The following is a 50,861-nucleotide window of genomic DNA, read 5'->3' on the forward strand; positions in this document are numbered from 1 at the left end:
TCGTCGGGTGCATCGAGCAGTACCTCGTCGTCGCCGGGCAGACCGGCGGCCAGGTGCTTGGTGTGCTTCAGCATGCGGGCTGTGCTGATGATCGCGTGGAGCAGTGACATATTGCGGGGGAAGACCGGTGGGCCGGGCGGAAGGTTGTGGCCCCGTTGATAACGGTTTCGTCGCTGTGTCCGTTGCGGGCGCCCAGCCGGTGGCAGGCCGGCTCGGGGCTCGCCTCCGGGCAGCGGCCGGACTGCTCAACCCCTCCGCAGCACCCGCGAGACCCCCGCCGCCACCGTCGTCGCCAGCACCCAGCCGAGCAGGATCAGTGATGAGGCCAGCCACTGCCATCCGCCCGCCATCCGCCAGTGGCCCTCCTGGCCGAGGTTGATGACCGGGAGGATCAGGTCGAGGGTGTGGATGACCGAGTTGTACGCGGGGCCCTCGCCGATCCTCATCTCCTCGGGCTCGTAGTACGAGAAGACCCAGCCGCCCAGCGCCCACAGGACCGCCATCCAAAGCGCCGCCCGGCCCGGCCGGTACCCGTACGCGACCATCCAGTCCTGCGCGTACCCCCAGAGTTTGCCCGCGAGCGGCAGGGTCTGGCGGCGGCGGCGCTGTTTGGCGAGGAGCACCTCGCGGGCCTCGGAGTCCTCGCCGGTGGCGCGCAGGACGGAGGCGAGGCGTTCGTACGGCTCCGGGTTGTACTCGGGGGTGGCGGCCTCGACCCAGGCAAGCCGCTCGGAGAGCGGGAAACGGTCGACCGGGATGAGGTTGTCGTAGGCGAAACCGTTCATCTCCAGATGCCCGGGGCCCGGCCAGCTCGCCGACGCGTCGCGCAGGTTCGTCACCTTCGCACCCGAGAGCACCACCTTGCCGCCCTGCGGCCGCTCGCCGAGGAAGCGCAGCTCGGAGGTGTGCACCCGGCGCAGCGCGAGCTGGTGTTCCTCGCCCATGTACAGGCGCGCCCGGTCCAGGTCGATGGCGTCGGCGAAGCGCCCGTCGTCGAGCCGGATGCCGCCGCGGCATTCGAAGTGCTGGACGCGGGTGCCGTGCGCCGGGGTGGCACCCGCCGTGTACATCGGGTCGGAGACGGCGGCGGGGGTCAGGTACAGGCTGCGTTCGACGGTGAGCTGCGGTGCGTTGAGTGCGTACTTGCCCGCCTCGTTGAGCAGCCGGCTGCCGCGCAGGCTGAGCGAGACGCCGACCTTCGCGCCGCGCATCCGGAACTCGCCGTAGGACTCGATGAGCTCGGCCTGTAAGTCCTGGCCGACGGAGAGTCCGTCCGCGTCGATGGTGCGGTCGTTGCGGTCATGGTGCACGACGGCCTGGCTGAGCAGCAGGTCCGTGCCGATCCGGGCGTCGCAGAGGCGGATGCCGCGGTGCACCCGGCAGCGCGGCAGATGCAGATCGCCCTCCGTGTGCAGCCGGGTGGCCTCCAGGCGGGGGATCGAGCAGTTCGACAGGCGCAGGGTGGTGAAGCGGGTCTCGGGGAGCAGGACCTCCTTCTCGAAGCGGCAGTCCTTCATCTCGACGTACGGCGTGACGGTGCCGCCCGCGACATCGAGATAACCGGTGACACGCACCCCCGTCAGCTTGATCGCGGAGACCCGGCCGTCGAGGGCGGGCGGGCCCGCGAGCATGAGCATGCAGATGACCCGGGCCCGTACGCTGCGCTCCTCGCCCCAGTGGTAGACGCCGTGCGGATCGTCGACCAACGGATTGCCCGTGGAGAGCTTGTACCGCGAGCCGTTCCGGAACGCCTGCCACATCCCGACCTCGGCCGGTGTCAGGTCGTCCGGCATCTCGATGGCCACGTCTGCCCGTCCCTCCCCGTACGCGCGCGAACACCTGTTGCATGGGTACGGATGTGATGCCCCGGCCCGTAACCGTCCGAACACCACTGGTGCCGGAGATCCTGACGTGGTGAGCGTGCCTGTATCAGCCAGTGGATACCTGCGACGGCGGCGCGTGCCGGTCTGAGAGAATTGGCCACGTGATCTCTCGAATCGACCTGCGCGGCGGCGCCCTCCCCGAGGGCCCCGCACTGCGTGACCTGCTGCCCCGTGCCGACTTCGACGTCGCGGCCGCCCTGGACAAGGTGCGTCCGATCTGCGAGGACGTGCATCATCGCGGGGACGCGGCGCTGGTCGAGTACGCGCAGAGGTTCGACGGCGTGCGGCTGGAGAGCGTACGGGTGCCTGCCGAGGCCCTCGACAAGGCACTCGTCGAGCTGGACCCGCAGGTCAGGGCCGCCCTGGAGGAGTCGATCAAGCGGGCCCGCACGGTGCACCGCGAGCAGCGCCGCGCCCCGCACACCACCCAGGTGGTGCCCGGCGGCAGCGTGACCGAGAAGTGGGTTCCGGTCGAGCGCGTCGGCCTGTACGCGCCCGGCGGCCGCTCCGTCTACCCCTCGTCCGTGATCATGAACGTGGTGCCCGCGCAGGAGGCCGGCGTCGAGTCGATCGCGCTCGCCAGCCCCGCGCAGGCGGAGTTCGGCGGCCTGCCGCACCCGACGATCCTCGCGGCCTGTGCGCTGCTCGGGGTCGACGAGGTGTACGCCGCAGGGGGCGCCACCGCCGTCGCGATGTTCGCGTACGGCACCGAGTCCTGCCCGCCCGCGAACATGGTGACCGGCCCCGGCAACATCTGGGTCGCGGCCGCCAAGCGTTACTTCACCGGGAAGATCGGCATCGACGCGGAGGCGGGCCCGACCGAGATCGCGGTCCTCGCCGACGACACCGCCGACCCGGCGCACATCGCCGCCGACCTGATCAGCCAGGCCGAACACGACCCGCTGGCCGCCGCCGTCCTCGTCACGGACAGCGAGGCGCTCGCCGAGGCCGTGGAGCGCGAGCTCGAGCCGCAGGTCGCCGCCACCAAGCACATCGACGACCGGATCGTCCCGGCACTCAAGGGCCGCCAGTCCGCGATCGTGCTCGTCGGCTCCCTGGAGGACGGCCTGAAGGTCGTCGACGCCTACGGCGCCGAGCACCTGGAGATCCAGACCGCCGACGCCACCGCCGTGGCCGACCGCGTCCGCAATGCCGGCGCGATCTTCGTCGGCCCCTGGGCGCCTGTCTCGCTCGGCGACTACGCGGCCGGATCCAACCACGTCCTGCCCACCGGCGGCTGCGCCTGCCACTCCTCGGGCCTGAGCGTGCAGTCCTTCCTGCGCGGCATCCACATCGTCGACTACTCGCGCGAGGCCCTCGCCGACGTGGCGCACCACGTGGTGACGCTCGCCGAGGCCGAGGACCTGCCCGCGCACGGTGCGGCGATCAAGGCAAGGTTCGGCTGGAAGGTTCCCGGCAAGTGAGCACGATCGGCAACACGCCCGCGTCCCCCTGGGACGAACTACCCATCCGGGACGAACTGAAGGGCAAGTCCCCGTACGGCGCCCCTCAGCTGGACGTGCCCGTACGCCTCAACACCAACGAGAACCCGTACCCGCTGCCCGAGCCCCTCGTGCGGCGGATCGCCGAGCGCGTCACCGAGGCGGCCCGGAACCTCAACCGATACCCCGACCGCGACGCGGTCGAGCTGCGCACCGAGCTGGCCCGCTACCTGACCCGTACCACCGGCTACGAGGTCACCACGGCGAACGTCTGGGCGGCCAACGGGTCCAACGAGGTCATCCAGCAGCTCCTGCAGACCTTCGGCGGCCCCGGCCGCAGCGCCATCGGCTTCGAACCCTCGTACTCCATGCACGGGCTGATCTCCCGCGGCACCGGCACGGCCTGGATCTCCGGGCCGCGCGGCGCGGACTTCACCCTCGACGTCGAGGCCGCCACGAAGGCGATCGCCGAGAACGCGCCGGACGTCACCTTCATCACCTCGCCCAACAACCCGACGGGCACCGCGGTCGAGCCGGAGACGGTGCTCGCGCTGTACGAGGCCGCACAGGCCGCCAAGGCGACCACTGCCGGGGCGCTCGTCGTGGTCGACGAGGCGTACATCGAGTTCAGCCACGGCGACTCGCTCCTGGAGCTGCTCGAAGGACGGCCGAACCTCGTCGTCTCGCGCACCATGTCGAAGGCCTTCGGCGCCGCGGGCCTGCGCCTGGGCTATCTCGCCGCGCACCCCGCGGTGGTGGACGCGGTGCAGCTCGTACGGCTTCCGTACCACCTGTCGGCCGTCACCCAGGCCACCGCGCTCGCGGCCCTGGAGCACACCGACACGCTGCTCGGCTATGTGGAGCAGCTGAAGCAGGAGCGCGACCGGATCGTCGACGGGCTGCGCGCGCTCGGCTACGAAGTCACCCCCTCCGACGCCAACTTCGTGCAGTTCGGACGGTTCGACGGCGAGGGGGGCGCCCACGCCGCCTGGCAGCAGATCCTCGACCGGGGCGTCCTGGTCCGGGACAACGGCGTACCGGGCCGGCTGCGGGTGACCGCGGGCACGCCCGAGGAGAACGACGCGTTCCTCGACGCGGTACGAGATCTCAAGAAGGAGCAGGAGCACAGGTCATGAGCCGCATCGGACGCGTGGAGCGCACCACCAAGGAGACCTCGGTCGTCGTCGAGATCGACCTCGACGGCACCGGGAAGGTCGATGTGTCGACCGGAGTCGGCTTCTACGACCACATGCTCGACCAGCTCGGCCGGCACGGCCTGTTCGACCTCACGGTGAAGACCGAGGGCGATCTGCACATCGACTCGCACCACACCATCGAGGACACCGCGCTCGCCCTCGGCGCCGCCTTCAAGCAGGCGCTCGGCGACAAGGTCGGCATCTACCGCTTCGGCAACTGCACCGTCCCGCTCGACGAGTCCCTCGCCCAGGTCACCGTCGACCTGTCCGGCCGCCCGTACCTCGTGCACACCGAGCCCGAGAACATGGCGCCGATGATCGGCAGTTACGACACGACGATGACCCGGCACATCCTGGAGTCCTTCGTCGCCCAGGCGCAGATCGCCCTGCACGTGCACGTCCCCTATGGGCGCAACGCCCACCACATCGTCGAGTGCCAGTTCAAGGCGCTGGCCCGCGCGCTGCGCTACGCCTCGGAGCGCGACCCGCGTGCGGCCGGCATCATCCCCTCCACGAAGGGCGCGCTGTAACCATGAACGGCACTTCGACCCTCCTGATCGTCCTCGGCCTGTTCCTGCTCGGCGGCGTCATCTCCTTCGTCAAGCAGGGCATGTCCAAGGGCCTGGTCACCCTGCTCTCGATCGGCGCCGGGATGTCGCTGCTCGCCGGCATCCTGCGCCTGGAGGTGTGGACCTGATGACCGTCTCCGCTTCCTCCAGGAAGAAGGTCGTCGTCTTCGACTACGGCTTCGGCAACGTCCGCTCCGCCGAGCGCGCCCTCGCCCGCGTCGGCGCGGACGTCGAGATCACCCGCGACTTCGACAGGGCGATGAACGCCGACGGGCTCCTCGTGCCCGGCGTCGGCGCCTTCGAGGCCTGCATCAAGGGCCTCAGGAAGGCCCGCGGCGACTGGATCGTGGACCGCCGTCTGTCCGGCGGCCGCCCGGTGATGGGCATCTGCGTCGGCATGCAGATCCTGTTCGAGCGCGGCATCGAGCACGGCGTGGAGACCGAGGGCCTCGACGAATGGCCCGGCACGGTCGGCCCGCTCCAGGCCGACGTGGTTCCGCACATGGGCTGGAACACCGTCGAGCCCGCGGAAGGCTCCCGGCTCTTCGAGGGCCTGGACGCCGACGCCCGCTACTACTTCGTGCACTCCTACGCGGCCCACGACTGGACCCTGGAAGTCACCAACCCCGCCATCGCCGCCCCGCTCGTCACCTGGGCCACCCACGGCAAGCCCTTCGTGGCCGCCGTGGAGAACAGCGCGCTGTGGGCCACCCAGTTCCACCCCGAGAAGTCCGGCGACGCCGGTGCGCAGCTCCTGACCAACTGGATCGGAACCCTCTGATGCCCTCCTCGCAGAAGCTCGAACTCCTCCCCGCCGTCGACGTCCGCGACGGCCAGGCCGTCCGCCTCGTGCACGGCGAATCCGGTACGGAGACCTCGTACGGCTCCCCGCTGGAGGCCGCCCTCGCATGGCAGAACGCGGGCGCCGAGTGGCTGCATCTGGTCGACCTCGACGCCGCCTTCGGCACCGGCGACAACCGCGCCCTGATCGCCGAGGTCACCGGCGCCATGGACATCAAGGTCGAGCTCTCCGGCGGCATCCGCGACGACGCCTCGCTCGAAGCCGCGCTCGCCACCGGCTGCACCCGCGTCAACCTCGGCACCGCCGCCCTGGAGACCCCCGAGTGGGTCGCCAAGGTCATCGCCTCGCACGGCGACCGGATCGCCGTCGGGCTCGACGTACGCGGTACGACGCTGCGCGGCCGCGGCTGGACCCGCGACGGCGGCGACCTGTACGAGACCCTGGAGCGCCTCAACTCCGAGGGCTGCGCCCGCTATGTCGTCACCGACATCGCCAAGGACGGCACCCTGCAGGGCCCCAACCTGGAGCTGCTGCGCAATGTCTGCGCGGCGACGGACCGCCCGGTCGTCGCCTCCGGCGGTGTCTCCTCCCTCGACGACCTGCGCGCCATCGCCTCCCTCGTGCCGCTCGGCGTCGAGGGTTCGATCGTCGGCAAGGCGCTCTACGCCAAGCAGTTCACGCTGCAGGAGGCGCTGGAGGCTGTGTCCGTATGAGCGAGGTGGAGCGAGCGACCGGCGTGCAGCGCGTACAGAGCGGCAGCCCCTGGGAGGACGCCTTCGGTTTCGCGCGCGCCGTGGCCGCGGGTGACCGCGTGGTGGTCGGCGGAACGACCTCGTTCCGCGGCTCGGTCCTGCACGGCGAGGGCGATCCGTACGAACAGACCCGGGTCGCCATCGCGAACGGCGTCGAGGCGCTGGGCGCGTTCGGGCTCGACGCCTCGCATGTCATCCGCACCCGCGTCTTCCTCACCCATGCGCGGGACGCCGAGGCCGTGGGCCGCGCCCACAAGGAGGCCTTCGACGCCGTACGTCCCGTCACGACCTTCGCGGTGGTCACCGGCTTCGTCGACCCGCGCATCCTGGTCGAGGTGGAGCTGGAGGCCTTCGACCCGCGATCCGACGAGCACGAGGAAGCGCTCTGGGCGGCTGCCGCCCAGGACCTCACCGAGGAGTCCGATCAGTCATGACCCTGGCGGTACGTGTGATCCCCTGCCTGGACGTCGACAACGGCCGGGTCGTCAAGGGTGTCAACTTCCAGAACCTGCGCGATGCGGGCGACCCGGTCGAGATGGCCAAGGTCTACGACGCCGAAGGTGCCGACGAGCTGACCTTCCTCGACATCACCGCCTCCTCCGGCAACCGCGAGACCACCTACGACGTGGTCCGCCGCACCGCCGAACAGGTCTTCATCCCGCTCACGGTCGGCGGCGGAGTCCGTACGGCCGAGGACGTGGACAGGCTGCTCCGCGCGGGCGCGGACAAGGTCGGCGTCAACACGGCCGCCATCGCGCGGCCCGAGCTGATCCGTGAGATCGCCGAGCGCTTCGGACGGCAGGTCCTCGTCCTGTCGGTCGACGCGCGCCGTACCTCCTCCGGGTCCTTCGAGGTCACCACGCACGGCGGCCGCAAGTCCGCCGGGATCGACGCCGTCGAGTGGGCGCATCGGGCGGCCGAACTGGGCGCGGGCGAGATCCTGCTCAACTCGATGGACGCGGACGGGACGAAGGACGGCTACGACATCGAGATGATCGAGGCCGTCCGCAAGCACGTCACCGTTCCCGTGATCGCCTCGGGCGGAGCGGGCAGGCTCGCGGATTTCGCCCCGGCTGTGGGCGCCGGAGCGGACGCCGTCCTCGCGGCGTCCGTGTTCCACTTCGGTGATCTGCGGATCGGGGAGGTCAAGGGCGCGTTGCGCGGGGCCGGGTATCCGGTGCGGTGAGTCCGGCTCCGACCGAACACCGCGGGGGCTGAACAGAAATCGCTTGCCGGGTACGTGAATTGGCCTGGACCATAGCCGTCCGTGACCTCTGACACGTCCCGGCAGGCGAAGCCGTCCACTCACCCGTCCACTTACCCGTCCAGTCACCCGTCCTCGCAGGCGTCCCCGCACCCGCGTCCCCGTTCCGAACCTCCGCCGCCCGGCACGGCGGCCCACCGGGACCCCAACGTCCTGCGCTGGCTGGGCGCGTACGCCGCATCGATGGTCGGCGACGGGGTCTACTTCCTCTCCCTCGGCTGGGCCGCCGCCCGGATCGGCGGGCCCGCCCAGGTGGGCCTGGTGATGGCCGTCGGTGCCGTGCCGCGGGCGCTGCTCATGCTCGGCGGCGGGGTGATCGCCGACCGCTTCGGGCCGCGCCGGGTCGTCATCGGCTCGGACGCGGCCCGCTGTGCGCTGATCCTCGCGGCCGCCGCCGCGCTCTGGCTCGCGGCCCCCGGGCTCTGGCTCCTGGTGGCGCTCGCCCTGCTCTTCGGCGTGGTCGACGCCCTGTTCATGCCCGCGGTCGGCGCGCTGCCGCCGCGGATCACCGGCCGCGGCGAGCTGATGCGACTGCTCGGCTTCAAGGCCTTCATGGAACGCGTCGGCAAGCTCGCGGGTCCGCCCACGGCCGGTTTCGCGATGGGCGTGGGCGGGCCCGCGGCGGCCTTCGCGGTGGCGGGCGCACTGTTCGCCGTATCGCTTCTGCTGCTGATCACCGTACGGATCACGCCGGTGCGGCCCGATGAGGCGGTGCGGCCCGATGAGGCGGTGCGGGACGATGGAGCAGCCGTGCGGGACGATGGAGCCGTACAGGACGAGCCGACTGAACGCGCCACCGCTTGGCGGGAGTTGCGGAACGGGCTGCGGTACGTCCGCCGCCACCGGGTCGTCGGCCCGCTCGTCGTCTCCGGCTGCATCAGCCAGATCGGCATCACCCCACCCCTCACCGTCGGCATCGTCGTCCTCGGCGAGGAACGCGGCTGGGGCCCGGCGGGCGCGGGCCTCGTCCTCGGCGCGATGGCCTTCGGCGCGGGCGCCAGCACCCTGGGCCTCGCCGTGGCGGGACGCTTTCCGCGCGCCGGACGCTGGGCGACCCTCACCCTCCTCGTGGCCTCCGGCCTGATCGGCGCCATCGGTCTGCTGCCCACCGTCCCCGGCGCCGCGGCCGTGGCGCTGGGCGCCGGTCTGGTGAGCGGGCTGTGCGGCGCGCTCTCCGCGACCCTGATCCAGGCGAACACCGAGCCCCGCTATCTGGGCCGGGTCTCCTCGGTGATGGCGTTCACGGCGGTCGGTGTGACCCCGCTGTTCTTTCCGGTCGGCGGCTGGGCGGCCGGGCTCTGGGGCGCGCCCACGGTGTTCGTCGCGGGCGGCTCGGTGAGCATGGCGGCGGCGTTGCTGCCGCTGTTCGCGCGGGAGGTGTGGCGGGCGGAGCTCCCCGGGCAGCGGCGGCCCGCCTGAGCGGCGCCGGCCCTCCGCAGGGCCCGGGGGCCGGTCGGCGCGGCGCGTGGAAGACGCATCCGAGGAAGATGTGCAGGAATAATTGCGCAAGAATTGTTGCGCAACAATTCTTTCCTATCTACGTTGGGGGCATGGCAGAGGAGAAGACACGCAAAATCCAGGACGTCGAGACGCTCAAGGCGCTCGGCCACCCACTGCGGATGAAACTCTTCCGCGCGGTGTACACCGCCCGTCTCGCGACCGCTTCGCAGCTCTCGCAGACCGTGGACGAGGCGGTCTCGCTCGTCAGCTACCACCTGCGCAAACTCGCCGAACACGGCCTCATCGAAGAGGCCGAGGGACAGGGGAGCGACGGGCGTGAGCGCTGGTGGAAGCCGGCCGCGCAGTCGCTGACCATCAGCGACGAGGACTTCATCGGCGATCCAGGGAAGGCCGCCGCGCACCGCTCGGTCACCCGGCTCTTCCACGACCAGCGTCACGAGCTGTACGAGCGCTATGTCGAGGAGAAGGGGGCGTGGAGCGCCGACTGGCGTTCGGCCGCCTTCGACTCGGAGTCGCTGCCCCGCCTGACGGCTCCCGAACTTGCGGAGCTGAACAAGGAGTTGCACGAGGTGATGGCCAGGTACCACGCGATCAGCCAGGCCGCGGACGAGGCCGGCGAGACCGAGGGCCGCGAGCAGATCGCGGTCCACCTCTACGGTTTCCCCTTCCGCCCGTGAGCGCCCAGGTGCACGTCCCCGAGGGCGTCATACCGGAGGCCGTGGACCGGCCCGCCCACCGTGACCCCAACGTCCTGCGCTGGCTCGGCGCCTACGCCTCCTCGATGATCGGCGACGCCGTCTACTTCATCGCCCTGTCCTGGGCCGCCGCCCGATCCGGAAGCGCGGCACAGGCGGGCCTGGTCCTGGCGCTCGGCGCCGTACCGCGCGCCCTGCTCATGCTCTACGGGGGTGTGATCGCCGACCGTTTCGGTCCGCGCCGGGTCGTGATCGGCTCGGACGCCGTGCGCTTCGCGGTGATCCTCGTCGCGGCCGGACTGCTGCTCGCCGCACAGCCCGGGATCTGGCTGCTCGCCGTGATCGCGCTGATCTTCGGTGCGGTGGACGCGGTGTTCATGCCCGCGGTGGGCGCGCTGCCGCCCCGTATCACCGGAGCCTCCCAACTCGCCCGCGTCCAGGGCCTGCGCGGACTCGCGGGCCGGATCGCACTGGTCACCGGCGGCCCGCTCGGCGGGCTCGCGGTGGCGCTCGGCGGATCGGCGGCGGCGTTCGCCGTGGCGGCCGCGCTGTTCGGGCTGTCCCTGGTGCTGCTCCTGGCCGTACGGGTGCGGAAGCTGGCGCCCTCCGACGGGGCTCCCCAGGCGGCGGCGCAGCGGCCGAGGAAGGGAGAACTGCGCGCCGGGCTGCGCTACATCCGGCGGCACAAGGTGCTGTTTCCGCTGATCACCGCGATGGGGATCACCGAACTCGGGTTCTCGGGGCCCGCCAATATCGGCCTGGTGCTGCTCATGGACGAGCGGGGCTGGGGTGCCGCCGGGCTCGGCCTGGCGATCTCCGCCTTCGGTATCGGCGCCGGCGCGGCATCCACGCTGCTCGCGGTGCGCGGACGCCTGCCAAGAGCCGGGCTGCTGCGGTCGCTGGGGGAGGCACTCGGCGCGGTGGCCCTCGTGGCGATCGCGTTCGCGCCCTCGTCGCTGCTCGCGGCACTTGCCTGCTTCGTCGTGGGCCTGAGCGCGGGGCTCGGTGGGGCGTTGAGCGGTGCCCTCGTGCAGACGCAGTCCGACTCCGCCTACATCGGACGGGTCACCTCGGCCTACATGCTGATCGCGGTGGGGCTCGCGCCGCTGTGCTATCCGGTCGTCGGCGCGGCGATCGGCGCGTGGGGCGCGCGACCGGTGTTCGTGGGCTGCGCCTGCCTGGTCCTCGTGGGCTCGGCGGTGGGTCTGGCTTCGGGCGCGGTGCGGCGTGCGGAGCTGCCGCGGATGACGAAGGCGCAGGGCGAGCCGGTGCGCAAAGCCCCGGCAGGGCGGTCGGCGTGACGGACCGTCATCGGGCGGCCCGCAGCTCGCATCCCGAAAACGGTCCGGGACGGCTGACTGGTGATTTCGCCGATGCGTGGCTTCCGCTTCCACGGTGACAGTGGCGGCTGTCACTGACCCAGGTGGCGTCGTACGGAGGCGGCCCGGTCCGGGGGACCGGGCCGGTGCGCCCTCCGCCCCGTACGGCGCGGCCTTCCACGAGAGGAAGCCCAGTCGTGCAGCAGTTCACCGAGGAGCGCCGCACCACGACCACCGTCCGCAGCAGGCGCAGAGGCCGCGCGGTCCGTGCCGCGCTCGCCGCGGCCCTGGCCGTCGGCGCCCTGCTGACCTCGCAGACCGTCACCGCCCACGGCGCGGACGACAACCCCTACGAGCGCGGCCCGGCACCCACCGAGGCCGGCATCGAGGCCCCGCGCGGCCCGTACGCCGTCTCCCAGACCTCCGTATCGTCCCTGCGCGTCTCCGGATTCGGCGGCGGCACGATCTACTACCCGACGAGCACCAGCGACGGCACCTTCGGCGCGATCGCGATATCGCCCGGCTTCACGGCGTACGAGTCGTCCATCGCCTGGCTCGGACCGCGGCTCGCCTCCCAGGGCTTCGTGGTCTTCACTATCGACACCCTCACCACACTCGACCAGCCCGCGAGCCGCGGCCGCCAACTGCTCGCCGCACTCGACTACCTGACCGAGCGCAGCTCGGTGCGCGGCCGGGTCGACGCTAGCCGGCTCGGGGTGATGGGGCACTCGATGGGCGGCGGCGGCACGCTGGAGGCCGCCAAGTCCCGGCCCTCGCTCCAGGCGGCGATTCCGCTCACCGGCTGGAACACCGACAAGACCTGGCCCGAGATCCAGACGCCCACGCTCGTGGTGGGCGCGGAATGGGACACGATCGCGCCGGTGGCCACGCACTCCGAGCGGTTCTACTCGACCCTGCCGGGCTCCCTCGACAAGGCGTATCTGGAGCTGAACGGCGCCAACCACTTCACGCCCAACACGTCGAACACGACGATCGCGAAGTACAGCATCTCGTGGCTGAAGCGCTTCATCGACAACGACACCCGCTATGAGCAGTTCCTGTGCCCGCTGCCGCGGCCGAGCCTGACGATCGAGGAGTACCGCGGCAACTGCCCCCACTCGGGCTGAGCGCCTGTTCCGAACCCCCGCCTGCGCCGCCCTTCGGGCGAACGACGGGGGTTCGGAATCGGGCTCGGGCCTTCGGGCGTGCACGCAGGGTTCCACGGATGGTTACGTGGCAGTAACGTGCGCTGCGTGACCGGAGCGGACCGGACCGAATCCGAGCCCCCGCACCACGGCACCCGGCTCCACGGCCGGGAACGTGAACTCGCCCGGTGCGCGAGGCTGTCGGCGCGCGCGCGAGCCGGCCGCGGGGGAGCGCTGGTGCTGACGGCCGACCCCGGGCTCGGGCGTACGGCGCTGCTGCGGCACCTGGCCGGCACGTTCACCGGCGGGACGGCGTGCTTCGCGCCCGCCGTCCCGCCGCGGCACACCCCGGACAAGATGCTTGGGGAGCTGTACGCGGGACACCCGGCCGAGCGGCTGCGCTCCGCGCTGCTGCGGGTGGGCGGGCCGCTCCTGGTGTGCGTCGACGACCTGCACCTGTGGCCCGGCTCCGCACGCGCCGCCCTGCACTCCGTGGCCCGGGGGCTCGCCGCGGAGCCGGCGCCGATCGCCCTGGTCCTGTCCGTGGCGGCCCACCGAGCCACCGGCCTGACGGACGGCCTCCCCGTGGTGCGCCTCACCCCGCTGGACGATGCCGCAGCGAGAGCCCTGCTGGAACAGCACCTCGACGGCCGCCCGTCGGACCCCGTCGTACGGGAGCGTCTGCTGGCCGCGGCGGGCGGAAGCCCGCTGGCACTGCGGGAACTCGCGGCGGCGGCCGACGGCGCGCATGCGGCGGGCGGGGCCTCGGCGCGGGATTTCGCGGGCGAGGCGGCCGACGGCTCGGTGGTGCGGGGGGCCGGGGGCGAGGTGCCCGGTGTCCGCCGTATCGCACAGGCCCTGCGGAGGGTCGAGGCGGCGGACCGGGCCAGGCTCGCGGGGCGTACCGGGCGGGCCGCGCGGCTGCTCGCGCCCGTACGGCGGCTCGCGCTGCCCGATGCGGTGACGGGACGGGCCGAACTCGTCCACGGCCTCCTGGAGGCGGACACCGGACCGGTGGCCGATGCCCGCGCCTCCCTGCTCCTCGCCGCCCGCCTGCTGGCCGCCGACGACCCGGACCGCGCCCTGCGCGCCCGTCTCGCCGCCGCCGAGGCCTCCTGGGCCATGGGCGACGCCACGGCCTACCGCGAGGCCCTCGGCCCACCGACCGGTCAGCCGCCCCGCGCGGCCGGGGCGGACGAGCCGGTCCACTCCGTGGGGCCGTCCCTCCGCGCAGCCCCGGAGGGGTTGTTCCGCCGTGCCGACCCGGACGGGCCCGCCCTCCCCGCCGGGCCGGACGAGTCGCCCCGCCCCGCCGTCCAGGTGGCGGCCCTCCCCGACTCCCCGGCCGGGGAACATCGCTCCGGCACCCGCGGCGTCCGTTCCGCCGACCGCCCCGACACCTGCCCGCTCGACCGCCCCATCGGCAGCTACCTGCGCGGCATGGACGCCGTCCTCAGCGGCGACGCACACGGCTTCGGCGCCGGGCGTGACACCCTGCGCCAGGTGGTCGCGGCAGCGGGGGAGCCCGCGGCCGGGGATCGCGCCGCGGGCGAAGCCGAGGAACTGCTGCTGTGCGCCTCGGCCGCCGCCCTCGTCGTAGGGGACCTCGAGGCGGCAGGGCGGCTCGGGAGCCGGGCGCTGGCCACGGCCAGGGCACGCGGGCGGCTCGACGTGGTGCCGCAGGCCCTGGAACGGCTTGCCTACGGGGAACTGCGCGCCGGCCGGCACGCACGGGCCCGCGCCCACGCCGAGGACGGTGTCCGCACCGCGCGCCTGACCGGGCGCCGCAACAGCCTGGCGCACCACCACGCGATCCTCGCCCTCGTCGCCTCCCTCGACCAGGACGCGCGCACCGTCGCCGAGCACGCGGCGGCCGCCGAGGAGACCGCCGTACGCCACGGCCTCGTTCAGGCCGCCACCCTCGCCCAGTGGGCGCTGGCCCGCGCCGACCTGGCCAGGGGCCGCCCCACCGAGGCCGCCGCGCGCCTGGGGCCGCTGCTCGCGCCGGGACCGGCGCAGGGCCACTTCGCGGTACGGATGCTCGCCGTCCCCTGCTTCGTCGAGGCCGCGGTGCTCGCCGGCCGCACGGGCGAGGTCGCCTCGGCGGTGGACCTGTTCGAGCAGTGGGCGGGCTTCGGACACGATCCGCAGGCCCCCGCCCAGCTACTGCGCTGCAAGGCGCTTCTCGCCGGCGGCTCCGAGACGGCCGACACCCTGTACACCCTCGCCCTGGCCCGGCACGACGCGACCGCGGGTGACTTCGAACGGGCCCGTACCGCGCTGCTCCACGGCAAGTGGCTGCGCCGCGCCCGCCGCCCCGCCAAGGCACGCGAGGCCCTGCGGGACGCGCTGCTCGCCTTTGAGCGTTGCGGCGCGGGCGCCTGGGCCGCACAGGCCGCGGCGGAACTCCGGGCCACCGGCGAAGCCGCCGCCCCGCAGCCGCCCGGAAGCCTCGCCGGGCTGACCCCGCAGCAGCTGCGGATCGCCCGCCTGGTCGCCGAGGGCGCGACGAACCGTGAAGCGGCCCGGCATCTGTCCGTCAGTCCGCGGACCGTGGACCACCATCTGCGCAACGTCTTCGCGGCACTCGGAGTGCGTTCCCGGGTGGAACTCGCCCGTGTCGTGGCCCGCGCGGATCGTTCCGAGGCGGATCGTTCTGAGGCGGACCGTTCCGCGGCGGATCGTTCCGGGACGGGCCGTTCCGCGGCGGAGGCCTGACGGCTCGGCTCAGAGCGTGCTGGCAAGCCCGCGCCCAGACCCCTCGGTCTGATGATCCGGACGGGGGATTGCCAACACGCTCTCAGAGCCCCAGCTGCTTGGCTCCCCGAAGCCGCTCGATGGCCTCCTTCTCGCCCTCCACCTCGACCTTCGCCGCCTCCTGGCGTCCGAAGACGAACATCGTCAGCTCGCCCGGCTCGCCGGTGACCGTGACCACCGGGGTGCCGCGGTGGGCGACCGCCGTCTGGCCGTCGGGGCGGCGCAGGACCATGCCGACGGGGGCCTGTCGGCCCAGGATGCGGGCGGACTTCTCCAGGCGGGACCAGAGCACGTTCGAGAAGACGGCGTCCAGGCCGCGCGGCGACCAGTCCTCCTGCGCGCGCCGCACATCCTCCGCGTGGACGTAGAACTCCACGGCGTTCGCCGCCTCGTCGATCTGCTTCAGGGCGTACGGCGAGAAGCGCGGCGGTCCCGTACGGATCAGCTGGATCAGTTCCTCGTACGGCTTCGCCGTGAACTCCGCCATCGCCTTCTCCAGGCGGCCCTGCAGCGCCTTGATGAGGATCCCGCCCGCGGCATCCGGCCGCCGCTCGCGCACCACGACATGGGCGGCGAGGTCCCGGGTCCGCCAGTCCTCGCAGAGGGTGGGCGCATCGGGTCCGGCGGCCTCCAACAGATCGGCGAGGAGCAGTCGTTCACGCTTGGCATGGGTCGACATGTCGGCCAGCGTACGTCTGCCCGGGCCGGACTGCCATGCCTCGCCACACGCGGGCCGCGCGGCACCACGCGCCGCACCGCCCGCCGGACCACCTGCCGGACCCGCGCCCGGCACCCACAGCGGCTCGCCCGGCGTCTGTCCGAGCTCCCTTCCGCCACCCGTCCGGGACCCGGACACTGCCCCGGGCCGCCGCCCCGATCGCGCACAATGGGCCCCATGACCAGCTCGCCCCCGCCCAGCCCCCTCGCCCCCGCGATCGCCGCCCGCCTCAAGCGCAGCCCCGACGGGCTGCTCCCGGCGATCGCCCAGCAGTACGACACCGGAGAGGTGCTGATGCTGGGCTGGATGGACGACGAGGCGCTGCACCGCACCCTGACCACCGGGCGCTGCACCTACTGGTCGCGCAGCCGCCGGGAGTACTGGGTCAAGGGCGATACCTCAGGTCACGTCCAGCACGTGAAGTCCGTCGCCCTCGACTGCGATGCCGACACGGTCCTGGTGAAGGTCGACCAGACCGGCGCGGCCTGCCACACCGGCGCCCGTACCTGCTTCGACGCCGACGTACTGCCGCTCACCGGGCCCTGACCGGTCCGCGCTCCCCCCCCACGCCCCCGCGCCCCCCGCCGTTCCCGCACGCCTCCCACGCACAGCCGATCCCACGCACAGCCGACTGACTAAGGTCACCGCACATGGACCTCGAGACGTTCCGCAAGCTCGCCACCGACCGCCGGGTGATCCCCGTCAGCCGCCGTCTCCTCGCGGACGGCGACACCCCCGTCGGCCTCTACCGCAAGCTCGCCGCCGAACGCCCCGGCACCTTCCTCCTGGAATCCGCGGAGAACGGCCGCTCCTGGTCGCGGTACTCCTTCGTCGGCGTCCGCAGCGCCGCCACGCTCACCGAGCGGAACGGTCGCGCGCACTGGCTGGGCACCCCGCCGGTCGGCGTGCCCGTGGACGGCGACCCGCTGGCCGCGCTGCGCGCCACCGTCGAGGCGCTGCACACACCCAGCGACGTGGCACAGGCCGAAGGCCTGCCGCATCTGTCCGGCGGCATGGTCGGCTATCTCGGCTACGACATCGTGCGCCGCCTGGAGAAGATCGGCCCCGGTGAGCGGGACGATCTGAAGCTGCCCGAGCTGACGATGATGCTCACGAGCGATCTCGCGGTCCTCGATCACTGGGACGGCAGTGTCGTCCTGATCGCCAACGCCATCAACCACAACGACCTCGACACGGGCGTCGACGAGGCCTACGCGGACGCCGTCGCCCGCCTCGACGCGATGGAGGCCGACCTGTCCCGGCCGCTCGCCCAGCCGCCCGCCGTGCTCCCGCCCTCCGAACTGCCCGATTTCGAGGCGCCGTTGTGGGGCGGCGAGCAGTACCAGGAGGCCGTCGAGGACATCAAGGAGCGGATCCGCGCGGGCGAGGCCTTCCAGGTCGTGCCCTCGCAGCGCTTCCAGACGGGCTGCACGGCAAGCGCACTCGACGTCTACCGGGTGCTGCGGGCCACCAACCCCTCCCCGTACATGTATCTGTTCCGCTTCGCCGGTGCGGACGCGACCGGAGGCGAGGGAGGAGAAGGAGGCGAGGGAGGCGGGACGGCGGGCTTCGACGTCGTCGGCTCCTCGCCCGAGGCGCTCGTCAAGGTCGAGGACGGCCGCGCCATGGTGCACCCCATCGCCGGTACGCGGCCCCGCGGCGCCACCCCGCAGGAGGACCAGGCGCTCGCCGAGGAACTGCTCGCCGACGCCAAGGAACGCGCCGAGCACCTCATGCTGGTCGACCTGGGCCGCAACGACCTGGGCCGGGTCTGCGCCCCCGGGAGCGTCGAGGTCGTCGACTTCATGTCCGTCGAGCGCTATTCGCACGTCATGCACATCGTCTCGACCGTCACCGGGCAGGTCGCCGAAGGCCGCAGCGCCTTCGACGTGCTCACCGCCTGCTTCCCCGCCGGCACTCTCTCCGGCGCCCCGAAGCCGCGCGCGATGCAGATCATCGACGAGCTCGAACCGGCCCGGCGCGGTCTGTACGGCGGCTGTGTCGGATATCTCGACTTCGCCGGCGATTCGGACACCGCCATCGCCATCCGTACCGCCCTCATCCGCGACGGCGTGGCATACGTGCAGGCCGGAGCCGGTGTCGTCGCCGACTCGGACCCGGTGGCCGAGGACACGGAATGCCGCAACAAGGCGGCGGCGGTGCTGCGCGCCGTGCACACCGCCAACCGGCTGAACCGCGACGACGGCCGGTGAGGGATAGTGGAGGGCGTGACCGCAGTACCGAAGGCCCGTACCTCCCAGGAAACCGCCCCGGACGCTGAAGCAAGGACGTCCGGTGGCCGCCGCAGCCTGGCCGCCGCCCTGCTGCTCGGCGCGCTCGGAGCCACGCTCGCCCTGCTCGCCTCCCGGCAGGTGTGGGCCGAGGGCGAGGCGCAGACGGCCGGAGGCGCGCTGCACCAGACCGCCACCGGCAGCGATGTGACCGGCGTGCCGGCGGCCCTCGCGATCGTGGGGCTCGCCGCCCTCGTCGCCGTCTTCGCCGTCCGCCGCTCAGGCCGCGTCCTCGTCTCGCTGCTGCTTGCTCTGAGCGGCTCGGGCATCGTGGCGGCCGGACTGCTCGGGGCCCGGGACACCGCGGCGCTGGACGAGAAGGCCGCCTCGGTGAGCGGTGACATGAGTGCACGGATCACCGAGGCCACGTACAGTGCCTGGCCGTATGTCGCCTCGGCGAGCGGGGCGCTGCTGCTGCTCGCCGGGCTCCTCGCCCTGCGCTTCGGCTCCCGCTGGCCCTCCATGGGCGGCCGCTACGAGCGCGGTGCGGGCCCGCGGGCCCGCAGGCAGAAGGCCGACCCGGACCGCCCCGAGGACCTGTGGAAGGCCCTCGACCGCGGCGAGGACCCGACCGACTGACCGCAGCGAGGCCCCGACCGGCCGGCGGCCCTAGGTACGGCGCTTACCCTGGCAGGAGCCCGACCCCGGGCCCGCGCGCAGCGCACGCCCCGCCATGCGCGACAATGGAGCCGAGCGTTCGAGAATTCCGGACCGACCCCGAGCTCTCCGAGCAGGGGGTACCCCCAGGGGCGAGAAACAAGGAGCACGTCATGGCCCATGACCACGGACACACCCCGGCTGCCTGGACCGGGTCGATCATCGCGTTCATCGGCTTCTGCGTCGCCGCTGTCTTCATGGTGGCCGGCAGCCAGGTCGGCTTCTGGGCCGGTGTGATCGTCATCGCCGTGGGTGGGGTCGTCGGTGGTGCCATGCGCGCCGCGGGGATGGGCCAGAAGCCCAAGCGCCAGATCCTGGTCGGAGAGAGCAGCTGAGCCGCTCTCTCCGTACGCGGTGGGGCGTGACCTGACAGCCGGGTCACGCCCCACCGGCGTATCCACCGCCCACCAGCGCATCCACCGCCCACCGGCGTATCCACCGCTCGTACGCAGACGTCGGACCGTGCACAGACGTCGGCGGCTCGGACATCGCACGTACACTCACTCCCGCCGACCAGGCGCCGATCGCCGCGCCGGTGCAGAATGCGGGGGTGACCGCAGAACGCACCGCGCCGCCGCCCGCGCCGCCGCCCGCCCCGCCCGGCTGGGCCCCGCAGCGCCCCGCGCCCCGCGTCGCCTCGCGCACCCGCCGGCTGCTCCTGCCGCTGGGTGCCCTGGGCGCCACCGCCGCGGCCGTCGCATACGTCGGCACGGTCGACCCGAACGAGCCCGGCCACTATCCGGCCTGCCCGCTCCTGCACTACACCGGCCTGTACTGTCCGGGCTGCGGCGGACTGCGCTGCGTCCACGCCCTTGTGCACGGCGATGTACCGGCCGCGCTCGGCGCGAACCTGATGGCGGTCGTGGGCTTCGTGATCGTCGCCATCGTCTGGATCGCGTGGTTGGGGCGTGCCTGGCGCGGCGGGCCCATGGAGTTCACGGTCCGCTCGTCGTACGCGTGGGCGTTCGGCGCCGCGCTCGCCGTGTTCACGGTCGTACGGAACCTGCCGTTCGGTTCGTTCCTGCATCCGTGAGGGCGTCCACTCGTCCGGACGGGCAGAAATGTCCAGGTAGTGGGACCGGCGTCAACCGGATGCGGGGCCTTCGCCCCGTGGCGGATACCATCGCAGTGACCCTCGGTACGGCGAGAACGGGCCGAGGGGTTTCGGTCAGGACCATGGAAGGGGACCACCCGCGTGAGTGTGCTCGACGAGATCATCGAAGGCGTCCGCGAGGACCTCGCCGAACGGCAGGCGCGCGTCAGCCTCGACGAGCTCAAGGAGCGTGCGGCGAAGGCCCCTCAGGCCAAGGACGGGGTCGCGGCCCTGCGCGGCGACAGCGTCAAGGTGATCTGCGAAGTGAAGCGCTCCAGCCCCTCGAAGGGCGCGCTCGCCGCGATCGCCGACCCGGCCGGGCTCGCCGCCGACTATGAGGCGGGCGGCGCCGCCGTCATCTCCGTCCTCACCGAGCAGCGCCGCTTCGGCGGCTCGCTCGCGGACCTGGAGGCCGTGCGCGCCAAGGTGGACATCCCGGTCCTGCGCAAGGACTTCATCGTCACCGCGTACCAGCTCTGGGAGGCCCGTGCGTACGGCGCCGACCTGGTGCTCCTGATCGTCGCCGCCCTCGACCAGGAGGCCCTCGTCTCGCTGATCGAGCGGGCCGAGTCCATCGGGCTCACCCCGCTCGTCGAGGTGCACGACGAGGACGAGGTGGAGCGCGCGGTCGAGGCGGGCGCGAAGGTCATCGGCGTGAACGCGCGGGACCTGAAGACCCTCAAGGTCGACCGCGGCACGTTCGAGCGGGTCGCGCCCGAGATCCCCGCCCACATCGTCACGGTCGCCGAGTCCGGCGTCCGCGGCCCGCACGACCTGATCGCCTACGCCAACCAGGGCGCCGACGCCGTGCTCGTCGGCGAGTCCCTGGTCACCGGCAAGGACCCGCGCGCCGCCGTCGTCGACCTGGTCGCCGCCGGCGCCCACCCGGCCCTGCGCCACGGACGGGGCTGAGCTTTCCGATGCCCATTGCCCGTCGCCTCGCACCCGGCTGCCGCCCCCGCGGCTGCCGGGCGCCCGCGCGCAGGGTGCACGGGCGGCGGGTGCGGTACGTGATCGGGGCGGAGCCCGGGCAGATCAACGGGATGCGATGGCACGGGCGGATCTCCGCCCCCTGACCTGAGCAACGTCCGACCCACGGGACCGGTGCGTCCCGACGGAGGAGCATCCCGTCATGCCCAGCGAAAGCAGTACAACCAGCACGACCGGCGCAGCCGGCTCGACCGGCGATTTCTTCGTGCCGGAACCAGCCGGCCACACCCCCACCCCCGAGGGCTACTTCGGGAGGTTCGGCGGCAAGTTCATCCCCGAGGCACTCGTAGCCGCCGTGGACGAGGTGGCCGTCGAGTTCGAGAAGGCCAAGCAGGACCCGGAGTTCGCCCGCGAGCTCAGCGAACTGCTCGCCAACTACACCGGCCGCCCCAGCGCCCTCACCGAGGTGCCCCGCTTCGCCTCCCACGCGGGCGGCGGCCGGGTGTTCCTCAAGCGCGAGGACCTCAACCACACCGGCTCGCACAAGATCAACAACGTGCTCGGCCAGGCGCTGCTCACCAAGCGCATGGGCAAGCCCAAGGTGATCGCCGAGACCGGGGCGGGCCAGCACGGCGTCGCGACCGCCACCGCCTGCGCGCTCTTCGGCCTCGAATGCACCATCTACATGGGCGAGATCGACACGCAGCGCCAGGCGCTCAACGTGGCCCGCATGCGGATGCTCGGCGCCGAGGTCATCGCCGTGAAGTCCGGCTCGCGCACGCTCAAGGACGCGGTGAACGAGGCCTTCCGCGCCTGGGTCGCCAATGTCGAGGACACCCACTACCTCTTCGGCACGGCCGCCGGACCGCACCCCTTCCCCGCGATGGTCCGCGACTTCCAGCGCATCATCGGCGTGGAGGCCCGCCGCCAGATCCTGGAGCGCGCCGGACGCCTCCCGGACGCGGCCGTCGCCTGCGTCGGCGGCGGCTCCAACGCGATCGGCCTCTTCCACGCCTTCCTCGACGACACCGACGTACGCCTGATCGGCTGCGAGGCCGGCGGGCACGGAGTCGACAGCGGCGAGCACGCGGCCACCCTGACCGCGGGCGAGCCGGGCATCCTGCACGGCTCCCGCTCGTACGTCATCCAGGACGAGGAAGGCCAGATCATCGAGCCGTACTCGATCTCGGCCGGGCTCGACTACCCGGGTATCGGCGCGGAGCACGCGTACCTCAAGGACAGCGGGCGCGCCGAGTACGTCCCCGTCACCGACGACGAGGCGATGCAGGCGCTGCGGCTGCTCTCGCAGACCGAGGGCATCATCCCGGCCATCGAGAGCGCGCACGCGCTCGCGGGTGCGCTCAGGACCGGCCGGGAGCTCGGCGAGGACGGCCTGATGGTCGTCAACCTCTCCGGGCGCGGCGACAAGGACATGGACACGGCGGCCCGCTACTTCGGGTACTACGACGAGCAAGCCGGGGACGACAAGGCGGGGGAGACGGCATGAGCGGGAACATCGAACTTCTGAGCAGCACCCTCGCCGCGGCCCGCGCGGAGGACCGCTCGGCGCTGATCGCCTATCTGCCGGCCGGTTTCCCCTCCGTGGACGGGGGGATCGCGGCCGTCAAGGCGGCCTTCGACGGCGGCGCGGACATCGTCGAGGTCGGGCTGCCCTACAGCGACCCGGTGCTCGACGGCCCGGTCATCCAGACCGCCGACGACATCGCCCTGAAGAACGGCCTCAAGATCGCCGACGTGCTGCGCACCGTCCGCGAGGCACACGAGGCGACCGGCAGACCGGTCCTCGTCATGACGTACTGGAACCCGATCGACCGCTACGGTGTCGAGCGCTTCACCTCCGAGCTCGCCGAGGCGGGCGGCGCGGGCTGCATCCTGCCCGATCTGCCGGTCCAGGAGTCCGCGCTGTGGCGCGAACACGCCGCCAAGCACGACCTCGCCACGGTCTTCGTGGTCGCGCCCAGCAGCAAGGACGCCCGTCTGAAGGAGATCACCGCGGCGGGCTCCGGCTTCGTCTACGCGGCCTCCCTGATGGGCGTGACCGGCACCCGCGAGTCCGTGGGCGAGGCGGCCGAGGACCTCGTACGCCGTACGAAGGCGACGACCGAGCTGCCGGTCTGCGTCGGCCTCGGCGTGTCGAACGCCGAGCAGGCCGAGGAGGTCGCCCGGTTCGCGGACGGGGTCATCGTCGGCTCGGCCTTCGTCAAGCGGATGCTCGACGCCCCGGACGAGGCCGCGGGAGCCGAGGCCGTGCGCGCGCTCGCCGGTGAGCTGGCACAGGGGGTACGCGCGCGGCGGGGCTGAGCGCGCGGGTACTCACTCGAACGGGTGGACCTGACACCGGGGAGGCACGCTCGTGCCTCCCCGGTTCGTTTGCGGGTTGTGAGCCAGAACAACCCTGAAGGAAAGCGTGCCGCCCGCGAACGGCTGGCACAGGAGCGGGCCCGGCAGAAGTCCCGCGACAAGCGCCGTCGTGCCCTGATCGTGACCGCGGCCGTGGTAGGCGTCCTCGGCCTGGCCGCGATCGCCGGAGTGATCGCGGCGAACACGGACAGCGGCGGAGAGAAGAAGGACTCCGCCGGGCCCGTGGTCCCGCCCGCCGGGGCGACGGGCGAGGACAGCCTGACGATCCCCGTCGGCGAGGAGAGCGCCGAGTCCACGCTCACCATCTGGGAGGATTTCCGCTGCCCGGCCTGCGCCTCCTTCGAGGAGCAGTACAGCCCCACGATCCACGAGCTCACCGAGAAGGGCCTGCTCAAGGTCGAATACCGGCTGGCCACGATCATCGACGGGAACATGCGCGGCTCCGGCTCGGTGAACGCGGCGAACGCGGCGGCCTGCGCCCAGGACGCCGGCAAGTTCACGCCGTACCACGACGTGCTCTACCGCAACCAGCCGGAGGAGACCGACGATGCCTTCGGCGAGGACTCCACACTGCTCGACCTGGCCAAGAAGGTCGACGGCCTCGATACCGAGGAGTTCCGGCAGTGCGTCGCCGACGGGACGCACATGAGCTGGGCGGAGAAGTCCAACGAGGCATTCCGCGCCGGCGGGTTCAGAGGGACGCCGACGGTGCTGCTCGACGGCAAGAACATCTACGCGGACCAGAACAATCCGCTGACGCCGCAGAAGCTGAAGAAGAAGGTGGAGGAAGCGGCGAAATAGCACCGTCCCGGCGAAACGGTCTCGCTCCGGCCGGGTGGCGTGGTGCCCGCCCCGGTGGGGCGGGCCCTTGTTATCAGGCCGTTAGACCGGGCTGATTGCCGCGCGAGGGACCCGGCAGGGTAGCGTCGGGAACGCCATGGAAATCCTTGCATCGATCCCCAGCCCGTCGAAGGGCGAAATCGACCTCTTCGGCCTCCCTCTGCGCGGCTATGCCTTCGCCATCATCATCGGTGTCTTCGTCGCCGTATGGCTCGGCGGCAAGCGCTGGGTCGCGCGCGGCGGCAAGCACGGCACGGTGGCGGACATCGCCGTGTGGGCCGTGCCCTTCGGCCTCGTCGGCGGCCGCCTCTACCACGTGATCACCGATAACGACCTCTACTTCGGTGAGGGCCGCAACTGGGTGGACGCGTTCAAGATCTGGGAGGGCGGCCTCGGCATCTGGGGCGCGATCGCCCTCGGCGCGCTCGGCGCGTGGATCGGCTGCCGGCGCCGTGGCATCCCGCTGCCCGCCTGGGCGGACGCGCTCGCCCCCGGCATCGCCCTCGCCCAGGCGATCGGGCGCTGGGGCAACTGGTTCAACCAGGAGCTGTACGGGCGGGCCACGGATCTGCCGTGGGCGCTCGAGATCACCCGCTCCGACGGCGGGCGGGTGCCGGGTGAGTACCACCCGACGTTCCTCTACGAGTCGCTGTGGTGCGTCGGCGTCGCACTGCTCGTGATCTGGGCGGACCGCCGCTTCAGGCTCGGGCACGGGCGGGCCTTCGCGCTGTACGTCGCCGCCTACTGTGTCGGGCGCGGCTGGATCGAGTACATGCGGGTGGACAACGTCCAGCTGAACGATGTGTTCGGGCTGCGGTTCAACGTGTGGACGTCGATCGTCGTCTTCGTCCTCGCCGTGGTGTACATGGTGGTTTCGGCTCGGCTGCGGCCCGGGCGGGAGGAAGTGGTGGAGCCGGAGCTTGGTGAGTCCTCCGGGGAGGACTCCGAGCCGGGCTCGGGCTCCGAGTCCGGCTCCGGGGCGGACCAGGAGTCCGGGGCGGACTCGGAGCCCGGCAAGGTGGCGCTCTCGAAGGGCGATGAGGAGTCGGGCGCCGGCTCGGACGAGGCCGCCTCCGACGCGAAGGATGAGGCCGGCTCGGCGAAGAGCTGAATTTCTGCGCCGGCCCCCTGCCCTCTGTCTCCTGCCCTCTGTCTCGCTGAACGCGCTCGTCCTCAAAGGCCGGACGGGCCGGAGGCGCTGTAGGACACCACCACTTCGCCGTCCTCCTCCACGCCCGTGGGCTCGAAGCCCAGGGAGTCGTAGAGGTGGGCGGCGGTGGTGTTCGTGGGGGCATAGGACAGGCGGGTCGCGTAGTGGCCGGGGAGGGCGGCGAGCCACGGGAGGAGCGTTCGCATCGTCGCGCGGGCCAGGCCCTTGCCCTGTTCGGCGGCGTCGATCACCAGGCCGCCGATCCAGTGCGAGCCGTCCTCGTCGCGGGCCCACATCACATGGCCGACCACGGTGTCGTCCGCGTGGATCGCGAGCGAGTTCCAGGTGTCCTCCAGCTGCGAGAGCAGGAGGTACCGGGCCGCGAGGGCCGGTACGTACTCGCGCTGGGAGTCCTGTGGCGCGATGTCGGCGACGCCGCGCCAGTTCTCGGGCGTCACCTCGTGCAGGGTGACGGTACGGCCGGTGGAGTCGTGCAGGTTCTCGTAGATCACCGCCGCAGCGTACGGATGGGGGAGGGGCGCCGCCAGCGGATTACGTGAGGGTGCGGTGGGAGAGGGACAGGGTGCGTTGCGCCGTGGCCACCACCGCCGCGTCCACGAAGCGGCCGTCCGGGAGGGCAAGCGCGCCCTCGTGGGTCCGGGCCGCCTGCACGATCTCGTGGGCCGCGGTGATCTCCTCCGGGGTGGGGAGGTAGGCCGCCTCGATGACCGGGAGCTGGCGGGGGTGGATGGCTGCGCGCCCCAGGAAACCGAGTGCGCGGCCGCGGGCGCAGGAGGCCGCGAGGCCGTCCAGGTCGTGCAGGTCGGTGTGGACCGACTGGGCCGGTGGCGGCAGCTGTGCGGCTCGGGCCGCGCAGATCACCCGGGAGCGGGCCCAGTCGAGCCCCTCGTCGCCGGGTACCGCCAGGTCCGCCCTGAGATCGGATTCGCCGAGGGAGAGCCCGCGCAGACAGGGGTGCGCGGTGGCGATCGGGTAGGCCTGTTCGATGCCCAGGGCCGATTCGAGCAGGGCGTGGAGCGAGGGAGCGTCGGCGAGCTCGGCCACCTCGGTGATCTGCGCGGGGTCGGTCACCTTGGGCAGGCGCAGCCCGGACAGGCCGGGTCGGCCGGACAGGGCCTGGATGTCGAGGCGGGACAGCGGGCTGTCGAGCGCGTTGACGCGGACGTGCACCGGTACGGGATGCCGTTCGGCGAGCAGTTCCGTCGTCGCCGCACGCGCATAGGACTTGCGGTCCGGCCCCACCGCGTCCTCCAGGTCGACGATCACCACGTCCGCGCCCGCCGCCAGCGCCTTCGCGACCCGCTCGGGCCGGTCGCCGGGAACGTACAGCCAGGTGAGGGGAAAGGAGGTGCTGCTCATACGGCGCCCTCCGTCCGGAGCCGGTCGATCTCGCTCGCGGAGAGGCCGAGTTCGCCGAGCACCGCGTCCGTGTCGGCGCCGTGCGCACGGCCCGCCCAGCGGATCGAGCCCGGGGTCTCGGAGAGGCGGAAGAGGATGTTCTGCATACGGAGCGGGCCGAGGTCCGGGTCGTCGACCGTGGTGATGGTGTCGAGCGCCGCGTACTGCGGATCGGTCATCACATCCCGTACGTCCTGGACGGGCGCGATCGCCGCCTGGGCCTCCTCGAAGGCCGCGATGACCTCGGCGCGGCCGCGGGCGGCGATCCAGGAGCCGACCGCTTCGTCGAGCAGGTCGGCGTGCGCGGCGCGTCCCGCGCCCGTCGCGAACCACGGTTCGGCGATCAGCTCCGGGCGCCCGACGAGGCGCATCACGCGTTCCGCGACGGACTGCGCCGAGGTCGATACGGCGACCCACGTGCCCTCGGCCGTACGGTAGGTGTTGCGCGGCGCGTTGTTCGTGGACCGGTTGCCGGTGCGCGGCTGGACGTGGCCCAACTGGTCGTACCAGAGGGGCTGTGGGCCGAGGACCGTGAGGATCGGCTCGATGATCGCCATGTCCACGACCTGCCCGCGTCCCGTGCGCTGCCGCGCGGTCAGCGCCGTCATCACCGCGTACGCCGTGGCGAGGGCCGCGATGGAGTCCGCGAGCCCGAACGGCGGCAGCGTCGGCGGCCCTCCGGGCTCCCCGGTGATCGCCGCGAACCCGCTCATCGCCTCCGCGAGGGTGCCGAACCCGGGCCGGTGCGCATACGGCCCGTATTGCCCGAAGCCCGTGACACGGGCGAGGACGAGCCGCTCGTTCACCGCGCTGAGCTCCTCGTAGCCGAGGCCCCAGCGCTCCAGGGTGCCCGGCCGGAAGTTCTCGACGATCACATCGGCGGTTTCGGCGAGCCTCAGGAGCGTCTCGCGGCCGCCCTGCGTCGACAGATCGAGGGTGATGGTGCGTTTGCCGCGGCCGAGCAGCTTCCACCACAGGCCGATGCCGTCCTTCGCGGGGCCGTGCCCACGCGAGGGATCGGGCCGGTGCGGATGCTCCACCTTGATCACTTCGGCGCCGAAGTCACCGAGCATCGTGGCGGCGAGCGGCCCGGCGAACAGGGTCGCCAGGTCCAGCACGCGCAGACCGGCGAGCGGGGGCGGGGCTGGGGTGGGGGGCGGGGTCGGGGGTGCGGGGGCCATGGCGTTCCTTCTACGTTCGTACGGCGGCGTCGATCTCCGCGCGGTCCGGCATCGAGGCCGAGGCGCCCGGACGCCCGACGGACAGGGCCGCGGCGGCGGACGCCCAGGCCAGCGCGTCCGGCATCGCGCGGCCTTCGCCGAGCGCCACAGCCAGCGCGCCCACGAAGGTGTCACCGGCCGCCGTGGTGTCCACGGCCCGCACCCGCGGCGCGGGCACGGTCAGACGGGTGCCCGCGCGGTCGGCGTACAGGCTGCCCGCCGCGCCGAGCGTGATCACCAACTCGGGGACCTGCCCGAGCAGCGCGTCGGCCGCCTCGCGGGGATCGGTGCGGCCGGTGAGGGCCGCGGCCTCGTGCTCGTTGGGCACCAGCAGGTCGGTGACGGCCAGGAGCCGGGGCGGCAGTGGCTGCGCGGGCGCCGGGGTGAGGATCGTCCGTACGCCGGCCGCGCGGGCGGTCTGCGCACCGGCCAGTACGCCGTCGAGCGGGATCTCCAGCTGCAGCAGCAGCGTTCCCGAGGCTTCGACGGCCTCCTTGTCGCCCGGGGCGAGGCCGGTGACCGTGGCGTTGGCGCCGGGGACGACCACGATCGCGTTGCCGCCCTCGTCGTCCACGACGATATGCGCGGTGCCGCTCGCGCCCTCGACCGTACGGAGGCAGCCGGTGTCCACACCGGACTCGCCGAGCGCGCCGCGCAGCCGTACGCCGAAGTCGTCCGCGCCGACCGCCCCGATCATCGTGACGTCCCCGCCCGCCCGGGCCGCGGCGATCGCCTGGTTGGCGCCCTTGCCGCCGGGGACCGTGCGGAACTCCCGCCCGGTGACGGTCTCCCCGCGCTCCGGGGCCTTCGCCACGTAGGCGACGAGATCCATGTTGGTGGAGCCGAGTACGGCGATGCGGTGCTGTCGTCGGTGCGGACTCATGCTCGTTCGGCCTCCCGGAGGGTGAGCTGGGCGAGGGTGTCGAAGCCGATGCCGTCGAAACCGGCGACGGACGTGGACAGGCGGTTGCGGAGCGGGGCCGTCCAGCGGGCGGGGATCCGGTCCGGGTGGCCGGCGATCAGGCCCGCGACCGAACCGGCGGTGGCGCCGTTCGAATCGGTGTCCCAGCCGGCCGAGACGGCACGGGTGATGGAGAGCGTGAAATCGCCGTCCGCGTGGGTCAGGGCGGCGGTGACGGCCGCGGCGTTGGGAATGACATGGACCCAGTGGTGGGCCGCGTGGGTGCGGTGGAGGGTGTCGACCACGGTGTCGAAGTCCGCCGTGTCCGCGGCGAGTCGGCGGGCATGGGTGACCGCTCGGTGCAGGTGGGAGTCCGGCGGTACGACGGTGAGGCCGGTCTCGATCGCCCGGTGGACGTCGGAGCCCGCGGCCGCGGCGGCGAGCGTGGCCGCGATGAACTCGGCGCCGTGCACGCCGTTGCCCGTGTGGCTCAGCTCGGCGTCCCGGCGGGCCTGCTCGGCCGCCCGCCTTGGCCGCCCCGGGTTGGTCCAGCCGTGCACGTCCGCGCGGATCAGGGCGCCGATCCACTCGCGGAACGGGTTGTGGTGACGGGCGGTGTGCGGGGGCTCGATGCCGGTGAGGAGATTGCGGTAGGCGACGCGCTCGGCGGTGAAGGTGCGGCCCGCGGGGAGCTCGTCCAGCCAGAGCCGGGCCACATCCGTGGTGGTGAAGCCCTTTCCGTGGCGCCGGAGGAGAAGGAGGTTGAGGAGCGGGTAGTCGAGGTCGTCGTCCTCGGGCATGCCGGAGATGTTCTCGGCGAGGCTGTTGGCGGCGCTCCTCCGGTTCCAGGGGAACGCGTGGAGTACGTCCTTCGGGACACCGCGTTCCGTGAACCAGGTCCGGATCGGCCAGTTCCCGGCGGCTCGGGCGAGGGCCCGGATCCCTTCGAGGGGGAGTTTCTCGACCGGTTTGCCCAGGAGGCAGCCGGCTGCTCTGCCGAGCCAGGCCGCGTGGAGACGGTCCTTCAGCCCGTCCGACACCTCCGGCCCGTCCGACGTTTGAGGACGAGCGCGTTCAGCGCGATCGGGGGCAAGGGGCGAAGCCCCAGAGGGGGGCCAGGGGGCGAAGCCCACGTGTGGCGCACCCACCCGGGGGTGCTCCGCACAACCGGGGGACAGCTCGTCCAGCAGCCGCAGCGCCAGCCCCCGCAGCGCCGGATCCACCGCACCCGGGGAGGCCCCCGCCCGCTCGGGGGCCGGATGACCCCCCGCCGCGAGCCATCGCGCCCGCGCCGACGCCACGTCGTATCCCTCGAGCGCGAGCTGCCGCAACTCGTGCCCGATCAGATCCTCCGGCTGGACCCACGTGAGACGCAGCATCATCGCGGGTCCAGGAGGGACGCGAACACGGCCTCGTGCTCCCGGCGCCGGGCCACATCGCGCGCGAACACCTCACGCGTCACCGCCGTGAGCGAGGCGGCCGGAGCCGCGAGGTCCAGCCGGCTGGCCTCCGCCACCGTCTTCGCCCACTCACCCGGCGCCCCGGCCCCGAGCGCCCCCACGATCGCCCCGCTCATCGTGGCGATGGAATCGCAGTCCCGGCCGTAGTTGACCGAGCCGAGGACCGTATCGCGGTAGTCGCCGCCGCCGATGAGCAGCATGCCGAGCGCGACGGGGAGCTCCTCGATGGAGTGGAGCCGCGAGGGCCGCCGCGCGCCGAGCGACGGGGCGCGGTAGTCCGGGCCGACCGTGTCGAAGGGTGCCACGGCCTCCCGCAGCGGGCCGAGCGCGGGCTCGAAGGAGTCGTACGCTGCGGCCACCGAGCACACCGCCTCGATCGCTGCCCGCGTCCCGTCCTTCGCCAGGGACAGGCACGCGTCCACGACCGAGGTCGGGCTCGCACCCGGCACGCACGCCGCCGCCACCGCCGCCGCGAAGACCCCCGCGGCCTCCCGCCCGTACGAGGACTGGTGCGCGCCCGCGATGTCCAGGGCCTCCGCATAAGCCCCGGCCGGGTTTCCGGCGTTGACCAGGCCGACCGGTGCCATGTACATCGCCGCACCGCAGTTGACGATGTTCCCCGAGCCCGCCTCGCGCGGGTCCACATGCCCGTAGTGGAGGCGGGTGACCAGCCACTTCTCGGCGAGGAAGACCCGCTGGAGGGGGAGCGCCTCCGCCTCCAGCTCGGGGATCCAGCGGGGTGTGCCGATCAGGTCCGGCACCAGGTGCTCGGCCACCGCGTACGCGTCGAGGTGGTCGCGTACCTTCTCGTAGACCCTGATCAGCGCGTGCGTCATCAGGGTGTCGTCGGTGACGTGCCCGTCGCCCTTGTGGTACGGGGCAATCGGCCTCGTGGTCCGCCAGTCCTCGTACCAGGGGCCGACGATGCCGTGGATCCGGCCGCCGTGCCGCTCGGCGATCTGCTCCGGGCTCCAGCCCTCCACCGGCCCGCCGAGCGCGTCGCCGACCGCCGCGCCGGTCAGGGCGCGATGGATCCGGTCGTCCAGGTACGCACCGCCCGCGTCGGATCCGCCCTGGGGTGCCGCACCACCGCCCGCGTCGGGTCCGCCCGGCCTCGCCGCACCACTGCTCGCGTCTGCCGTGTCTGCCATGGGTGAATTGTCCACCCGGGGGCGTCAGTTATGAGTCTGCCGCGAGGCGGTCGGCGAGTTGAGCGGTGAGTCGGGTGGCCAGCCGGTCGGCGAGTTCCACCAGGTCGGTGCCGGCGAGGCGGGGGAGCGCGCAGCCGGAGAGGGTGCGGCAGGCGGCGCGCCAGGTGTCGGGCACGCCCGCCTCCCCGCCGTACGCCCCGGCGAGCGCGCCCGCGAGCGCGGGGGCCGAGTCGGCGACGCGGGAGAGACAGGCCGCGGCCGGGACGGCCCCGGCGAGCGAACCGCGGGCCGCGGTGGTGAGGGCGAGGGCCACGGGGACGGTCTCGGCGGCCGCGATGCCGTAGCTGTAGACGTGGTCCACGATCTGGTGTTCCAGGACCGGGATGAGCGAGAAGGCGTCCTCGGCGTCCCGGGCGAGCTTCACCGCGTGCTGGGCGTTGCGGCCGATCTCGGTGCCGTCCGGGAGCTGTTCGAGCGCCGCGTCCACGGCCGCGTCGACGCGGCCGCCACCGAGCAGCACCGCGCTCGCCGCCGCCATGGCGCGGGCGCCGTGGACGCCGTCGCCGTCCTGGGTGTAGCGGGCGTCGAACTCGGCGAGTTCGGCGGCCCGTCGTGGATCGCCCGGGTGGACCACGGCGAGGACGCAGCCCCGTACGCAGGCGGCGTCGTCGAAGTAGTGCGGATTGTCGTGGCCGGTCGCGGGCGGGCGCAGGCCGCCGGCGAGATTGCCGAGCCCGGCGCGCACGGAGATACGGGCCCGCAGGGGCATCACCGCCGACTCGACCTCGGGGGCGCGCTGTTCGGCCTCCGCGATCTCGGCGGCGAGGGCCTGCCAGGTGTGGTCCACGGCGGCCCTTACGCGCAGCGCCGGATCCCCGGCGGCGGCCGCCTCGAGCAGGGATACGGCGGTGAACGCGGCCCACTCCGCATCGTCGGAGGGGCCGAGCCGCAGCGGCTCGGGCGGCTGGTTGAGCGCGATGGGGACGGGGAGCGTGGTGGTCGCGTTCTGCTCGGCGAAGGTGTCCAGCTCACGGGTGAGCCGACGGGTCCACTCGGGCATCCGCGCAGCCCGGTGCCGCGCGGCGGGCCATCCGGCGGCATCCCCGGCGGCGAGCCCGAGCAGAAGCCCCTCGATACGGGACCGGCTCGGCGTCGAGGTGACGTCGCTACGGTGCCGGTCCGACGGTTCGGTGGCGTCGCTACGGGCGCGGCCTGGCGTCCCGGATCCGTCGCTACGGAGGCGGTCCATCGGTTCCGTACCGCCGGAACGCGGCCGGTCCGGCGTCGTCATGCCGTCGGCACGGAGCTGGATCGGCGGTGCGGTGGCGTCGGGACGGGCGCGGTTCGACGGTGCGGTGGCGTCGGGACGCTCGCGGCTCGGCGTCATGCCGTCACCTCCTCCTCGTCCGGGGTCAGCAGGTCCGCCACGTCCAGGACATGGTGGCCCGCCATCGACGGCAGGCAGCTGCCGCGGACCGGGCCGATCCGTGCGGACCACTCCGCGGGGACGGCCGACTCGCCCCGGAGTGCTCCGGCCAGCGCGCCCGCGAGGGCCGCCGTCGTATCGGCGTCGCGGCCCATGTTCACCGCCGTGAGGACCGCCTCGCGGAACTCGCCGCGCGCGGTCGCGAAGGCGCCGAAGGCCAGGCCCACCGCCTCGGGTGCGAGGTCGGTCCACGGGTAGCCGCCGATGACCACCGCGCAGCGCACCGCGCGTTCCCCCGCGGGCGCCGCGATCACCGCGCGGCGCAGGGAGCGCGCGGTCCACGAGTCCATCGGGATCACCGAGAGCGCCGCACCGATGACGCCCGCCGGTCCCGCCCCGCCCATCGCCGCGGCGACCCCGGCGGCGACGGCCCGGCCGCCGTAGATGCCCTCGCCTTCATGGCTGACCGTGCCGTCGACGGCCACGAGCCGCGCCGCCTCGGCCGGATCGCCCGCCGCGAACACCCCGAACGGCGCGGCCCGCATCGCCAGCCCGTCGCTCCAGGCGTGCCGGTGCTGGGCCGTCACCGGGGCGGCGAGGCCGCGGCGGAGGTTCTCCAGCGTGCCGCGCTCGCTGAAGCCCGCGCCCTTGAACGGGCCCTCGTCGAGGTCGGCGATCCACTGGTGCCAGGCGGCCTCGGCGCGGCCGACGGTGAGGCCGGAGCCGTAGCGGGCGAGGAGCAGGCCGGAGAAGATCGCGTACTCGGTGTCGTCGGTGCCGACGGGGTCGTCGACGACGAAGCCCTCGATCCGGCCCCAGCGGGCCCTGATCTCGGAGGGTCTGAGGTTCTCGGCCGGTGCGCCGAGCGCGTCACCGACGGCGAGGCCCAGCAGGGCTCCGCGCGCCCGGGTGCGCAGGGTGTGGGCGGCGTTCGGCGCCGCGGCCGGTTCCGGGGGAACGTATGCAGTCGACGCCATGCGGTACCTGTTCCACGCGGAGGGCCCCCTCGGTACCGAAGTGGGCCTCACATCACCCCTTCCGACGCGGAAGAGGAGCGGAATCAGCGGGAACCGAGATGGTCAGGCAGGCCTGCCTAACCGGTCCTTAGGCAGGGTAAGTATGGCCTTCCTTGCTGGCAGGAGCCGTTTTTCGCGCGTACTTTCGATCTCGTACGGCGGTCGGAACGGCCGCTGCTCGGCAAGCGAACTGGGGGCACCGCAAGCATGGCGATCATCGAGACCGAAGCGGCACTGCACGAGGCGCACCGCGACAACCACACCCACCGTGATGTCAACGGCGGCTGGCTGCGCCCGGCGGTCTTCGGCGCGATGGACGGGCTCGTCTCCAACCTCGCACTGATGACCGGTGTCGCGGGTGGCTCCGTCTCGCAGCAGACGATCGTGATCACCGGCCTCGCGGGCCTCGCGGCCGGTGCGTTCTCCATGGCCGCCGGCGAGTACACCTCCGTCGCCTCCCAGCGTGAACTGGTCGAGGCGGAACTGGAGGTGGAGCGCGGCGAACTGCACAGGCACCCGCACTGCGAGGAGCTGGAGTTGGCCCAGCTCTACGTCTCGCGCGGCGTGGAGCCCGAGCTGGCCGCAGAGGTCGCCCGGCAGCTCTCGCGCGATCCCGAACAGGCCCTGGAGATCCACGCGCGCGAGGAGCTGGGGATCGACCCGGACGACCTGCCCTCGCCACTCGTGGCCGCGGTCTCCTCCTTCGGCGCCTTCGCGCTCGGCGCGCTGATCCCCGTACTGCCGTATCTGCTGGGTGCGAGCGCGCTGTGGCCGGCCGTGCTGCTCGCGCTGATCGGGCTCTTCGCCTGCGGTGCGGTCGTCGCCAAGGTGACCGCGCGCGGCTGGTGGTTCAGCGGGCTGCGGCAGTTGGCGCTCGGCGCGGCCGCCGCGGGTGTGACGTACGTCCTCGGCAGTCTGATCGGATCCGCCGTAGGCTAAGGCTTTCCAGTTCTATGCGGCTGTCGGCATAAGTAGTTGTTACTGAGCGGTTTCGATCCCATGACGGCAGGGCATGAGCCGTAAGCGCCGTGGGCAATGAGGCCCGGGCGAACGCGTGGGCAAGGACGCCCGCGCGCGCCACTGGGCCCCGGTCACCCCGGTCCGCCCACCGTGACCCTCGCCGAGGGAGTCGCACCCCCTCCCCGAGGGGAGCCGCACCGCCAGCCGCGGTGTCCGCATGATGGAACGGACTATCCGTTTACCGAGATGGACCCCATCATGTAGCCTGCACGAAATTTCGCGCAGTTCTTGACGCGTGAGGGCCAACGTCGTCCCTCGGCACTTGCACTTTTGCCTCGACGACGACGGGAGAGCCGATGCGTTCCGACGCCTGGTCGCCCATGGACGGTCGCCCCGCCCAGCAGGGGATGTACGACCCCCGTAACGAACACGACGCCTGTGGTGTCGGTTTCGTGGCCACCCTGACCGGTGTTGCCAGCCACCAGCTGGTGGAGCAGGCGCTGACCGTACTGCGCAATCTCGAACACCGCGGTGCGACCGGCTCCGAGCCCGACTCGGGTGACGGCGCGGGCATCCTGGCCCAGGTCCCGGACGCGTTCCTGCGCGAGGTCACCGGCTTCGAGCTGCCCGAGGCCGGCGCGTACGCCGTCGGTATCGCCTTCCTTCCGATCGACGGCGCCGACGAGACCGCGGCGAAGATCGAGACCATTGCCGCCGAGGAGGGCCTGAGCGTCCTCGGCTGGCGCGAGGTGCCCGTCGCGCCCGATCTGCTCGGTGCCTCCGCGCGTTCCACGATGCCGGCCTTCCGCCAGATGTTCGTCGCGGACGCGGCCGCCGAGCCCGCCACCGGCATCGCGCTCGACCGCAAGGCCTTCGTGCTGCGCAAGCGCGCCGAGCGGGAGGCCGCGACGTACTTCCCGTCGTTCTCCGCGCGCACCATCGTCTACAAGGGCATGCTGACCACCGGCCAGCTGGAGCCCTTCTTCCCGGACCTGTCCGACCGCCGCTTCGCCTCGGCGCTCGCGCTCGTCCACTCGCGCTTCTCGACGAACACCTTCCCGAGCTGGCCGCTCGCCCACCCGTACCGCTTCGTCGCGCACAACGGTGAGATCAACACCGTCAAGGGCAACCGCAACTGGATGCGGGCCCGCGAGTCGCAGCTGGCCAGTGACCTGTTCGGCGGCAAGGACCTGGAGCGGATCTTCCCGGTCTGCACCCCGGACGCCTCCGACTCGGCCTCCTTCGACGAGGTGCTCGAACTCCTGCACCTGGGCGGCCGTTCGCTGCCCCACTCGGTCCTGATGATGATCCCGGAGGCCTGGGAGAACCACGCCTCCATGGACCCGGCCCGTCGCGCCTTCTACCAGTACCACTCCACGCTGATGGAGCCCTGGGACGGCCCGGCCTGCGTCACCTTCACCGACGGCACCCAGGTCGGCGCGGTCCTCGACCGCAACGGTCTGCGCCCCGGCCGCTACTGGGTCACCGACGAGGGCCTGGTCGTGCTCGGCTCCGAGGTCGGCGTCCTCGACATCGACCCGGCCAAGGTGGTCCGCAAGGGCCGGCTGCAGCCCGGCAGGATGTTCCTCGTCGACACCGCCGAGCACCGCATCATCGAGGACGACGAGATCAAGTCGGCCCTCGCCGCCGAACACCCGTACGCGGACTGGCTCGAAACCGGCGAGATCGAGCTCTCCGACCTGCCCGAGCGCGAGCACATCGTGCACACCCACGCCTCGGTCACCCGCCGCCAGCAGACCTTCGGCTACACCGAGGAGGAGCTGCGCATCCTGCTCACCCCGATGGCCAAGACCGGCGGCGAGCCCATCGGCTCGATGGGCACGGACACCCCGATCGCCGCGCTCTCCAACCGGCCCCGGCTGATCTTCGACTACTTCACCCAGCTGTTCGCGCAGGTCACCAACCCGCCCCTGGACGCGATCCGCGAGGAACTCGTCACCTCGCTGCACTCCTCGCTGGGCCCGGGCTCCAACCTGCTCGACCCGCAGGCCGCCTCCTGCCGCTCGGTCACCCTGCCGTTCCCGGTGATCGACAACGACGAGCTGGCCAAGCTCATCCACATCAACGCCGACGGCGACATGCCCGGCATGAAGGCCGTGACCCTGTCCGGCCTCTACCGGGTCTCCGGCGGCGGCGACACCCTCGCCGCGCGCATCGAGGAGATCTGCGCCGAGGCCGACGCCGCGATCGAGCAGGGCGCCCGCCTGATCGTCCTCTCCGACCGGCACTCCGACGCCGAGCACGCGCCGATCCCCTCGCTGCTGCTCACCGCCGCCGTGCACCACCACCTCATCCGTACGAAGCAGCGCACCCAGGTGGGCCTGCTCGTCGAGGCCGGCGACGTGCGCGAGGTGCACCACATCGCGCTGCTCATCGGCTACGGAGCGGCCGCGGTCAACCCGTACCTCGCGATGGAGTCCGTCGAGGACCTGGTGCGCGCCGGCACCTTCCTGACGGGCATCGAGGTCGAACAGGCCATCCGCAACCTGATCCATGCGCTCGGCAAGGGCGTCCTCAAGGTCATGTCCAAGATGGGCATCTCGACCGTCGCCTCCTACCGCGGCGCGCAGGTCTTCGAGGCCATCGGTCTCGACCAGGCCTTCGTGGAGAAGTACTTCGACGGCACCACCTCCAAGATCGGCGGCGTCGGCATCGACGTCATCGCCGACGAGGTCGCCGCCCGCCACGCCAAGGCCTACCCGGCCTCCGGCGTCCCGTCGGCGCACCGCGCCCTGGACATCGGCGGCGAGTACCAGTGGCGCCGCGAGGGCGAGCCGCACCTGTTCGACCCGGACACGGTCTTCCGCCTGCAGCACGCTTCGCGCAACCGCCGCTACGACATCTTCAAGCAGTACACCTCGCGCGTGGACGAGCAGTCCGAGCGCCTGATGACGCTGCGCGGGCTCTTCGGCTTCAAGGACGGCGCCGAGGGCGGCCGCGCGCCGATCTCCATCGACGAGGTCGAGCCGGTCTCCGAGATCGTCAAGCGCTTCTCCACCGGCGCCATGTCGTACGGCTCCATCTCCCGCGAGGCGCACGAGACCCTCGCCATCGCCATGAACCAGCTGGGCGGCAAGTCCAACACCGGTGAGGGCGGCGAGGACCCGGAGCGCCTGTACGACCCGGCGCGCCGTTCCTCGATCAAGCAGGTCGCCTCCGGCCGCTTCGGGGTGACCTCCGAGTACCTGGTCAACGCCGACGACATCCAGATCAAGATGGCCCAGGGCGCCAAGCCCGGCGAGGGCGGCCAGCTGCCCGGCCCGAAGGTCTACCCGTGGGTGGCCAAGACCCGTCACTCGACGCCGGGTGTCGGCCTGATCTCGCCGCCGCCGCACCACGACATCTACTCCATCGAGGACCTGGCTCAGCTGATCCACGACCTCAAGAACGCCAACCCGGCCGCCCGCATCCACGTGAAGCTGGTCTCCGAGGTCGGCGTCGGCACGGTCGCCGCGGGTGTCTCCAAGGCGCACGCGGACGTGGTCCTGATCTCCGGCCATGACGGAGGCACGGGCGCCTCGCCGCTGACCTCGCTCAAGCACGCGGGCGGCCCCTGGGAGCTCGGCCTCGCCGAGACCCAGCAGACGCTTCTGCTCAACGGCCTGCGCGACCGTATCGTCGTCCAGACCGACGGCCAGCTGAAGACCGGCCGCGACGTGGTCATCGCCGCGCTGCTCGGCGCCGAGGAGTTCGGTTTCGCGACCGCGCCGCTCGTCGTCTCCGGCTGCGTCATGATGCGCGTCTGCCACCTGGACACCTGCCCGGTCGGCATCGCCACCCAGAACCCGGTTCTGCGTGAGCGCTTCACCGGCAAGGCCGAGTACATCGTCAACTTCTTCGAGTTCATCGCCGAAGAGGTCCGCGAGATCCTCGCCGAACTGGGCTTCCGCTCCATCGAGGAGGCCGTCGGCCACGCCGAACTCCTCGACACCACGCGGGCCGTGGACCACTGGAAGGCACAGGGCCTCGACCTGGAGCCGCTGTTCCACGTGCCGGACCTGCCCGAGGGCGCCGTCCGCCACCAGCTGATCGCCCAGGACCACGGTCTGGAGAAGGCGCTCGACAACCAGCTGGTCAAGCTGGCCTCCGACGCCCTCGCCGCGAACTCCGTCGAGGACGCGGCGCCGGTCCGCGCCCAGGTCGCGATCCGCAACATCAACCGCACGGTCGGCACCATGCTCGGCCACGAGGTGACGAAGAAGTTCGGCGGCGCAGGTCTGCCGGACAACACCATCGACATCACCTTCACGGGCTCCGCGGGCCAGTCCTTCGGCGCCTTCGTGCCGCGCGGTGTGACGCTCCGCCTCGAAGGCGACGCCAACGACTACGTGGGCAAGGGCCTCTCCGGTGGCCGCCTCGTGGTCCGCCCGGACCGCGGCGCCGACCACCTCGCCGAGTACTCCACGATCGCCGGCAACACCATCGCGTACGGCGCGACCGGCGGCGAGATCTTCCTGCGCGGCCGCACCGGCGAACGCTTCTGCGTCCGCAACTCCGGTGCCCTGGTCGTCTCGGAGGGCGTGGGCGACCACGGCTGCGAGTACATGACCGGCGGCCAGGCCGTCGTCCTCGGCGAGACCGGACGCAACTTCGCGGCCGGCATGTCCGGCGGCAGCGCGTACGTCATCGACCTCGACCGGGACAACGTCAACGCCGGGAACCTGGCGGCGGTCGAGACGGAACTCTCCGACTCCGACAAGCAGTGGCTGCACGACGTCGTGCGCCGCCACGCGGAGGAGACCGGCTCCACGGTCGCCGAGAAGCTGCTCGTCGACTGGGAGGCATCGGCCGCCCGGTTCAGCAAGATCATCCCCACCACGTACAAGGCAGTGCTCGCCGCCAAGGACGCCGCCGAGCGAGCCGGGCTCCCCGAGTCCGAGATCACCGAGAAGATGATGGAGGCGGCGACCAATGGCTGATCCGAAGGGCTTTCTCAAGCACGGCCGCGAGGTCGCCGAGACCCGTCCCGTCGCCGAGCGCGTCAAGGACTGGAAGGAGGTCTACGTCCCCGGCTCGCTGCTGCCGATCATCCCGACGCAGGCCTCGCGCTGCATGGACTGCGGCATCCCGTTCTGCCACAACGGCTGCCCGCTCGGGAACCTGATCCCCGAGTGGAACGACTACGCCTACCGCGAGGACTGGGCGGCCGCCTCCGAGCGGCTGCACGCCACGAACAACTTCCCGGAGTTCACGGGCCGTCTGTGCCCTGCTCCGTGTGAGTCGGCGTGTGTCCTCGGCATCTCGCAGCCCGCCGTGACCATCAAGAACGTCGAAGTCTCCATCATCGACAAGGCCTGGGACGCCAACGACGTCAAGCCGCAGGCGCCCGAGCGCCTCTCCGGCAAGACCGTCGCCGTCATCGGCTCCGGACCGGCGGGCCTCGCCGCCGCCCAGCAGCTCACCCGGGCCGGGCACACGGTCGCCGTCTACGAGCGCGCCGACCGCATCGGCGGCCTGCTCCGCTACGGCATCCCCGAGTTCAAGATGGAGAAGGTGCACATCAACCGCCGCATCGAGCAGATGCGCGCGGAGGGCACCCGCTTCCGTACCGGCATCGAGATCGGCCGCGACCTCAAGGCGACGGACCTGCGCAAGCGGTACGACGCCGTGGTCATCGCCGCCGGCGCCACCACCGCCCGCGACCTGCCCGTCCCCGGCCGGGAGCTCAAGGGCATCCACCAGGCGATGGAGTACCTGCCGCTCGCCAACAAGGTGGTCGAGGGCGACTTCGTGGCCCCGCCCATCACGGCCGAGGGCAAGCACGTCGTCGTCATCGGCGGCGGTGACACGGGCGCGGACTGCGTGGGCACCGCCCACCGCCAGGGCGCGGCCTCCGTCACCCAGCTGGAGATCATGCCCAAGCCGGGCGAGGAGCGTTCGGCGGGTCAGCCGTGGCCGACCTTCCCCATGCTCTACAAGGTCACCTCGGCCCACGAGGAGGGCGGCGAGCGGGTTTACTCCGTCTCGACCACCCACTTCGAGGGCGACGAGGACGGCAACGTCAAGGCCCTGCACCTCATCGAGGTCGAGTTCGTGGACGGCAAGCTGGAGCAGAAGCCGGGCACCGAGCGCGTGATCCCGGCCGAGCTGGTCACCCTCGCCATGGGCTTCACCGGCACGGACGTCGAGAACGGTCTGACCTCCCAGTTCGACCTGGAGCTCGACGCCCGGGGTAACATTTCCCGCGATGCGGACTTCCAGACCAACGTCCCCGGCGTCTTCGTCGCCGGCGACGCCGGCCGCGGCCAGTCCCTCATCGTCTGGGCCATCGCGGAGGGCCGCTCGGCCGCCCGCGGTGTGGACCGTTTCCTCACGGGCGCCTCGGACCTCCCGGCCCCCATCAAGCCGACGGACCGTTCCCTGACGGTCTGACCGGCCCACAAAGACGGTCCGTACAACGGCGTACGGAACACTGACGCAACGCCCGCCCCTGTCCCCGACCGGATGGGGTGGGCGTTGCGGCGTTCCGGGTGCGGCCGGCCTTGTGAAGACCGGCCGCGTGAAGACCGGCCGCGTGAAGACCGGCCTTGTGGAGACCGGTCTTCACCGGGCGCTTGAATTTCCCGGACTCGCAGGGGCAATATCACCCCTCACGGGAATTCGAATACCCGCGCGGTTCAGTCGCAAGCCGAAATGGGATGGGCCAGTGACCAGCCCGAATCGGGTGGTCCAGCGAACAGCCCGAATTCAGCAGTGGTTGTGTACACCGCCGGTCTGGTCGCCCTTCAGCAGGCCGCCCCAAATGTAATTCCCCGAGTAGAGCCTGACCCACTTGTTGTGCCGGTAGCCGTTCTGGTCGATCGTCTGGCCCTCCGTGTAGCACCGGGCGTTCAGGCCCTGGTTGGCGCCCACCGAGTAGACGATGCGGCAGCTGAGCCACGGGCAGGAGCGGACATTCGCCGAGGTCCAGGTGGTGACGACCTGGTTGATGCCCACCTCGGCGGTACGCTGCGCATCCTGGCCCGAGGGCGCCGTGGCAGCGGAGGCGGGCGCTGCGAACGCGCCCGCGGTGAGCAGTCCCGCTGCAATTGCCGTGAGCGCCTTGGTTTTCGAACGCATGATGAATTTCCCCCTTGCGGTGACGGTCATCCGGTTCTCCGGCCCCAAGAAGCTAACAGTGGGACGGTCCGTCAATTCAGTCATGTTTCGGCCAAGTCGATGCGGGCATTGGACCGGAAGATTCCAGTCCGATGCCAGGGCTGAAAACAATCTTTATTCGGCTTGTATTTGACGGGTCGGTTCGAGCCGGCCCGGAAGGTCGGGGAGCCCTTGAAGCCTGAAGCCTGCGCAGGCATCGCCGCCGAAGGTGCCGCCCACGCGTGAGGGTCCGGCCCCCGGTGGGGGCCGGACCCTCGTCCTGCAGTGCTCCTCGGGCCGGTCGTCAGTCCGTGCCGGATTCCATCGCGGCCCGGTCGAGCAGCGCGTCCTCCTCGGAGATCTCGCCGCGCGATGCGATGGCCTGTGCGCCGCCCTCCGGCAGCTCCGGCATCGTGCCGATCAGCCCGGTCGCGGCCGCCTGGGCGGCGCCGACGGTCGCGTCGCCGCCTGCGCCGATCAGACCGAGCCCGGCGTACTGCTCCAGCTTGGCGCGCGAGTCGGCGATGTCCAGATTGCGCATGGTGAGCTGGCCGATCCGGTCCACCGGGCCGAACGCCGAGTCCTCGGTGCGCTCCATGGACAGCTTGTCCGGGTGGTAACTGAAGGCCGGGCCCGTGGTGTCGAGGATCGAGTAGTCCTCACCGCGCCGCAGCCGCAGTGTCACCTCACCGGTGACGGCCGCGCCGACCCAGCGCTGCAGCGACTCGCGCACCATCAGCGCCTGCGGGTCCAGCCAGCGGCCCTCGTACATGAGGCGGCCGAGGCGCCGGCCCTCGTTGTGGTACTGGGCGAGGGTGTCCTCGTTGTGGATCGCGTTGACCAGGCGCTCGTACGCGGCGTGCAGCAGAGCCATGCCGGGCGCCTCGTAGATGCCGCGGCTCTTGGCCTCGATGATCCGGTTCTCGATCTGGTCGGACATGCCCATGCCGTGGCGGCCGCCGATCGTGTTGGCCGCCATCACCAGCTCGACCGCGGAGCCGAACTCCTTGCCGTCGATCGTCACCGGACGGCCCTGGTCGAAGCCGATGGTCACGTCCTCGGCCGGGATCTCGACCTCCGGATCCCAGAACCGCACCCCCATGATCGGCTGCACGGTCTCCACACCCGTGTCGAGGTGTTCCAGGATCTTGGCCTCATGGGTGGCGCCCCAGATGTTGGCATCGGTGGAGTACGCCTTCTCGGTGCTGTCCCGGTAGGGCAGGTCGTGGGCGATCAGCCACTCCGACATCTCCTTGCGGCCGCCGAGCTCGGTCACGAAGTCCGCGTCCAGCCACGGCTTGTAGATCCGCAGGTTGGGATTGGCGAGCAGACCGTAGCGGTAGAACCGCTCGATGTCGTTGCCCTTGAAGGTCGAGCCGTCGCCCCAGATCTGGACGTCGTCCTCAAGCATTGCCCGGACCAGGAGCGTGCCTGTGACCGCGCGCCCGAGCGGCGTGGTGTTGAAGTACGCGCGCCCGCCCGAGCGGATGTGGAACGCACCGCAGGTGAGCGCGGCCAGCCCCTCCTCGACCAGCGCCGCACGGCAGTCGACCAGGCGCGAGATCTCGGCGCCGTAGTTCTTCGCGCGGCCGGGCACCGAGGCGATGTCCGGCTCGTCGTACTGGCCGATGTCGGCGGTGTAGGTGCACGGGACGGCGCCCTTGTCGCGCATCCACGCGACCGCGACGGAGGTGTCGAGTCCGCCCGAGAAGGCGATGCCGACGCGCTCGCCGACGGGGAGGGAGGTGAGGACCTTAGACATGGGAAGAGTATGCATGTCGCCGCATGATCATGCAACTCCCGGTTTCAGGCGCCGGACTCCAGGTCCTGAGGGTGTTCATTCCTCGTGAGGTGAAGTGGCGAGTGGCCGGGCGTCGACTGTCGCGCGCGAGTGCCCTACGTCACGTCGTGCTACTGCTCGGCGGAGGCGGAGCGGCGGTGGGCTGCGACTCGTTCGCGGGTCGCGCAGCGGCGGGAGCAGTAGCGGCGTTCCGGTCCGCTGCCCTGGGTGATGAAGACGTTCCGGCAGCTGGCTGACTCGCAGATCCTGCCGGGCGGACGTTGCCGGTCCCAGACGAGGACGGTCAGGGCCATGCACGACGAGGCGAGGAGCCACTCGCTCCAGGGTGCGTTGTCGTCGCGGTCGAGATGGGGATGCCAGGGCGTGCTGCCGCCGTGCGAGGTCAGACGGAGGGGGCCGGTGTGTGCCCGCAGTAGGCGGTTGAGGGCCGCTGCGGCGTCATCGGCGTGTTCGGCGGCGAAGACTTTCCGCAGGAGTGCGGCGGCTGCGTGCATGTCGGCGACATCGCGAGCGGCGAGGTCGATGGGGTCGGTCTCGCCGTGATCGCGGAGTGCGTCGACGACGTCCGCCGGGTCCGGGTGGTCTTCGGCGAGCACGTTGACCAGCGCGGCGGTCCGGCGGGCTGTGGCCAGTACTGAGTGCCGGGTGGACCAGTCATCGGTAGGGGAGCGCATGCGTGGAATGTAACGCATCTTGCTGAGCTTTGAGTTACGTTTGTAACGTCTCGTGGATGCTGAAGCGTTACCCGCTGTGTGTGTACCTTGCCGGAGCGATCGCAGCTCGTTCCGGGGACGAGATGTCCGGACCTGCGCTGATGCTCGCGGGGTTCGCCCTGGCCGGTTCGACCGCCGAAGCATCGTCTCTGCTTGCGGGCATCACGATCTCTGCTGCGGTGGGAGGGCCGGTGCTCGGGGTGCTTCTCGACCGAGCGCTTCGCCCGGGACGCCTGCTGGCCTGGGCTCTCATGCTGTATGCGGCGGGTCTGGGGGTGATCCTCTGGGGGCTCGGCAGGTTGCCGTTCGCCGTCACCCTCGTGCTGGCGCTGGTGGTAGGGCTGCTGGGGCCGGCTCTGTCCGGCGGATGGACGGCCCAGCTGCCCCGGGTGGTGCACTGCGACCGCCTGCCGCGGGCGAACGCGCTCGAAGCGATGGCATTCGGCGTGGCCGGTCTGGCAGGTCCGGCACTCGCCGGTGGCGTGGCGGAGGTGTTGGGCGCTTCCTCGGCTGTGGTGGTCTCCGCGGCGCTCATCGCACTGGCGCTACCGGCTGCTTGGATGCTGCCTGCCCGCTCCGGTCGGGTGCGAGGTGCTCAGGCGACGTCAGTGATCGGCGACCTTGCTGCCGGATTGCGGATCATCGCCGGAAGGCCGCTTCTGGCCCGGGCGACCGTCACTTCCAGCGTCTCCTGTACGGCCCAGGGCATGCTGATGGCGTGCATTCCCCTCCTGGGTGAACGTGCCCTGGGCGGAGCAGGCCGAGGCGTGGTGTTGCTTTCCTGCGCTGCGGTCTCCGCCCTGGTGGCCAACGCCGTGCTCGCCCGGTTTCCGGTTGCGGTCGCCCCCGACACGATGATCTGGACCGGCGCCCTGGTCCAGGCCACCGGGTTGACCTTGGCCGTTGTAGGGTCGCCCGTGCTGCTCATCATGGGTGCACTCATGGCGGGGGTCGGTGAAGGCCCCCAACTGGCCGCCTTGTTCGCCGTCCGTCACCGTGAGGCGCCGGAGCATCTGCTCGGCCGGATCTTCACTGCGGGCGCCAGCTTGAAGATCACCGGATTCGCCCTCGGAGCGGCGGTCTCCGGCCCGCTTGCAGCCTGGTCCCTGACAGCTGCGTTGGCCCTCGCGGCGAGCGTGGCGGCTCTCGCGGCTCTGGCCTACGTCACGCTCCCGTCGACAGCGTGCGGCTAAGAGCGCCCGTCAGTAGGGCTGGGATGGCTTGGGGTACGACGGGCACGGTTCTCGTTGATCACGGACTTCCTGACGCTCCGTGACCGCGGAGAATCCTGTGCCTGTCGTGCCCGAGTCCCATCGGATTCCGATCTGGCGGAAGTTCCTCGCTCTGCTGCCGGATCGTGAGATCTCCCATCCGCTGGGCTGTCATCGCCCCCGCATCCGACAGCCACAGCTCACCTCCTGCTGGAGGACGCCGTCTTGAGCGTCGGCTCCTCCCGTCAGGATCAGGGCGACCGCCTCGTCGAGGGCGGCGATCTCCTCCTGAGTGAGGGTCGGATTGGCGGCTCGCCGGGCCCGGGCCTCAGGCAGCAGCATGCCGTCGGTGCCGCCGAGTCGACACACCAGGGCAGGGAGGGCAGTCCGGACGATCCCGGCGGCGCCCGGCATGGTGAGTGCTACCTGCGCGAGGATCAGCGCGGCCATCGCGGTGTCCAGGCCGGGGGGTCCCTCCTCGGCGGTGGCCCAGTCGATCACCACGGGACCGTCGGGGGTGAGGAAGACGTTCTCCGGGTGCAGGTCGAGGTGGATGATGCGGTGGGCGGGGTCGGTCCCGGCCCGGGGAGGGATGGCGTGCAGTTGCAGCAGCAGATCGGCCAGCATCTCGCCCGCATGCTCGCCGCTGAGCGTGCCCGCAACCAGCGCCTCGCGCATCGTCGGTCCCGACAGCCGCTGCATCACCAATTCCCCGGCCGCCGCGCCCGGCCACACCGCCGGCACCGGATACCCGTGCTCGGCCAGGTACGCCATGACGACCGCCTCACCGGTGGCGTCCTCACCGTCGCGGTAGCGCCGCACGACCCGGTCCTCGTCGAGGGCGAACACATCCGCCGTCCGCCCTGCCCCGATCAACTCCCCGATCTCCATCGGGCAGAACTTATACCGAGCGCCGTCGAAGCTGCGTCGAGTTCTTCATCGTCCTGGCCGCCGCCATCATCACCGTCCGCAGCCGGATCCGACGAGCCTGCTGCACCCACCGCTGACACACCCGACCCACCAGCCCACGCGTCCGATGACCTACTGACGGATGCTCTCAGCCGGCCGGGCGTGCTGCAGTTCCGCCGCAGCGAGTACACGAGGAATGACGCGTCTGCCGGTGAACTTCCAGGCAACCAGTTCGGCTTGGGTGTGCATGGTCACCCCCAACTCCAGGCGACGGCGTGCAGCCACCCATGCAAGCAGGGCCTCGGGACCTTGGGGAGGCTCGGTGAAGTGCACGAGGTTGGAGTACCAGATCGTGCGGTGGAGGTCTGCTTCGAACCAGGCGTCACCCCCAAGCGCGTCAGCGAGGGCTCGCGCGAATCGGTCGATACTGGCGTCCATCGGTCTGGCGCACAACATCACGCTCCCCGGGGTGAGAGTCAGACCCGTCAGCCGCAGCCGGATGGCGCCGGTCTGCTTCGATGCCGCATGCAATGCGGCCTGATATCGCTCCACGGCTTCGTCGCCTGCCGGGATGTGGGTCCGATGGCGCTCCAGCGTGCGGATGGTGAAGTGTGACGAGACAGCATCCCCGGTGGGCCAGTGAGCAGCGCCGGCAACGGCCATCGCTTCTTTCGTGAGGCGTTCCATGTGCCCTGCGGCAGTCTCGTCGGGGCGTAGCAGCACCGTCAGGCCCCAGCGGGAGTCACCGTCCCCGGGCGGTACCTGTCCGGGGACCCGCCTTGCCAGGATCGCACCCCGTCCGAGATCGAAGAGTTCTTCGAAACGATCACTGCTCATGCCTTGCGATCATGCCTTACGTGCGACCGCAAGCTCCAGGCGGACCGGCCACCGCTGCCCCCACGGTTCGGGAACGATGCCCACCCGGCTTCCATCAGGCGGAGGCGAGTGACAGCTCGGCCCACACCGCCTTGCCGATTCCGTGGCGGCGCGGGCAGCAGCCCCAGCGGTCCGCCAGTGCCACGACGAGTGCCAGGCCGCGGCCTTCCTCTTCGTCCTCGTCGGCAGTGCGCGGGGCTGGCCATCCGCTACTCGCGTCCGCGACCTCCACCCGCAGCCGACCCTCGTACGTCACAAGGCGCAGTCCGACCTCACGTCCGGGCGCCCCGCGTGCGTGCCGCACGGAGTTGGTGACCAGTTCGGACAGCAGGAGTGTGGCGGTGTGACTGAGGTCGTCGTCGACTTTCCACTCGGTGAGCTGGTGGCGCAGTAAGGCGCGGGCCCGCGCCGGGGTTCTCGGGCTGCGCGGGAGCTGCCAGGTGCATTCCTTGATGGGCGGGGTGGGGTTGGGCATGGATGTCCCCTTGGGCTCAACTGCGGTGAGTGTCTTGCCTGTTACGTTCAGCAGCATGATTGCTTGCTGTGCAACTTGCAAGCCGAACAACTCTATTGAGCTGCCCTGAAGGTTCCGGGGGGTACGCTGCTGAGCAGGAACGTGCACTGAGGGGGAGTCATGCCGACGGGAGAACTCAGGCCAACGGTGCGCAAGAGGGTGCTCGGCACCAACCTCCGGCGCCTCCGCGAGGAGCGGGGGCTGTTGCTGGAGGACGCGGCTCAGCGGCTCAGCTGTCACGTGGCCAAGGTGAGCCGCATCGAGTCGGGTCGCAGCGGCATTCGCCAGCTCGACCTCAGAGAACTCCTCGACCTGTACGGCGTGAAGGACCGAGCCGCGCGGGAGAGTTGGCTAGCCCTGGCCCGGGAGAGCCGACGGCGGCGCTGGTGGCGTGTCCTTGAGGACCAGCTTCCGCAGGACTTTCTGGACCTCGTGGGGCTGGAGGACGAAGTCTCCGAGTGCAGAGGCTTCCAACCTGCCATCGTTCCCGGACTGTTCCAGACCGAGGCGTACGCTACCGCCGTGATCCGGGGCGGGGCGCCGGGCCCGCTGAATGACGAGCAGCAGACCAAGGTCCGAGTGCGCATGGAGCGCCAGAAGGCACTGACGCGGTCTGATCCGGAGCCGTTGAAGGTGTGGATGATTCTCGGTGAGGCGGCGCTGCGGCAGGAGGTGGGCGGCCCGAAGGTGCTACGTGACCAACTCATGCACCTAGTCCGCGTAGCACAGCTTCCGACCGTGACTTTGCAGGTACTACCCTTCTCGGCGGGGGCCTGCCAAGGCGGACCGTATCCCTTCCTGATCTACAGCTTCCCACCGCCCGCAGGGCTGGAAGTGGTGCTCCTGGAGAACTTCGCCAGTCACGCCTACCTGGAGACTCAGGAGGACACGGCGCGGCTGGGGAGCGCCTTCGACCACCTTCGAGCCTCGGCTCTCAGCCCGCTGGACTCCGAGTCCCGGATCATCGAGCTGGCCGAGGAACTGACAGACAGGTAAGGAACTTCAGCGCATGCCCTCGCAGCGGAGTGACTGGTTCAAGAGCAGCTACAGCGGCCAGAACGGCGAGTGCGTAGAAGCCCGCCTCACCGGCGTGGGCCTTGAGGTGCGGGACTCGAAGAATTCGCGCGGGGCGGTCATCGCCGTAAGGGCTCACGCCTGGGGCGAGTTCCTGGAGGTCGTGAAGTCCGAGGGTGCGCAAGGCGTGTAGCGCCCGGAAGGCATGCGCGGAGGGCGAGTGCGCTGCCGGGCGGAATTCCTCGCGTGGGTCGCGCGTCGGTCGGTGGACGAGCTGGACGAGCCGTTCACCTTCGTGGTTGACGGTGAAGGTGTCCTTCGACTTGCTCCGCGCCGTAGCGAGCATGTGGTGTGCGCCGGTGGGGAGCCCGTGCCGAGCGCCGGTGAGATGAGTTTCCGTACGGAGGACGGGCGGCGATGGGTGCCCGCCCGCCACCGATCCTCGTCCTGGCAGGATGGCGGCATGGAACGTGTACTTGGAATTGGTGGCTACTTCATGCGGGCTGCCGACCCGAAGGCCCTGAACGCGTGGTACCGCGACTGCCTCGGCTTGGACGCCGACGAGCACGGCTTGTGGCGTCAGGGAGCCGGGCCGACGGTGTTCGCGACGTTCGAGTCCGGGACCGACTACTTCGGGTCACGCGCCCAGCAGACCATGCTCAGCTTCCGGGTCCGTGACCTGGAGGCGATGCTCGCGCAGCTGCGTGCCAAGGGAGCGGACGTGTCCGAGGGCATCCAGGACATGGAGGGCGTCGGCCGGTTCGGCTGGGTCACCGATCCCGAGGGTAACCGGGTCGAGCTGTGGCAGCCCGCCTGACCGTTTCCGGCAAGCATGAGCGGAACGCCATCAAGACCATCACGATCAGCGATGGCCAGGGCGGCCGCACCCTGTGGTCCGGGGCCACCCGGCCCGGCCGGATGCACGATCAGACCGCAGTGCGCACCGAGGATTTCGCCGAGCAGTTCCGTCAGTGCCCGGCCGTGAATGCCGAGGTCGACGACGGATGCCGGGGCCTGGTCAACGAGTTCCCCGGTCAGGTCTCGGCCCGCCGAAGAACCGAAGGAGATGGGCAAGGGCGAGGGGACGGGGCTGACGACGACCAAGGCCCCGGCGGCCGCTGTGCGGCTCGACCGGGGGCTTGACGGGGCCAGTCCCTCACGGCACCAGTCCATACGCGGCGGGGCGTCGTCAGTCGGTCCTACGTTGTTGGTGGGTTGGACGGGCCGTCGTAAGGTCCAGAGGCCCAGAGACTCCGGGTGTGGCTTTCAGTTGGTTGCCCTTGATGGTTCGCCTCACCTGGCCGCCCGGAGTCTCACGACGACTCGGCCGCTGATTAGGAGCTGCGGGCCCCTCTGGGTGCATCGCTGAGTAGGACCACGCTGGCGAGGTCGTCCGGAGCAACAGCGCGCGTCGAACGACCGGAGGAACAGGTGGCCCGGATCTGGGCGGGGACGGACATCGGCAAGACGCACCACCACTGCGTGGTGCTGGACGCCGAGGGCAAGCGACTGCTGTCGCGGCGAGTGCTGAACGACGAACCGGAGCTGATAGACCTGCTCGCCGACGTGCTGGCGATCGACGAGGACGTGCTCTGGGCGGTCGACGTCGCTGACGGCATGGCCGCTCTGTGGATCAACATCCTGCTCAATCACGGTCAGCAGCTCGTCTACATACCCGGTCTCGCGGTCAACCGCGCGTCGGCCGGCTACCGAGGCACTGGGAAGACGGACACCAAGGACGCCACCGTCATCGCCGACCAGGCCCGGATGCGCCGGGACCTGACCGCACTGAGGTCGGACGACGAGCACGCCATCGAGTTGCGCGT

General features: G+C 71.6%; 49 protein-coding genes (1 of these 49 only partly in view). 32 read left to right on the forward strand and 17 right to left on the reverse strand.

Going from position 1 to position 50,861, the window contains the following annotated elements; all coding sequences use genetic code 11:
* Together ACLF6P_RS15675 and ACLF6P_RS15680 are read right to left on the reverse strand one after the other, a co-directional pair.
* Positions 1-110 carry the 5' end (the start) of a hypothetical protein gene (locus tag ACLF6P_RS15675; protein WP_415950889.1) on the reverse strand. 1,147 nt of this gene lie to the left of the window's left edge, so the window shows 110 of its 1,257 coding nt (coding positions 1-110); the start codon lies at positions 108-110; its stop codon lies off the left edge, out of view.
* Positions 111-245: 135 nt separating this feature from the next.
* Positions 246-1,793, reverse strand: coding sequence for an oxidoreductase (locus ACLF6P_RS15680; RefSeq protein WP_415950966.1), 1,548 nt, complete (start codon positions 1,791-1,793; stop codon positions 246-248).
* Positions 1,794-1,984: 191 nt separating this feature from the next.
* Here ACLF6P_RS15680 and hisD point away from each other — a divergent pair, with 191 nt between their 5' ends.
* From hisD to ACLF6P_RS15745, 13 genes are all read left to right on the forward strand, one after another.
* Positions 1,985-3,307, forward strand: coding sequence for a histidinol dehydrogenase (gene hisD / locus ACLF6P_RS15685; protein WP_415950890.1), 1,323 nt, complete (start codon positions 1,985-1,987; stop codon positions 3,305-3,307).
* On the forward strand, positions 3,304-4,461 hold the full coding sequence (locus ACLF6P_RS15690; RefSeq protein ID WP_415950892.1) for a histidinol-phosphate transaminase: 1,158 nt from the start codon (positions 3,304-3,306) through the stop codon (positions 4,459-4,461). The genes hisD and ACLF6P_RS15690 overlap by 4 nt, the downstream gene beginning before the upstream one ends.
* Entirely contained in the window at positions 4,458-5,051 is a 594-nt protein-coding gene (gene hisB, locus ACLF6P_RS15695; protein ID WP_415950893.1) for an imidazoleglycerol-phosphate dehydratase HisB, read from the forward strand. The genes ACLF6P_RS15690 and hisB overlap by 4 nt, the downstream gene beginning before the upstream one ends.
* A 2-nt stretch (positions 5,052-5,053) precedes the next feature.
* Complete coding sequence (locus ACLF6P_RS15700; protein WP_415950895.1) at positions 5,054-5,218, forward strand: hypothetical protein; 165 nt, start codon at positions 5,054-5,056, stop codon at positions 5,216-5,218.
* A complete protein-coding gene (gene hisH / locus ACLF6P_RS15705; protein WP_415950897.1) occupies positions 5,218-5,871 on the forward strand; it encodes an imidazole glycerol phosphate synthase subunit HisH in 654 nt (217 codons plus the stop codon). The genes ACLF6P_RS15700 and hisH overlap by 1 nt, the downstream gene beginning before the upstream one ends.
* Positions 5,871-6,605, forward strand: a complete 735-nt coding sequence (gene priA / locus ACLF6P_RS15710; RefSeq protein WP_415950899.1) for a bifunctional 1-(5-phosphoribosyl)-5-((5-phosphoribosylamino)methylideneamino)imidazole-4-carboxamide isomerase/phosphoribosylanthranilate isomerase PriA — start codon at positions 5,871-5,873, stop codon at positions 6,603-6,605. Before hisH ends, priA begins: the two co-directional genes overlap by 1 nt.
* Positions 6,602-7,078 carry a RidA family protein gene (locus ACLF6P_RS15715; RefSeq protein ID WP_415950900.1) on the forward strand — a complete coding sequence of 159 codons (477 nt, stop codon included), beginning with the start codon at positions 6,602-6,604 and terminating at the stop codon, positions 7,076-7,078. Before priA ends, ACLF6P_RS15715 begins: the two co-directional genes overlap by 4 nt.
* Positions 7,075-7,830 (forward strand): imidazole glycerol phosphate synthase subunit HisF, encoded by a 756-nt coding sequence (gene hisF / locus ACLF6P_RS15720; protein WP_415950902.1) that lies wholly within the window; start codon positions 7,075-7,077, stop codon positions 7,828-7,830. The genes ACLF6P_RS15715 and hisF overlap by 4 nt, the downstream gene beginning before the upstream one ends.
* An 81-nt stretch (positions 7,831-7,911) precedes the next feature.
* On the forward strand, positions 7,912-9,327 hold the full coding sequence (locus ACLF6P_RS15725) for an MFS transporter (RefSeq protein WP_415950903.1): 1,416 nt from the start codon (positions 7,912-7,914) through the stop codon (positions 9,325-9,327).
* A gap of 131 nt (positions 9,328-9,458) precedes the next feature.
* Positions 9,459-10,046 carry an ArsR/SmtB family transcription factor gene (locus ACLF6P_RS15730; protein ID WP_415950905.1) on the forward strand — a complete coding sequence of 196 codons (588 nt, stop codon included), beginning with the start codon at positions 9,459-9,461 and terminating at the stop codon, positions 10,044-10,046.
* Positions 10,043-11,365, forward strand: coding sequence for an MFS transporter (locus tag ACLF6P_RS15735; RefSeq protein WP_415950906.1), 1,323 nt, complete (start codon positions 10,043-10,045; stop codon positions 11,363-11,365). The genes ACLF6P_RS15730 and ACLF6P_RS15735 overlap by 4 nt, the downstream gene beginning before the upstream one ends.
* 215 nt (positions 11,366-11,580) lie before the next feature.
* Positions 11,581-12,510, forward strand: coding sequence for a bis(hydroxyethyl) terephthalate hydrolase (gene bdeA, locus ACLF6P_RS15740; RefSeq protein ID WP_415950907.1), 930 nt, complete (start codon positions 11,581-11,583; stop codon positions 12,508-12,510).
* Between the two features lie 126 nt (positions 12,511-12,636).
* Positions 12,637-15,246 (forward strand): helix-turn-helix transcriptional regulator, encoded by a 2,610-nt coding sequence (locus ACLF6P_RS15745; protein ID WP_415950909.1) that lies wholly within the window; start codon positions 12,637-12,639, stop codon positions 15,244-15,246.
* A gap of 82 nt (positions 15,247-15,328) precedes the next feature.
* On the opposite strand, the gene ACLF6P_RS15750 is transcribed toward ACLF6P_RS15745, so the two are convergent.
* A complete protein-coding gene (locus tag ACLF6P_RS15750; protein ID WP_415950910.1) occupies positions 15,329-15,964 on the reverse strand; it encodes a TIGR03085 family metal-binding protein in 636 nt (211 codons plus the stop codon).
* 216 nt (positions 15,965-16,180) lie between these two features.
* On the opposite strand from ACLF6P_RS15750, the gene hisI reads away from it, so the two are divergent.
* From hisI to lgt, 11 genes are all read left to right on the forward strand, one after another.
* A complete protein-coding gene (hisI, locus tag ACLF6P_RS15755; protein WP_415950911.1) occupies positions 16,181-16,549 on the forward strand; it encodes a phosphoribosyl-AMP cyclohydrolase in 369 nt (122 codons plus the stop codon).
* 104 nt (positions 16,550-16,653) lie between these two features.
* Positions 16,654-18,216, forward strand: a complete 1,563-nt coding sequence (locus ACLF6P_RS15760; RefSeq protein ID WP_415950912.1) for an anthranilate synthase component I — start codon at positions 16,654-16,656, stop codon at positions 18,214-18,216.
* Between the two features lie 6 nt (positions 18,217-18,222).
* On the forward strand, positions 18,223-18,873 hold the full coding sequence (locus ACLF6P_RS15765) for a TIGR02234 family membrane protein (RefSeq protein ID WP_415950914.1): 651 nt from the start codon (positions 18,223-18,225) through the stop codon (positions 18,871-18,873).
* Positions 18,874-19,064: 191 nt separating this feature from the next.
* Complete coding sequence (locus ACLF6P_RS15770) at positions 19,065-19,286, forward strand: HGxxPAAW family protein (RefSeq protein ID WP_415950916.1); 222 nt, start codon at positions 19,065-19,067, stop codon at positions 19,284-19,286.
* Positions 19,287-19,501: 215 nt separating this feature from the next.
* Positions 19,502-19,984, forward strand: coding sequence for a DUF2752 domain-containing protein (locus ACLF6P_RS15775; RefSeq protein WP_415950917.1), 483 nt, complete (start codon positions 19,502-19,504; stop codon positions 19,982-19,984).
* A 162-nt stretch (positions 19,985-20,146) separates the two neighbouring features.
* On the forward strand, positions 20,147-20,956 hold the full coding sequence (gene trpC / locus ACLF6P_RS15780) for an indole-3-glycerol phosphate synthase TrpC (protein WP_415950918.1): 810 nt from the start codon (positions 20,147-20,149) through the stop codon (positions 20,954-20,956).
* Between the two features lie 8 nt (positions 20,957-20,964).
* Positions 20,965-21,120, forward strand: a complete 156-nt coding sequence (gene trpM, locus ACLF6P_RS15785) for a tryptophan biosynthesis modulator TrpM (protein WP_415950919.1) — start codon at positions 20,965-20,967, stop codon at positions 21,118-21,120.
* A gap of 56 nt (positions 21,121-21,176) precedes the next feature.
* Positions 21,177-22,481, forward strand: coding sequence for a tryptophan synthase subunit beta (gene trpB, locus ACLF6P_RS15790; RefSeq protein WP_415950920.1), 1,305 nt, complete (start codon positions 21,177-21,179; stop codon positions 22,479-22,481).
* Positions 22,478-23,296 carry a tryptophan synthase subunit alpha gene (trpA, locus tag ACLF6P_RS15795; protein ID WP_415950921.1) on the forward strand — a complete coding sequence of 273 codons (819 nt, stop codon included), beginning with the start codon at positions 22,478-22,480 and terminating at the stop codon, positions 23,294-23,296. Before trpB ends, trpA begins: the two co-directional genes overlap by 4 nt.
* 78 nt (positions 23,297-23,374) lie before the next feature.
* The gene (locus tag ACLF6P_RS15800) at positions 23,375-24,157 is read left to right on the forward strand and encodes a DsbA family protein (protein WP_415950922.1); all 783 of its coding nucleotides are present in this window, start codon (positions 23,375-23,377) and stop codon (positions 24,155-24,157) included.
* Between the two features lie 136 nt (positions 24,158-24,293).
* Positions 24,294-25,307, forward strand: a complete 1,014-nt coding sequence (gene lgt, locus ACLF6P_RS15805) for a prolipoprotein diacylglyceryl transferase (protein ID WP_415950923.1) — start codon at positions 24,294-24,296, stop codon at positions 25,305-25,307.
* Between the two features lie 62 nt (positions 25,308-25,369).
* Here the strand turns inward: lgt and ACLF6P_RS15810 are convergent, their stop codons facing one another.
* From ACLF6P_RS15810 to ACLF6P_RS15845, 8 genes are read right to left on the reverse strand one after another with little or no spacing between them, the layout of a single operon-like run.
* On the reverse strand, positions 25,370-25,858 hold the full coding sequence (locus ACLF6P_RS15810) for a GNAT family N-acetyltransferase (protein WP_415950924.1): 489 nt from the start codon (positions 25,856-25,858) through the stop codon (positions 25,370-25,372).
* Between the two features lie 40 nt (positions 25,859-25,898).
* Positions 25,899-26,726, reverse strand: a complete 828-nt coding sequence (locus ACLF6P_RS15815) for an HpcH/HpaI aldolase/citrate lyase family protein (protein WP_415950925.1) — start codon at positions 26,724-26,726, stop codon at positions 25,899-25,901.
* Positions 26,723-27,946 carry a CaiB/BaiF CoA transferase family protein gene (locus ACLF6P_RS15820; protein WP_415950926.1) on the reverse strand — a complete coding sequence of 408 codons (1,224 nt, stop codon included), beginning with the start codon at positions 27,944-27,946 and terminating at the stop codon, positions 26,723-26,725. Before ACLF6P_RS15820 ends, ACLF6P_RS15815 begins: the two co-directional genes overlap by 4 nt.
* Before the next feature lie 10 nt (positions 27,947-27,956).
* On the reverse strand, positions 27,957-28,868 hold the full coding sequence (gene rbsK, locus ACLF6P_RS15825; protein ID WP_415950927.1) for a ribokinase: 912 nt from the start codon (positions 28,866-28,868) through the stop codon (positions 27,957-27,959).
* The gene (locus tag ACLF6P_RS15830) at positions 28,865-30,265 is read right to left on the reverse strand and encodes an ADP-ribosylglycohydrolase family protein (RefSeq protein ID WP_415950967.1); all 1,401 of its coding nucleotides are present in this window, start codon (positions 30,263-30,265) and stop codon (positions 28,865-28,867) included. The genes rbsK and ACLF6P_RS15830 overlap by 4 nt, the downstream gene beginning before the upstream one ends.
* On the reverse strand, positions 30,265-31,497 hold the full coding sequence (locus ACLF6P_RS15835) for an ADP-ribosylglycohydrolase family protein (RefSeq protein ID WP_415950928.1): 1,233 nt from the start codon (positions 31,495-31,497) through the stop codon (positions 30,265-30,267). Before ACLF6P_RS15835 ends, ACLF6P_RS15830 begins: the two co-directional genes overlap by 1 nt.
* Positions 31,498-31,525: 28 nt before the next feature.
* Positions 31,526-32,884 carry an ADP-ribosylglycohydrolase family protein gene (locus ACLF6P_RS15840; RefSeq protein WP_415950929.1) on the reverse strand — a complete coding sequence of 453 codons (1,359 nt, stop codon included), beginning with the start codon at positions 32,882-32,884 and terminating at the stop codon, positions 31,526-31,528.
* The gene (locus ACLF6P_RS15845; RefSeq protein ID WP_415950931.1) at positions 32,881-33,900 is read right to left on the reverse strand and encodes an ADP-ribosylglycohydrolase family protein; all 1,020 of its coding nucleotides are present in this window, start codon (positions 33,898-33,900) and stop codon (positions 32,881-32,883) included. The genes ACLF6P_RS15840 and ACLF6P_RS15845 overlap by 4 nt, the downstream gene beginning before the upstream one ends.
* A 246-nt stretch (positions 33,901-34,146) precedes the next feature.
* Between ACLF6P_RS15845 and ACLF6P_RS15850 the strand changes: the two genes are divergently transcribed.
* From ACLF6P_RS15850 to ACLF6P_RS15860, 3 genes are all read left to right on the forward strand, one after another.
* Entirely contained in the window at positions 34,147-34,878 is a 732-nt protein-coding gene (locus ACLF6P_RS15850; protein ID WP_415950932.1) for a VIT1/CCC1 transporter family protein, read from the forward strand.
* Positions 34,879-35,255: 377 nt separating this feature from the next.
* Complete coding sequence (gene gltB, locus ACLF6P_RS15855; RefSeq protein WP_415950933.1) at positions 35,256-39,839, forward strand: glutamate synthase large subunit; 4,584 nt, start codon at positions 35,256-35,258, stop codon at positions 39,837-39,839.
* The gene (locus tag ACLF6P_RS15860; RefSeq protein ID WP_415950934.1) at positions 39,832-41,292 is read left to right on the forward strand and encodes a glutamate synthase subunit beta; all 1,461 of its coding nucleotides are present in this window, start codon (positions 39,832-39,834) and stop codon (positions 41,290-41,292) included. The genes gltB and ACLF6P_RS15860 overlap by 8 nt, the downstream gene beginning before the upstream one ends.
* Before the next feature lie 315 nt (positions 41,293-41,607).
* Here the strand turns inward: ACLF6P_RS15860 and ACLF6P_RS15865 are convergent, their stop codons facing one another.
* From ACLF6P_RS15865 to ACLF6P_RS15875, 3 genes are all read right to left on the reverse strand, one after another.
* Positions 41,608-41,979 carry a hypothetical protein gene (locus ACLF6P_RS15865; RefSeq protein ID WP_415950935.1) on the reverse strand — a complete coding sequence of 124 codons (372 nt, stop codon included), beginning with the start codon at positions 41,977-41,979 and terminating at the stop codon, positions 41,608-41,610.
* A 322-nt stretch (positions 41,980-42,301) separates the two neighbouring features.
* Entirely contained in the window at positions 42,302-43,759 is a 1,458-nt protein-coding gene (gene argG / locus ACLF6P_RS15870) for an argininosuccinate synthase (protein WP_415950936.1), read from the reverse strand.
* A gap of 149 nt (positions 43,760-43,908) precedes the next feature.
* On the reverse strand, positions 43,909-44,472 hold the full coding sequence (locus ACLF6P_RS15875; RefSeq protein WP_415950937.1) for a CGNR zinc finger domain-containing protein: 564 nt from the start codon (positions 44,470-44,472) through the stop codon (positions 43,909-43,911).
* Between the two features lie 56 nt (positions 44,473-44,528).
* Here ACLF6P_RS15875 and ACLF6P_RS15880 point away from each other — a divergent pair, with 56 nt between their 5' ends.
* The gene (locus ACLF6P_RS15880) at positions 44,529-45,704 is read left to right on the forward strand and encodes an MFS transporter (RefSeq protein ID WP_415950938.1); all 1,176 of its coding nucleotides are present in this window, start codon (positions 44,529-44,531) and stop codon (positions 45,702-45,704) included.
* A 189-nt stretch (positions 45,705-45,893) separates the two neighbouring features.
* Here ACLF6P_RS15880 and ACLF6P_RS15885 read toward each other — a convergent pair whose 3' ends face one another.
* From ACLF6P_RS15885 to ACLF6P_RS15895, 3 genes are all read right to left on the reverse strand, one after another.
* Complete coding sequence (locus tag ACLF6P_RS15885) at positions 45,894-46,613, reverse strand: phosphotransferase (RefSeq protein ID WP_415950940.1); 720 nt, start codon at positions 46,611-46,613, stop codon at positions 45,894-45,896.
* A gap of 150 nt (positions 46,614-46,763) precedes the next feature.
* Positions 46,764-47,468 carry a hypothetical protein gene (locus ACLF6P_RS15890; RefSeq protein ID WP_415950941.1) on the reverse strand — a complete coding sequence of 235 codons (705 nt, stop codon included), beginning with the start codon at positions 47,466-47,468 and terminating at the stop codon, positions 46,764-46,766.
* A 94-nt stretch (positions 47,469-47,562) separates the two neighbouring features.
* A complete protein-coding gene (locus ACLF6P_RS15895; RefSeq protein ID WP_415950942.1) occupies positions 47,563-47,982 on the reverse strand; it encodes an ATP-binding protein in 420 nt (139 codons plus the stop codon).
* A gap of 159 nt (positions 47,983-48,141) precedes the next feature.
* Here ACLF6P_RS15895 and ACLF6P_RS15900 point away from each other — a divergent pair, with 159 nt between their 5' ends.
* The 4 genes from ACLF6P_RS15900 to ACLF6P_RS15915 all read left to right on the forward strand — a co-directional run.
* Entirely contained in the window at positions 48,142-49,017 is an 876-nt protein-coding gene (locus tag ACLF6P_RS15900; RefSeq protein WP_415950944.1) for a helix-turn-helix domain-containing protein, read from the forward strand.
* 13 nt (positions 49,018-49,030) lie between these two features.
* Complete coding sequence (locus tag ACLF6P_RS15905) at positions 49,031-49,228, forward strand: DUF397 domain-containing protein (protein ID WP_415950945.1); 198 nt, start codon at positions 49,031-49,033, stop codon at positions 49,226-49,228.
* 270 nt (positions 49,229-49,498) lie between these two features.
* Positions 49,499-49,852 (forward strand): VOC family protein, encoded by a 354-nt coding sequence (locus tag ACLF6P_RS15910; protein WP_415950946.1) that lies wholly within the window; start codon positions 49,499-49,501, stop codon positions 49,850-49,852.
* Positions 49,853-50,466: 614 nt separating this feature from the next.
* A partial coding sequence (locus ACLF6P_RS15915; protein WP_415950947.1) for an IS110 family transposase occupies positions 50,467-50,861 on the forward strand: 395 nt, incomplete at its 3' end.

Origin of the sequence: Streptomyces lothianensis (assembly GCF_047779955.1) — a bacterium.
Lineage (GTDB): Bacteria > Actinomycetota > Actinomycetes > Streptomycetales > Streptomycetaceae > Streptomyces.

Coding starts and splice junctions, on each gene's coding strand:
- ACLF6P_RS15830 (WP_415950967.1), bottom strand. CDS start 30,265: ATGCTGCGTCTCACGTGGGTCCAGCCGGAGGATCTGATCGGGCACGAG.
- trpB (WP_415950920.1), top strand. CDS start 21,177: ATGCCCAGCGAAAGCAGTACAACCAGCACGACCGGCGCAGCCGGCTCG.
- gltB (WP_415950933.1), top strand. CDS start 35,256: ATGCGTTCCGACGCCTGGTCGCCCATGGACGGTCGCCCCGCCCAGCAG.
- trpA (WP_415950921.1), top strand. CDS start 22,478: ATGAGCGGGAACATCGAACTTCTGAGCAGCACCCTCGCCGCGGCCCGC.
- ACLF6P_RS15885 (WP_415950940.1), bottom strand. CDS start 46,613: ATGGAGATCGGGGAGTTGATCGGGGCAGGGCGGACGGCGGATGTGTTC.
- ACLF6P_RS15865 (WP_415950935.1), bottom strand. CDS start 41,979: ATGCGTTCGAAAACCAAGGCGCTCACGGCAATTGCAGCGGGACTGCTC.
- ACLF6P_RS15750 (WP_415950910.1), bottom strand. CDS start 15,964: ATGTCGACCCATGCCAAGCGTGAACGACTGCTCCTCGCCGATCTGTTG.
- ACLF6P_RS15815 (WP_415950925.1), bottom strand. CDS start 26,726: ATGAGCAGCACCTCCTTTCCCCTCACCTGGCTGTACGTTCCCGGCGAC.
- ACLF6P_RS15900 (WP_415950944.1), top strand. CDS start 48,142: ATGCCGACGGGAGAACTCAGGCCAACGGTGCGCAAGAGGGTGCTCGGC.
- ACLF6P_RS15905 (WP_415950945.1), top strand. CDS start 49,031: ATGCCCTCGCAGCGGAGTGACTGGTTCAAGAGCAGCTACAGCGGCCAG.
- ACLF6P_RS15875 (WP_415950937.1), bottom strand. CDS start 44,472: ATGCGCTCCCCTACCGATGACTGGTCCACCCGGCACTCAGTACTGGCC.
- argG (WP_415950936.1), bottom strand. CDS start 43,759: ATGTCTAAGGTCCTCACCTCCCTCCCCGTCGGCGAGCGCGTCGGCATC.
- hisI (WP_415950911.1), top strand. CDS start 16,181: ATGACCAGCTCGCCCCCGCCCAGCCCCCTCGCCCCCGCGATCGCCGCC.
- ACLF6P_RS15890 (WP_415950941.1), bottom strand. CDS start 47,468: ATGAGCAGTGATCGTTTCGAAGAACTCTTCGATCTCGGACGGGGTGCG.
- ACLF6P_RS15835 (WP_415950928.1), bottom strand. CDS start 31,497: ATGGCAGACACGGCAGACGCGAGCAGTGGTGCGGCGAGGCCGGGCGGA.
- lgt (WP_415950923.1), top strand. CDS start 24,294: ATGGAAATCCTTGCATCGATCCCCAGCCCGTCGAAGGGCGAAATCGAC.
- ACLF6P_RS15715 (WP_415950900.1), top strand. CDS start 6,602: ATGAGCGAGGTGGAGCGAGCGACCGGCGTGCAGCGCGTACAGAGCGGC.
- trpM (WP_415950919.1), top strand. CDS start 20,965: ATGCCCATTGCCCGTCGCCTCGCACCCGGCTGCCGCCCCCGCGGCTGC.
- ACLF6P_RS15760 (WP_415950912.1), top strand. CDS start 16,654: ATGGACCTCGAGACGTTCCGCAAGCTCGCCACCGACCGCCGGGTGATC.
- ACLF6P_RS15840 (WP_415950929.1), bottom strand. CDS start 32,884: ATGACGCCGAGCCGCGAGCGTCCCGACGCCACCGCACCGTCGAACCGC.
- priA (WP_415950899.1), top strand. CDS start 5,871: ATGCCCTCCTCGCAGAAGCTCGAACTCCTCCCCGCCGTCGACGTCCGC.
- ACLF6P_RS15820 (WP_415950926.1), bottom strand. CDS start 27,946: ATGGCCCCCGCACCCCCGACCCCGCCCCCCACCCCAGCCCCGCCCCCG.
- ACLF6P_RS15880 (WP_415950938.1), top strand. CDS start 44,529: ATGCTGAAGCGTTACCCGCTGTGTGTGTACCTTGCCGGAGCGATCGCA.
- hisF (WP_415950902.1), top strand. CDS start 7,075: ATGACCCTGGCGGTACGTGTGATCCCCTGCCTGGACGTCGACAACGGC.
- ACLF6P_RS15845 (WP_415950931.1), bottom strand. CDS start 33,900: ATGGCGTCGACTGCATACGTTCCCCCGGAACCGGCCGCGGCGCCGAAC.
- ACLF6P_RS15770 (WP_415950916.1), top strand. CDS start 19,065: ATGGCCCATGACCACGGACACACCCCGGCTGCCTGGACCGGGTCGATC.
- ACLF6P_RS15730 (WP_415950905.1), top strand. CDS start 9,459: ATGGCAGAGGAGAAGACACGCAAAATCCAGGACGTCGAGACGCTCAAG.
- ACLF6P_RS15700 (WP_415950895.1), top strand. CDS start 5,054: ATGAACGGCACTTCGACCCTCCTGATCGTCCTCGGCCTGTTCCTGCTC.
- hisB (WP_415950893.1), top strand. CDS start 4,458: ATGAGCCGCATCGGACGCGTGGAGCGCACCACCAAGGAGACCTCGGTC.
- ACLF6P_RS15910 (WP_415950946.1), top strand. CDS start 49,499: ATGGAACGTGTACTTGGAATTGGTGGCTACTTCATGCGGGCTGCCGAC.
- ACLF6P_RS15860 (WP_415950934.1), top strand. CDS start 39,832: ATGGCTGATCCGAAGGGCTTTCTCAAGCACGGCCGCGAGGTCGCCGAG.
- ACLF6P_RS15850 (WP_415950932.1), top strand. CDS start 34,147: ATGGCGATCATCGAGACCGAAGCGGCACTGCACGAGGCGCACCGCGAC.
- hisH (WP_415950897.1), top strand. CDS start 5,218: ATGACCGTCTCCGCTTCCTCCAGGAAGAAGGTCGTCGTCTTCGACTAC.
- ACLF6P_RS15895 (WP_415950942.1), bottom strand. CDS start 47,982: ATGCCCAACCCCACCCCGCCCATCAAGGAATGCACCTGGCAGCTCCCG.
- ACLF6P_RS15680 (WP_415950966.1), bottom strand. CDS start 1,793: ATGCCGGACGACCTGACACCGGCCGAGGTCGGGATGTGGCAGGCGTTC.
- rbsK (WP_415950927.1), bottom strand. CDS start 28,868: ATGAGTCCGCACCGACGACAGCACCGCATCGCCGTACTCGGCTCCACC.